This is a genomic window from Arthrobacter sp. A5 (assembly GCF_051131705.1).
Taxonomy (GTDB): domain Bacteria; phylum Actinomycetota; class Actinomycetes; order Actinomycetales; family Micrococcaceae; genus Arthrobacter_M.
This window is the reverse complement of the sequence record NZ_CP180316.1, coordinates 229,286-285,763: the sequence shown is the minus strand read 5'-3', so window position 1 is coordinate 285,763 and position 56,478 is coordinate 229,286. Positions and strand designations below refer to the sequence as shown.

Genomic DNA, 56,478 nt, shown 5'->3' with positions numbered 1-56,478 from the left:
AACCGGCAGCTTAACCTACGCTTAGATGATGGCGCTCACCGATCAGTCCCAACCCGCAGGGTCCAATTCCGCGCATGTTCCGCCGGAGAATGGCACCGGTCCCGCCGTCGCGCGTCGGCCCGCTGCCGGCACCGATGCCGAAAAGGCCGCTGCGCTGCGCCGAATGAAGACCCTGGCGCTCTCGCTGCTGATCCTGATGGCCGTCATCTTCACCGTGTCCTTTGCCCTGCAGCGGCAGTACCCGTGGCTGGAATACGTGCGGGCGGCCAGCGAGGGTGGCATGGTCGGTGCGCTGGCGGACTGGTTCGCGGTGACGGCCCTGTTCAAATACCCGATGGGCATCAAAATCCCGCACACCGCGATCATTCCCAACCGCAAGGACGCCATCGGCGCCAGTCTGGGCGACTTTGTGGAGACAAATTTCCTTGCTGAAACGGTGGTGCAGGAAAAACTGGCGGGCATGGGGATCGCACAGAAGGTCGGTGCCTGGCTGTCCAAACCGGCCAGCGCCGAGCGGATCGCGACCGAGGGCTCGGCCGCCATCCGCGGAGCGATGAAGATCCTCAAGGACGAGGACGTTCGTGACGTGATCGAATCGATGGTCCGCAAGCATCTGGTGGATCCGCCATGGGGGCCGCCTGTGGGCCGGATGGCGGAACGGATTTTCGACGACGGCCACCACCACCAGCTCGTCGATCTGCTGGTGGACACCGCCTCGGACTGGGTGGACCACAACCACGAGGTCATCAGTTCACTGGTGTCGGACCGCTCCCCCGTTTGGGTGCCGACGTTCGTGGACGGACTGGTCGGGGACAAGGTCTACACGGAGCTGTACAAGTTTGTGCGCGCCGTGCAGACGAATCCACAGCACCAGGTCAGGCTGCAGCTGGACATGTATCTGAAGAATCTCGCCCAGGACCTCCAATATGATCCGGCCATGATTGCCCGGGCGGATGCCATCAAGGAACAGATCCTGGATGATCCGCGGGTCCGTGAGCTCGCCGGTCGGACCTGGGAGACCGTCAAGACCGCACTGCTGACCGCGGTTGATGACCCGCAGAGCGAGCTGCGGATCAAGTTCACGGCGGCGGTCCGTGATTTCGGCACGCGCCTGGTGGAGGATCCGGAACTGGCCGGCAAGATCAATGCCTGGATCAGCGATGCAGCGTCGTACCTTGTGAAGACTTACCGGCATGAGATCGCCTCCGTCATCACCGACACCGTGGAACGATGGGACGCGGTGGAAACCTCGCAGAAGATAGAGCTTCAGGTGGGAAAGGATCTGCAGTTCATCCGGATCAACGGCACCGTTGTCGGAGCGCTGGCCGGGCTCGTCATCTTCGCTGTTGCGACGCTGATCTTCCGGTAGCCGACGTTCCGCGCCGGAGCGGCGCCGGTCGCCCAGCAATCCGGGCGGTCAGGTCCCGCGACGGTCACCGTTGAGGACTTTGTCCGCTGTCCTTTCGGCCCAGGTGCGGTAATGACAGACGACGGCGGGAGGCCCCAGCCGGGCCGGTAGGGCCAATATCCCGGACCGTGCGCCCCCTGGGGCGCTCCAGTTCAATGTGGAGGTCCGCCGGGAAAATCAACGGTGCAGAGCCGAACGCCTTCCGCGTGGCGGCGACGACGGCGCGGCCCATGATCAGGTTCCCGCCGCCACCGATCACAGCACCGATGCCGAACGGAACGGCCCGCCCGAGCCAGGCCGTTCCCTCACGGAGCAGCAGCTTCTTCAAAAAACGCTTCTGAAGCTGCACGCCGACGGTCTTCACGGCCGACGTCGGCATGCCCTTGCCCACAACCAGCCCCCACGCCTTCATCGGAGTCTGACCCGTTCCGAGCATATGCCCGGTCAGGCCCTGGACCATTGAGGTGCCTTCCTCGCCCAGCATGATCGCCATCACCGTGGTCCGGGCCCGTTCCGGATCCGCCAAACGCACCCCGTGAAGCTCCGCCACGGACTGTGCGTAAAGTGCGGTCGTCTCCAGAAAGGCCACTGTTGCGGCCGCCGAAATGGACAGCGAGGCCACCGTCCCCAGTCCTGGAACTATCGCGGCGGCACCGATCGCGGCGCCTCCGCCCGAAACTGTTCTGAGGAAATCCCGTTCCAGCATGTCACTGAGCTGCGCCGTTGAAGCGTGCGGATGTTTGTGCCGGAGTCGGCGCAGATTAGCCAGCACCAGCGGCCGCTGGACGTCCACGGCCCGCAGCAGTGCCTTCGCAACAGCGGGTTTGGGGTTGCCCTGCGTATCGAACGCCGCCTCGGTGGCTATCCGCAGGGCCGGATTCGCTTTGCCGCGCCCCTTTAATTTCAGCTGCTTCGCCATCTGTACCCCTGACCTCGGTTGTTGGTTAAAGCGTAACGCCCGGCGGCTGTGAACCCGAGGGGGTGCGCGCAGCGGACCCAGCGGCTGTGGCACCCATACCGGTGAAACTCTGACACCGAAGAACCTAAAACCTCGCCCTCCCGCCACCCAAGGCCCCAAGGCCTCAAGGCCCCAAGGCCCCAAGGCCCCAAGGCCCCAAGGATAACTATCTGTGTTTTGTTGGTATTGCTTGACAAACAAAGAGAAACGCAGATAAAGTCAATGAAACCAACATCCTTGTGATGCTCGTCACGACACCCTGGAGGCCCGATGTTTGCCGAAGAGCGGCAGGACAAGATCGCCGAACTGGTCGCCGCCCGCAGCCGGGTGACGGTCGCCGAACTCGCCGATTTATTCAGAATCACCACAGAAACCGTCCGTCGGGACCTCGCCGGACTGGAAAATACGCGGCGTCTGCGGCGCGTCCACGGGGGCGCCGTCGCATTGGACAGGCTCAGCATGTCCGAGCCGAGTCTGGGCGAACGCCAGTCGCAGCACCAGGACGAGAAAAGCCGAATTGCCGCGGCGGCCGCTGCCCTGATCCCCACCGCCCGGACAGGGTCAGTGATCCTTGATTCCGGGACCACCACCGCCCTGCTGGCCGAGCATTTGGCTAACTGGACGCCGCCGAGTCCGGGCGACGGATTGCTGGTCATTACCAATGCCGTGCCGATAGCGCACAGACTCTCGGCCAACCCGGAGCTGCAGTTGGAAATCCTGGGCGGCCGGGTCCGTGGCCTGACCAGCGCCATCGTCGGGGCAACGGCCACCGACCGGCTGGAAGCGCTCCGGCCGGACATTGCCTTCGTTGGCGCCAATGGCGTCCACCCGGACTTCGGTTTCAGCACGCCGGACAGCGTTGAAGCAGCCGTCAAGGCTGCCATTGTCCGCTCTGCGCGCCGGGTGGTAGCCCTGGCGGATTCATCGAAACTCGGCGAAGAGACGCTCGTCCGGTTCGCCACTTTGCGGGAAGTCGACACCCTCATCACGGATGCCGCCCCCTCCGGAGAACTTGCGGCGGCTCTGGCCGCGGCCGACGTCGAGCTGGTGATCGCATGATCGTGACCCTGACTCCAAATCCCAGCCTTGACCGGACCATCGAGCTGACGGCCCCGCTGGTCCGCGGTGAAGTCCAGCGTGCCGGGGCCGCACATCAGGAGCCGGGCGGGAAGGGCGTGAACATTGCCCGTGTGCTTTCCGCTTCCGGAGTTGACTGCCTGGCTCTCCTGCCCGGCGACCACGACGACGCCGTGCTGGTGGCGCTGCGTGCTCTGCAGATCCCCCATCTGGGCCTGCACCTGGGGGTGCCGCTACGCAGCAATATCGCCATCACCGAGCCTGACGGAACCACCACCAAGCTCAACGAGCCGGGACCTGTCCTGGACGAAGAACAGCAACGCGCTCTGGTACAGCTGGTGACCGCAAACTCTGAAGGGGCCAGCTGGCTGGTCCTGGCGGGGTCGCTGCCGCCGGGCCTCCCTGCCGATTTCTACTCCCGGCTCAGTGCCGATGTGCGTTCCAGATTCGGCACAGCAGGTCCCAAAATCGCCATCGATTCCTCCGGCGCGCCACTGGCCGCAGCCCTGGCCGGGCCGGCGGATTCCCTGCCGGACCTGCTTAAACCCAATGCCGAGGAACTGGCCGAGCTGACCGGTTTCCCGGATCCGTACATGCTGGAGGCCAATCCGCTGCTGGCCGCCAAGGCTGCACGGACGCTCGTGGACGCCGGCGTGGGCGCTGTCCTGGCCACGTTGGGGTCCAAGGGCGCGGTGCTGGTCACCGCCGAGGGCGGCTGGTTGGCCCGCAGTCCGAAAATCAATGCCAAAAGCACCGTCGGCGCGGGCGACTCCGCCCTCGCCGGCTATCTGCTGAGCCAAGCAGCCGGAGCCACCGGCCCGCAAAGCCTGCAGCAGGCGGTCGCCCACGGGGCAGCTGCCGCATCCCTGCCGGGATCCACCGTCCCGGCGCTTTCCCAAACCAATCCCTCTGCCGTTACCGTTGCGGCCCTGGCTGACGCCAAGGAGAACTGAAGAAATGACTGCACTAATCACCCCCGAGCTGGTCACCCTGGACGTCGATCTTGGCACTGAACCTGCCACGGTGATCCGCCACCTCGCCGAGCAGATCGCGTCCACCGGCCGCGCGAGCGAAGTTGAGGGACTGTACGCCGATGCGTTGGCCCGCGAGCAGAAGACGTCCACAGGCGTTCCCGGCGGAATTGCCATTCCACACTGCCGTTCCACCGCCGTCATCGAGCCCACGCTGGCCATGGCCCGGCTGGCTCCGGCCGTCCCCTTCGGCGCCAAGGACGGCCCCGCGGACCTGATTTTTTTCATCGCCGCCCCCGAAGGGGCGGACCAGGAGCATCTGCGGCTGCTCTCCAAACTGGCCCGGTCGCTGATTAAAAAGGACTTCACCGCTGCCCTGCGCGCGGCATCGTCCGCCGATGAGATCGTGGCCCTGGTCGAGGGCGCCATCGCGGACAAGCCAGCAACAGACTCGACTGCGACGGCAGCGTCGGCAGCGACGGCCGCAGGGGCGCAGACGTCCGCGCGGCCAAAGCGCCTCGTTGCCGTCACCGCCTGCCCCACCGGCATCGCCCACACGTACATGGCGGCCGATTCGCTCGTAGCCGCGGCCAAGGAGGCCGGTGTGGAACTGCAGGTGGAGACCCAGGGCTCCGGCGCCGTCACACCGTTGGACCCGGCCGTTATCGCCGCCGCGGATGCCGTGATCTTTGCCGTCGACGTCGACGTGCGCGGCAAGGAGCGCTTTGCCGGCAAACCCGTCATCAACGCCCCGGTGAAGCGCGGCATCGACGAGCCGGCCAAAATGGTCCAGGAGGCCCTGGCCGCGGCGGACAATCCGAACGCGCACCGGGTGCCGCATTTCGGCGCCGAGGAGCAGGCCGAACACGATGCGGAGGCCTCCGGCGAGCACATCGGCCAGAAGCTGAAGAAGGCGCTGCTGACCGGCGTCAGCTACATGATTCCATTTGTGGCCGGCGGCGGGCTGCTGATTGCCCTGGGCTTCCTGCTCGGCGGATATACCATCAGCACCATCGCGGACAAAGTGGTGCTGGCCAACAGCCTCACGAACCTGCCCGACGGCGGACTGCCCATCTATCTGGGCGCCGTTGCCTTTAAGATCGGCGGCCTCTCGCTCGCCTTCCTGGTCCCGGCGTTGGCCGGCTACATCGCCTTCGGCATCGCGGACCGACCGGGCATCGCGCCCGGCTTTACCGCCGGCGCCGTCGCCGGTTTCATGGGTGCGGGCTTCCTGGGCGGCCTAGTGGGCGGTCTGCTGGCCGGGTTCATCGCGCACTGGATCGGCGGCTGGCCCGTACCGCGTTGGCTGCGGGGCCTGATGCCCGTGGTGATTATCCCGCTGCTGGCCTCGATCGTGGCCTCGGGCCTGATGTTCCTGGTCCTGGGCGGGCCGATCGCGTGGTTCACCACGGTCCTGAACCACTGGCTGTCCGGGATGACCGGCGCCTCCGCCGTCGTCCTCGGTATCATTTTGGGCCTGATGATGTGCTTCGATTTGGGTGGTCCGGTCAATAAGGTTGCCTACTCCTTCGCTGTCGCCGGCCTCGGTGCCGGGTCGGTCACCAACCAGGCCCCGTGGCAGATCATGGCAACAGTGATGGCCGCCGGCATGGTTCCGCCGCTGGCCATGGCGCTGGCGACGGCGCTGGACAAGAGCCGCTTCAGCCTGGCCGAGCGCGAAAACGGCAAGGCCGCCTGGCTGCTGGGTGCCTCCTTCATCTCCGAAGGTGCCATTCCCTTCGCCGCGGCGGATCCGCTGCGGGTCATCCCTGCCAGCATGCTCGGCGGGGCTGTCACCGGGGCGCTGTGCATGGCGACCGGCGTCACCTCCCAGGCCCCACACGGGGGAATCTTCGTTTTCTTCGCGATCGGCAACCTGGTGATGTTCATCGTTTCAATCCTGGCCGGGATGGTGGTCACCGCGTTGGCGGTCTTGGCCCTGAAGCGCTGGGCCGTAAGGAAGCCCGTTGATACTGTTGCAGCAACCGGCCCGGCACCGGTTCTGGTCAGCCAGTAGGGGGTAACGCCATGAGGACATTTCAAGGAGTCGGAGTGACTCCCGGCCGCGTGATTGGACCGGTACGTCAGATGCCGCCCGCGGTGCCTGCGCCCGCAGCCGGCGAAGGTCTCGACCCGGGAACGACTCCGGAGGAGGCCGCAACGGCGCTGCGTACGGCGGCGGCTTCGGTGCAGACCGAGCTCAAGCACCGCGGGTCACGGGCCAGCGGGGATGCAAAGGACGTGCTCGAGGCGACGGCCCTGATGGCTGCCGACCCGATGCTGCTCAAGTCGGCGGTCAAGCTGATCAACGGGGGCGCCTCGGCCGAGCGCGCAATCTGGGAAGCGGGCGACGGCGTCGCCACCATGCTGCTGAACCTCGGCGGCTATATGGCCGAGCGTTCCCACGATGTGCTGGACGTCCGGGCCCGGATTGTCGCCGCGCTGCGCGGTGTTCCGGCTCCGGGCATCCCGGATTCGACGGTGCCGTTTATCCTGCTTGCAGAGGATCTGGCGCCGGCGGATACTGCCACCCTGGATCCGGACAAGGTGCTTGCCCTGGTGACGGCCAGCGGCGGCCCCCAGTCACACACGGCCATCATCGCCCGGGCGCTGGGCCTGCCGGCGGTCGTTGCCGCCAAGGGCGTGGCCCAGCTGGCGGACGGCACCACGGTCTACGTGGACGGCGCCGCCGGCGAGGTCACGGCCGAGCCCGATGCCGCACGCGAGGAGAAGGCCACGCTGTGGAAAGACAGGGCTTCCGTGCTGGCTGACTTCGACGGCCAGGGCCGCTTGGCCGACGGAACGGCCGTACCGTTGCTGGCCAACGTCGGCGGAGCGAAGGATGCACTGGCTGCCGCTGCCGCCGGGGCCGAGGGTGTGGGCCTGTTGCGCACGGAATTCTGTTTCCTGGGCCGCGATACAGAGCCGTCGATCGAGGAGCAGGTGAGCGCCTACAGGGGTGTCTTTGATGCCTTCGCCGGAAAAAAGGTGGTGATCCGGACCCTCGATGCCGGGGCGGATAAGCCGCTGCCCTTCCTGACCGATGCCAGCGAGCCGAACCCCGCCCTCGGTGTCCGCGGATACCGCACGGACTTCACCTCCCCGGGAGTTCTGGAGCGTCAGCTGCAGGCGATCGGTGCGGCGGCGGCGGATTCAGCCGCGGATGTCTGGGTGATGGCTCCGATGATTTCGACCCCGGCAGAGGCTGCCGATTTCGCCGCGCTCTGCACGGCCGCGGGTCTGAAGACGCCCGGTGTCATGGTGGAAGTCCCCGCCGCGGCTCTGAGCGCACGGCACGTCCTGAAGGAGGTCAGTTTCGCCAGCATCGGCACCAATGACCTGACGCAGTACACCATGGCCGCGGACAGGCAGCTGGGGCCGCTGGCCGCGCTGAACGATCCTTGGCAGCCTGCGGTCCTCGCGCTGGTCAAAGCCACGGTCGACGGCGCCGGGGCGGCACGCGCCGCAGCCGGCGGCAGCGCCGTGGTCAGCGCCGGCACGAGTACGGGCGGCGACAGCGCCACCGGAAAGCCGGTGGGCGTCTGCGGTGAGGCAGCCGCTGATCCCGCGCTCGCCGTCGTACTGGTGGGCCTGGGCGTCAGCACGCTGTCCATGACGGCACGTGCGCTGCCGGCCGTCAGCGCTGTGCTGCGCAGCGTCACGCTGGAGCAGACCCGGGAGCTCGCGGCACTGGCACTGGGCGCCGCAAGCGCCACCGGGGCGCGGTCCGCGGTGCGGGAGCATCTCTCTGTCCTCGACCAGCTCGGTCTTTAGCAAACCCCTACCTAATCAGGAGAAAATCATGTCAGAACGCACCGCCACCATCGCCAGCCGCGTCGGACTGCATGCCCGGCCGGCCGCCATCTTTGCCGAAGCCGCGGCGGAGCTTCCGGTTGAGGTCAGCATTGCCATGCAGGGCGACCCGGCCGAGGACGCACTGGATGCCTCCAGCATCCTCTCGCTGATGGGGCTGGGCGCTGCATGTGGCGACGTGGTCGTGCTGAGGGCCGAGGGCGACGGCGCCGACCAGGCACTCGAGACGCTGGCGAAGATCCTCGAAACAGACCACGACGCGTAGTTCTCCGGTGGCCGGGCCCTGTCCGGCGCCCCGATGGCAACCACAGCGAGACCCCGGGAAACCCCCGGGGTCTCGCTGTTTTCGGACGAGTTCACCGCGGCCCCATAACGAGCACGTGAACCCGGCGTCTGGGGATATGGCCCGAAATCATGTAAAATTGAAGGTCTGCCCGGAGCGGGGCAGCTACAAGTCGCAAGCAAATGACCTCCACGAGAGTTGACCAAATGCCCACAGACCGAAGCTCGAACGACTCAATTACAGGTGTACAGGACACACCCAGGCAGACGCGTCCCGCGCGTCTGCCACGACTAAAACGCCGGCGCCTTGCCGTCGGTGACGTTAATATCGTCGACAAGCCGATGCTCAAAAAAGCCGTCGGCGGCACCATCGTCGGAAACACCATGGAATGGTACGACGTAGGTGTTTTTGGCTATCTCATCACCACCATGGGACCGGTTTTCCTACCGGAATCGGACAAATCCGTCCAGACGCTGTTTTTGCTGGGCACGTTTGCCGCGACCTTCATCGCGCGCCCGCTGGGCGGGGTCATCTTCGGCTGGTTCGGAGACAAGGTGGGCCGGCAAAAGGTGCTCGCCACGACTCTGATGATCATGGCCGCTTCCACCTTCGCGGTCGGCCTGTTGCCCGGCTATGCCCAAATCGGCATCTGGGCCGCCGTGCTGCTGGTGCTCCTCAAGCTCGTCCAGGGATTCTCCACCGGCGGTGAGTACGCCGGCGCCACGACCTTCGTCAGCGAATACGCCCCGGACAAGCGGCGCGGCTTCTTCGCCAGCTTCCTGGACATGGGCAGCTACATCGGCTTCGCCGTCGGTGCTGCGCTGGTTTCCGTACTGCAGCTGACACTGGGACAGGGCGCCATGGAGCAGTGGGGCTGGCGCCTGCCCTTCCTGCTGGCCGGTCCGCTGGGCCTGATAGCCGTCTACTTCCGCAGTAAAATCGAGGAGTCCCCCCAGTTCCAGGCCACCCTGGATGCACAGGAGGCTGTCGCCAAGGACGCCCAGGCCGGGGATGCGGCCGCGTCCAAGGGCCCGATGGGCATCATCAAGGCCTACTGGCGGCAGATTGTGCTGGCCATGATCCTGGCCGCTGCCGCCAACACCGTTGGCTACGCCTTGACCTCCTACATGCCGACTTATCTGACCGAATCCAAGGGGTATGACCCGGTCCACGGCACGCTGCTGACCATCCCAGTTCTGGTCATCATGGCCCTCTGCATTCCGCTGACCGGCCGGCTCTCCGATCGGGTCGGACGCCGTCCCGTGTTGTGGGTAGGCGCTGTCAGCACCGTCGTACTGGCCGTGCCGGCCTTCCTGCTGATCGGCATTGGCGATGTTTGGTCAACGCTGCTTGGACTGGCCCTGGTCGCCTTCCCGGTCACGTTCTACGTGGCCAATCTGGCCTCCGCCCTGCCGGCGCTCTTCCCGACCGCCAGCCGCTACGGCGCAATGGGCATTGCGTACAACTTCTCGGTGGCCATCTTCGGCGGCACCACGCCGTTCATCGTGCAGGGACTCATTACGCTGAGCAACGACGACATGATGCCGGCGTATTACCTGATGGCCACGTCCACCATCGGGGCGGTGGCCATTTACTTCCTGAAGGAATCCGCGCAGAAACCGCTGCCGGGGTCCATGCCCAGTGTGGGCACCGTGGCGGAGGCCCGGGAACTGGTGGCCGGCCAGGATGGGAACCCTCATCTGGTGCTGGATGACATGCCGTTCGACGAAACCTACGAACCCGCAACCCCGGCGAAGGGCATTCCCGAAACGACCCTTGTCGGCTGACACCAGAACACCGACGGCGGCGCGCCCCGTTTGGAGCGGGCCGCCGTTTTGCACGGGGCCGGACGCCGTCGCACCTTAGCCGCCGTATTCAAGCGGGCGCCGCCGTCGAACATCAGCAGCCGGACGCCGCCGCAATGGAGGCCAAGCCGGCCCGGCAGCTTAAGAACCGACGGCTCACGTTCAGTCATATTAACATTGTGGACCGGCCGACACCGCCGAGCAGACGCTGTTCCTTCGCAGTATGCCTGGGGTCAGCCCCTAACGCCCGCGCTTTCCTGCATATGCGCCCAACCGCTCCGGCACAAACCTGCTCAGCGCGGCCAGCACCGCATAGCGCTTGGACGGCACCGAGACGCTCTTTCCCATAAATGCAGCGGCCAGTCCCTCGCCCACCACCCGGTCAGCTTCCAGCCACATCCACGCCGGGATTTTGGCCGTGGAGGCACCCATCCGCTGATGGAATTCGGTGTGCACAAAGCCGGGACAGACGGCCGTCACATGTACGCCTCGCGGTCCGTAGTTGACGTTCGCCCATTTACTGAAGCTGATGATCCACGCCTTGGACGCCCCATACGTGCCGCGCGGGATGAAGCCCGCCATGCTGGCCACGTTGATGATCCGGCCCCGACCGCGCGCCAGCATGGGTTCCAGTGCGGCGTGCATGAGCTGCATCGGCGTGCTGACCAGGATGTTCAGCTGGTCCAACTCTTCCTGCCGCGTGTTCTGCTCGAATTGTCCCGCCAACCCGTAGCCGGCGTTGTTGACCAACACCGTCACGTGGTTCTCGGGCTGCGTCAGGCGTGCCGCCACAGCGGCAACGCCGGAGTCCGTCCGCAGATCCGCGGTGATGGTCTCCACGGCAATGCCAAAGTCCTGCCGCAACTTGACAGCCTTCGCTTCCAGCCGCCCGGTGTCGCGGGCCACCAACACCAGATTGTAGCGTTGGGCACTCAGCTGCTGGGCAAACTCCGCTCCCAGCCCCGCCGTCGCACCCGTGATCAGGGCCATTCCATTCTTCACAGCGTCAGTCATTCCCCCATGCTACTCACGCGCCGCCGTTAGACGTCCGGCTCCACACGCCTTTCCGCAGGAACGTCCGCGGTCCGCCCGGTGTCACCGCCGAGCGGGGCCCGGACGTCACGGATGAGCGGACCTAAGCCGTCTCGGGCCAGTCGGTGACCTGAACATAGTCCTCATGCCGGCGCAGAAAGCCAGCGATAAAAGAACAATGCGGGATGATCCGCTTGCCGGACGCCGCCACATCGTCAAGAGCGTAGCGGGCGAGAATCTTCGCCATGCCCTTGCCACCGAAGGGCTCCAGGGTTTCGGTGTGGATGAAATCCACATGCCCTGGCAGGTCGTTGAACTGCGCCACGGTGGTCAGCGTCTCCCCGACCCGCAGCTCATACTGATGGTCCTGGTCATTGCGCAGCATCGTCACGTCGTTGTGGAAAGTCTCGGCCGTGTCAGTCATGTCTCGACCTTGGCACGGCTGGTACGCGCTGGCAATGCCCCGGCAGAATCCCCCCACCCCGACCAGCGAGTGTGGAGATCTGCCCCTTCAACACCGCTTTTGCGGGGCTGATCTCCGCACTCTACGGCGGGTTGTAAGGTTGCGGGAGCGCCTGCGGTTGGGCGGGCGACGGCGGGACGCATTTCCGCGGGTGCCTGGCGTTCCATTTCGGGAGGTGCCCCACGTTCCGCTGTGGCTGCCTGCCTGCGTTCCGTTGAAGCGCCCTGACCGGCGGTGGGAACGCCCGCGGCGAGTTCGGCTGCTCCCAGCGCGGCCTCGAGATCCGCCACGGTCCGCTCGTAGGCGGGTCCGGCACCGGAACGCAGCAGCGCCGCCTCGCGCATGACACGAACCAGTGCCGCCGTTTCCGGCTGGCACACGTCCGACAACGCGGGATAATCAATCATCTTGCCGACGTCCAGCTCATAGACGCTCCAGCGGGTCAAGACGTCGTCGTGACGTGCGGCAACGGCGCCAAACCCGATCCGGTCAGCACGGCGCTGGGAGCGGCTCCTCTGGAACGCCTCCAGACGCGGGGCGCCGCGGTACGCCGAAGCGCCAGCCAGCAAAGCGAGCACGAGCAGCGAGGCGCCGGCGGCAGGACTGTAAACGGCGGGAATAATCACCGCAGGCAGCACGAATGCCAAAGCCAGGAAGCTGTGCCAGAAAACGGCGTCACCCCGGACACCGCCGTCCCTGCCCAGTTGCAACCTCAGCGCATAGACAGTTGCCGCAACGCTGACCGTCACTATCACTGCGCAGCACAACAGCTGGACGAATTCCGCTGCTAAAGCGGACATGCCACCACCTCCGACCCGGAGCACCCTGACCCGGCGTGACCTCCGCCTGAAGCGCACTGACCGGTGCCCTCACGTCGGGTTGTCCCGCTCGTTTACCACTACCTCCATTGGAATACTTCACACGAGATTGGTCAATGCTCCCGCGGCCGGTCGCGGCATTGGATTGGTGCGCGATACACGATGAACGCAAAGGAGTGCACGTGAACGGCGGCACATGTGTACGACGTGCCGGAATCCGGGCTGGGACCTGGGTGGACAAAGCGTCAGTCCCTGCACCCATTATTGAAGAATACAACATATGAGGAGACCAGCAATGAGCCAGAGACCTGCCCTCTCGCAACGCGCGAGAGCCATGACCCACACTGTCCGCGCCGGTCGGGGCACTTCTCTGACTCTGATCGCCGTTCTGCTGTTCATCAGCGGCGCCGTCCGGTTCGATGGGTCAGCGCTGCTGCCTGTCATTCTGGCTTTGATCGGACTCCCGCTGCTGATCACCGGTTTCCGGGCAGGGGCGAAAGCCCGCGCATTCAACAGGGCGGACTTCGCTTTGGCCGAAAGTCTCGACCAGGAACTCGGTGAGCTGTACCGGCAGCCCGGGCACAGACGCCTATCAACCCGATTCGACCTCGGGAATCTTCGGAAACGCCACAGTCATCGAGCTGGAACGCCATTCCATCAGGACACCGCCGGCAATATGGCCGGCACTTTGGACCACCAATTCAGCATGTTCTCCCGGTCCACCGGATTCTCCGTCGGTGGCGTCGGAGGATCCGGCCTGCTGGGCACTGTGAACAGCTCCGCCATGCGCGGCTTCATCAATGGCGTTTCCAATGCAAACCTGTCCATAACCCAGACAACCAGGGCAAATCTCCTTGGTGACGCGCTGTTCAGCGTCCTGGAATTTGACGCAGACAACGGGTACAAAGACACAATGCGCGTCATTAGCGTCTCCGCCCCTGCTGCGGCATCGTGGATAGCTGACCTGGTGACCAGCGTTGGTCACTCGCTGGGCGGACCTTCCACCCACGCGGGGGCGAGCGTCGGCCGGTGGATACATCCCCTGACCGACCGGTTCACTCCGCGCGACATCAGCTACACAACCGACAGGCTCAGAGCCCTCGAACGCAGCAGGGACGGCTCCCCCGTCTCCGTGTACGGCGCGCCGGTGGGACGAAATGCCATACTCGGCACCCGGTTCACGTTCGCGGATGGTCAGCAGACGAACATCTTCCCCGCGCGGTTTCCTGCCCTCCTGGGCCAGGCCATCGGGATAGGTACTCGTCACGCCGTCGCAGGCAACGACGCGGGCCGGACCAAGCAACTCGAATCAGTCAAGCCCGTCTAGTGGTGTGTCTCCAAATAGTTTATGACTTGTGGATTAAGCTGGGAACATGTCGAATCCAGCTCCCGCATTGACCCTCACCGACGCCCAGCACGAGGTCTTGGAGGCCCTGTCCAAGTCTCGGCTTGCTTCACATCGCGAGGTGCAGCGGGCGCAGGTTCTCCTGATGGCTGCCGAGGGCCTGGCTAACGAGTGGATCTCCCGGGTGGTGGGTGTAAGCCCGGCGACGGTGCGGGCTTGGCGTGCCCGGTTCGTAGGGGAAGGGCTGAAGGAGTTCGGCAAGGTCAAGGAGGGGCGGGGGCGCAAGCCGGCGATCCCGGAGTCGAAGATCGCCGAAATCGTTGAATTGACGCGGTTTTCCAAACCGGAGGGTGCGACGCATTGGTCGGTGCGGTCCATGGCGGCACGTGTCGGTGTGTCTCCGGCGCAGGTGCAGCGGATTTGGGCGGCACGTGGGCTGAAGCCGCACCTGATCAAGACGTTCAAGCTCTCCACCGATCCGAACTTTGACGAGAAGCTCATTGATGTGTGCGGGCTGTACCTGAATCCGCCGGAGAACGCGATGGTTTTCTGCATGGATGAGAAGACCTCGATCCAGGCTCTTGACCGTTCCCAACCGTCCCTGCCGATGGTCAGGGGTCGGGCCGAGACCGTAACGCATGACTACAAGCGCAACGGAACCACCACGCTCTTCGCGGCCTTGGAGGTCGCCACGGGAAAGGTCCTGGGATCCTGCGTGCCCAAGCACCGGCACGATGAATTCCTGGGGTTTCTAAAAACCATCGAGAAGGAGGTCCCCAAGGGCCTTCAAATCCACCTCATAGTGGACAACTATGCGACCCATAAGCATTCGAACGTGAAAGCGTGGCTGGAGAAGAACCCGCGGTTTCACCTGCATTTCACCCCAACCTCCTCCTCCTGGCTGAACCTGGTGGAGCGCTGGTTCAGGGACCTCACGGAGAGGGCACTGCGCCGCGGGGTCTTCCACTCGGTGCCGGATTTAATCGAGAAAATCGAAGCCTACATCCGCGTCAACAACGAGAACCCCACGCCGCTGATTTGGACAGCGACCGCCGACTCCATCATCGAAAAAGTCCGCCGCGGACGCGTAGCCCTCCAAGCCACAAAACAAAACTGAGACACTACACTAGCTGGTACAGCCCGGCTTGTTCTGTCCCTGCCGGCAAATGCTCCAGCACAAGAAATCCCCGCCCTGCTGTGCCGGACGGGGATTTCTGCGCTGGTGGGCCCTGTGGGGCTCGAACCCACGACCCACGGATTAAAAGTCCGATGCTCTACCAACTGAGCTAAAGGCCCTCACCAGTCCGCGCTGTTTCCCGCGGCGGACGCTACCTAGAATAGCGCACACAGCGGCGGTGCCGGGAATCGACGAAATCTCGACCAGTCAGGGGCACAGGAGTAGTGTCGTGGCATGAGTGCAACACCCGGTTCCCACGTTCCCCGGCCGCATAAGCCCAAGCCTTTTGCACCCGCGGATTTTGAGCCTTTTGCCGGCGGTTCGGACCCGGCGCGTGTGTCCGAGGCAGCCCATCTGGCAGCCCAGGCACTCGTTCACCGGGGCCGCAAGAGTGATGATCCCGCGGTGACCAAACGGCTGGTCAAACTTGCCGACCAGCAGGGACTTGAAGCCATCGCGGAATTGTGGGCCCAGAGCCCGGCCCGGTCCCTGCCCGGGGCGTTGTGGCGCCTCTACGCCCTCCGCGCCGCCACGCAGCAGGACCCGGAGCGTATTTCCATTTTCTTCCGCGCCGGCCAGGATACTGCGCAGGTTTCCCACGTAGTCGCGGGTGTGGCCGATCCGCCCGGCGCTGATGAGCTCAAGACCATGGCGGACGCCATTTTATCGGGGGCGTTCGACGGCGACTTCGACGTTGCGCTGGAACGTTCGGCGGCCTTCTGCCGGGTCGTCGCGCTGGGCCAGTCCCGCGTCGCCGATGAGCGCGAACGCGCCGACGGCGCACACGGGGACCGGCTGACCAGGAACGCGGCGCAGCTCATCAAAACCGCCGAGGACCTTGAGCACGCGGCCGCATCCTGGCGCCGCAACGAGCTGGACTAGCGATGGGGCAGCGTGAATGTGATCTTGCTTAGCGACCAAGGGCAGTCCTGATCCCGTCGAACCCATCCTAGTCAAGCAGGCCCTTCGCACTCAGCTCGATGATTCGCGAATATCGCACCGCACTAACGGGACGCAGTCGCGCCGCCGGAGCGGGCTTCATCCACAGGGCCGATCCGTACATGGCTAGAACAGATATTGGGGCCTAAACTGGGCAGATTACCGACGGGTAAGTGTGACTCAGACAGGGGGTGCTGAAATGAACAAGAAGGATTTGGCGATAGTCGCAATGGACGACGAGGAGGCAGCGGAGGAGACCACCGGGCGGGGCACCATGGTGATCCGGATCTGGTCGGAGGAAGGTGACGAAGGCGGGTTCCGGGCCCGTCTGATCTTTAGCCGTACCGCCAAGGATCGGCCCCATCTGCGCGTTGCCGGGAGCCACGACGAGATTCTTCAGACGGTACGGCAGTGGCTTGAGGAGATCGATGACTAAACCTAAGTCTGCCCGCTTTCACCGCGCATAAAAACAGGTAATTCCCCCCGCATTATTTCATTGACAACCCATGGTCGAGTGACCATGCTGGGTGATGGACCGGGAATCATTCAGTTGGTTCGGAGGCTCCAATTAATCTTAGTTGTCGGCACCGCAGCGGCGCAGATAGGGGGGCAGGATGGACGGGCCTGGCAGCCAACGTTGGGAGCTCAAACTCTTGGGCTTCTGGCAGCTCAAATTGGACGGGCAACCAGTTGCCGTCGGTATCCGCCAGCAGCGCGTCATCGCAGCCCTGGCTCTCTTGGGAGCGAGGTCGCGGCACTCCCTCTCCAGCCTTTTATGGCCGGACAGCTCCGAGACACAGGCAGCGGGAAATCTGCGGGCCAGCGTCTTCCACATCACCCATAAGCTCCCTTCCTTCTTGTGCGCCTCCAACGATTCACTGTTCCTGGAGCCGGACGTAGAGGTTGACTTTCACCGGATCCGCTGGCTTATCGCGGACATCCAGGACAGCGCGGCTACTGTGGCCGCCGGTTCAGCGGACATTCTGCACAACGCGGACCTCTTGCCCGACTGGTATGACGACTGGGTCATCTTCGAGCAGGAGCGGCTGCAACAGCTGCGGCTTGACGGGCTGGAGACGTTGGCCAATTACTACCTGCGGATGGGCGCCCTGGGACGCGCGACGGAGGCCGCACACGCGGCTACATCGATCGAACCACTGCGCGAGAGTGCCCAGTTGATCCTGCTCCGCTGCCATCTCGAGGCCGGCAATAATGCCTCGGCCACGCGGGCATTCATTGAATTCCGTGGCCGGTTAGGCCGTGAACTGGGGGTAAGGCCCTCCTCCCGTTTTGCAGAACTGCTGGATCCGCAGCCCACCAGCACCCCGCCTTCGGCGGAGTCACAGTACCGCCTGCCCCGCGCCGGCGGCGCAGGCTAAGGACCCTTCACGCCATCACCCAAAATGCTGCGCCAGCGACTTCGAACCATTCGGTAGTTCCCAGTAGATGAGAGGTTGGCAATGCATATTAAATTCATCACCAGTACCTTCAGCGTGTTCGTCCTGATTTCCGGGATGCTTCTGGTTGGAGGAGTCACCGGAGATGTGGCCGCCGCCGATGCGTCCCCCGACAGATCCCACCGGGAAACCCGCCGATCCAACAGCCTGGACACGGCGTCGTCGGCCATTCCCACGGCAGCGCAGCCGGCGGTGACCGACGACGCCCAGAGCACGGTGCGGACAGGCTCCTCGACGGGGAAGGCGGCAGCGGTTGCCGTGGCCACCAGCAATTGTGAAGGATGTTCCGGTTCGTCAACCGCTTTCCAGGTGGTTTACTTCGACGGCGATACTGCCACGGCGGACAATTCCGCTGCGGCTTGGTCCAGTTGTCCCTCGTGCACCTCCTCAGCGGTTTCGGTGCAGCTGGTGGTGGCACGGAAAGCCAGCCAACTCATCGTCAACAACAGGGCACTGGCGCTCAACGTGAGCTGCACCAGCTGCACGACCACATCGGCCGCCATCCAGTTTGTCATCACCGGAGGAACCCGCCGGGAGCTGTCCGCCCAGGCAAAAACCATGATTACCCAAATCCAGACCGAGCTCGCAGACAGGCTTCGGGCCGCCCCGCACCCGCAGGGGCTGCAGCGGTCCGCCCCGCAGGCCAAGGGGCTCACGGATGACACCGCCGAGAGGTTGGCACAGATCATCCTGAAGGACGTGGGCGCTGCAACGGTGCAACGCAACGTTGACGTGCAGGCGGGTCAATAACAAGCCCTGAGGGCAATAAAAACCGGTAATAAAACCGTCACCAACGGTCCCGGGAGGAGCGGCTGCGGCCGGCTTATCCCGGGACCGATTTCCTACCCGGACGCGCCTCCCGCCCCGAAATCCGGCAGTAACGGGGCAGTAACGGGGCAGTAACAGGGGCCACTATTTACTTTGGGTACTGGCTTCACTGAGGCCTTGATAACGGAACCATTTTCCATGGAAGGGGGTGAATGAGATGGAGAAACTGACCGTCACCGAGCTGGAGGGACAGAGCGTAGAGCTGCTCCCGTCCCGGGAGACTCTGCTCCTGAACTTCAACATCAACTGGGCAAGCGTCATGGCTTCGAATACGTCGTATGCAGTCAATGCCGCGACCCTGCTCTCGAGCGCCACGAGCGGAGCCTGGCAGACCATTAGCGTCCACCAGCGCTGATAGCCCCCGTCAATCGGGCACTGGTGTGACAGGCGCCGGACGGAATCTGGCTCCATTTCAGTTGCACCCCAGCGGCGGGTTCACCACTCATATGGGCGGTGAACCCGTCGCCGCAACGTCCCGCTACCGAAGGCATACGCAATGACTATTGACTCCAGTGAACAGCGGATGGTCCAATGGCGCCTTGTCCCCGGGGTGGAGCTGTTGGGCGCCGTGACCGGTTCCGGACTGGTACAGAAAACTTTCCTGGTGCAGCGCCCCGATGGCCAGGTCATCCAGCTTTCCGCGCTGCTGAACCTGATTCTCAAAATGGCCGCGACGGAGCCGACCACCGACGTGCTGGCCCACAAGGTGAGCGATCGCTACGGCAAAGAGCTGGATCCGGCCGGGCTGACCCAGCTAATCGAGCAGAAGCTCCGGCCGCTTGGTCTGCTGGAAGATGCTACCGGCATGGTGCCTATGAACAAACCCGCGCCCACCGCTCGCCCGATCCTTGCACTTCGCCTGAAGGGGACCATAATTCCGGTGGCCACCGTCAACCGGCTCGCGGCGCTGCTCAGGCCGATCTATTTTCCGCCGGTCGTTATCCTGAGCCTCGCGGCCCTGATCGGACTCGACATTTCGCTGTTCTTCTCCGGCAACGTCATCTCCGCTCTGGAGCAGATCCTCGTCACCCCGACGCTGCTGCTGGGTCTGTTCGTCATGATGGTCGTCGGTGCGGTGATCCACGAACTCGGGCACGCTACGGCCTGCAAATATGGCGGCGCCGAGCCCGGGGTCATCGGCTTCGGCGTATATCTGGTGTTCCCCGCATTCTTCACCAATGTGACCGATTCCTATCGGTTGGACCGAACGGGCCGGCTGCGGACGGATCTGGGCGGTCTGTATTTCAACCTCTGGTGCGTGCTGCTGGCCGGTTTCGGCTTCGTCCTGACCGGCGATGGCATCCTGGTGCTGTTCGTCATCGCCACACAGGTCATGATGCTCCAACAGCTCCCCCCGACCATCAGGCTTGACGGCTACTTTGTACTCGCGGACCTGGCCGGCGTGCCGGATCTTTTTTCCCGCGTCGGTCCGGTTCTGCGCAGCCTCATTCCCGGCCGTCCCGTAGACCCCCGGGTCACGGAACTGCGGCCGGCAGCGCGGCGGATCGTCAAGGTATGGGTACTGACCGTCGTACCTGCCCTCGTCCTGCTCCTTGGCTGGCTGTTGTGGAACCTGCCGGTCATCGCCGCCCAGGCGGCCGCCGCCGTAATCGTCCATGCGCACGCCGCGAGTGCCGCCTGGAGCGCGGGCCAGCCGGTCGCCGTCGTGCTTTCCTGGCTGTCAATCTTCCTGCTGGTACTGCCGATTCTCGGGATCATCGTAATGATCCAGCGCCTCGCTGCCGGCGCCATGACCGTGGCGCACCGCCGCATGGCCGCCAAGCGCAAGCGCTCCGCCGGCACACCGCCCTATGGGCGGCACAGCGCGCCGGTCCCGGCGCGGGCGTGGGCATCCGCGAGCCACCGCCCCAATAACGCCGCGATAACAGGGCAGTAACAGTCCCGGCTATCTACTGGTACAGGCGATATTTTCCAAGCCGATCGATCAAAGTACGAAACGCGAGAGGGGGTGAATCAAATGGAGAAACTGACCGCCACAGAATTGGAGGGACAGAGCGTAGAGCTGCTCCCCTCACGGGAGACTCTGCTCCTGAACTTCAACATCAACTGGGCGAGCGTCATGGCGCACAATACGTCGACCGCAGTCAACGCCATGACCCTGTTCTCGAACGCCTCGAGCGAAGCCGGGCAGGACATTTACGTCGACCAATACTGATAGTCCGGAGGCCGGGTGCCTTGTAGGCCAGACACCCGGCCACACAGAAAGGTGAAGCGCCATGACGGCATCATCTGCGCTGTGCTCCATCGATCTCGATGCCGAGACCGCGGAGCTGCTACCCAGCCGCGAAACCCTGTTCCTGGACTTCAATTTCAATGTCGCCCCTGTGATCGGTGTCAATCTGGCACTGGCCCTCAACGCGGCGACTATTGGTTCGGTGGCTCAGGCGGGAGCGTGGCAGAACCTCTTCTCCATGCACTAGCATCCGATGGGTTTTGCCGACACGGGCGGCGGGTACAGCACCGATCAGGTGGTAAACCCGCCGCCTTTGTGTATCCGGTTCTGTTGACATGGAACCGCCAACGTAGAACACTGAAGGTGGTGTCGGACTGCGGAACCCCCGGGCTCCATCTTCTAGCCGCTTCGAGCGGCCTAACGCCGAGAGGCGCTCTCAGTCCGGCACCACCTTTATGCCCCAAACGGGCCGCCACGACTCTCCGATGCCCATCGGATACCCCTGATTGCCGGTGATACCGGATTCCGCGGGTGCGGGCGCCAGCAAGTAATGTTAGGGCACAGCCCCGGCTTCGATAGCCGCTCCTTGGGCAGCCGGCAGATCGAATCGGGAAGGTATCCATGAAACTGCGCCTCTTCCCGCAGGAAAGGGCAGGGCTGCGAATCCTGTCGGCGATGGCGCAGGAAATTGTCCTCGGTGTGCACACCCTCTACGAACTGCTCGGAGCTCCCGCCTCCGAGTTTGGGCCGTTGGCGGAGCAGATGCGCCAGCACGAAGCGGCCTCAGGCAATCTTCTGGTCTCACTGTTGACGCATATGAGAACCAGTTTCATCAACCCGCTGCCCCGTGAAGATCTTTTTGCACTGGCCCGGTTCCTCAACGAGGCGATCGAAAAGCTTGCCGGTGCGGCGGAGCTGATCACACTGAACAAACTAGAGCGCATCCCCGCGCGTGCGTCGGACCAGCTGGAGGTTATTGCACGCCAGGCCGAGCTCACGGTGGAGGCGATGGGCCGGATGGACAATCTGGAGGAACTCGAGGACTACTGGATCCAGGTCCTGCGCCTGGCCAAGCGCGCCGAGCACACGCACCGGGTCTTCGTCAGCGAGCTGCTCCGGGACCACAAGCCGGTGGCCTATGTACGCTACCGGGACGTCGCCGATCAGCTGGTCAACGTCACCAGGGACATGCGCCAGATCGCGACCCAGGTAGGCAGCATCATCGTCAAGGAATCCTAGCTTGGCCACCGCTTTCCTGCTCGTCGTGGTGATCCTGGCCGCCGGTTTTGCGTTCCTGAACGGGTTCCGTGATGCTTCGTCCGCCGTCGCCATTGCCGTTCGTAACCGTTCCTTGACGCCCAGCATCGCTGTCCTGCTGGCCGGCTTCTTTAACCTCGCCGGCGCCCTGCTCAGTGGCTCCTTTGCCGTGGCGGTCGGGGGGAGGTTGTTCAGCCTGCCGCGGGGAACGGCCGGTCTGGCCCTGCTGGCCGCTGCGCTCACTGCGGCCTGCCTGTGGGGCGTTTACCAATGGCGGCGGGGCTACCCGTCGTCTTCCACGCATGCGCTCATCGGTGGGCTCGCCGGCGCATCCTCGGCATCGACGCTCGTCGGTGAACAGCCGCTGCACGGACTGGACTCCACCCTGCTGACACTGGTGGTCCTTCCGCTGCTGCTCTCGCCCGTAGTCGCCTTCGCATTGTCATTCCTCACGGTCTATCCCGCAGTTTGGGCGTCGCGGCATTCGCAGCCGAGTTTCGTCAACCGTCGGGTCCGCCGGGTGCAGGCGGTGGGGACGGCGGCCGTCGCCTTCGGTCACGGCCTGCAGGACGCTCAACGGACGGCGACGGTGCTGCTGTTGGCGCTGGCGGCGGCCGGGCTCGGCGGCACGGGCGCGGTACCCGCCTGGGTACTGATTTTTTCCGCCGTTCTGCTCGCCGCGGGCACGCTGACCGGCGGCTGGCGCGTCTCTTACACCCTGGGCAGCCGGCTGGCCAAGATCGACCCGATGCGGGGCATGGTGGCGCAGCTGGTCAGCTCCGTACTGCTTTTCATCGGCGCCATCGGGCTGCATCTGCCGCTGTCCACCACTCATACGGTGACGTCGTCAATTATCGGCGCCGGCCTTAACCAGCGGTTCTCGGTGACCAACGGCCGGCTTTGGCTGCGGATTCTGCGCGCTTGGGTGGCCACCCCCATCGCCGCGGCGGTGCTGGGCGCGATCCTTTACCTCGCAGTCTCCCCACTGATTTAGCTTGCGGCAAAAGTGGCGCAGACTTGGGGCCCTCCGGTGCGCTGGAGTATCTCCTGCGTAGATCCGGCGCCCAACGATGCGCGGCACGGTGCGCTTCCCGGTGCACGACCGGCCCACAACCGGAAAGAGCCGGGAACCCTAGCCGAAGCGGCCGGAAACGTAGTCCTCGGTGGACTTCTGCATCGGGTTGTTGAAGATCGTGGTGGTCTCCGCATACTCGATCAGCTTCCCCGGTTTTCCGGTCCCGGCGATGTTAAAGAACGCGGTCTTGTCCGAAACCCGGGCGGCCTGCTGCATATTGTGCGTCACAATCACCACCGTGAAGCTGTCCTTGAGTTCATTGATCAGATCCTCGACGGCCAGCGTGGAGATCGGGTCAAGAGCGGAGCACGGCTCATCCATCAACAGGACCTGCGGCTCCACCGCTATGGCCCGGGCGATGCACAGACGCTGCTGCTGGCCACCGGAAAGCCCCTGGCCGGGCTTTTCCAGCCGGTCCTTGACCTCATTCCACAGATTTGCGGCGAGGAGGGACTTCTCCACGAGATCGTCTGCGGCGGACCGTGAGATGCGCTTGTTGTTCAGCCGCACCCCGGCCAGCACATTCTCCTTGATGGACATGGTGGGAAACGGGTTGGGGCGCTGGAAGACCATGCCGATCTGGCGGCGGACCGTCACCGGGTCAACACCGGCGCCGTAGAGGTCGTCGCCGTCCACCAGCACCTGGCCCTTGACGTGCGCACCCGGAATCACCTCATGCATCCGATTCAAGGTCCGCAGCAGGGTCGACTTCCCACAGCCCGACGGACCGATGAAGGCCGTGACGGATTTCGGGGCGATGTCGATGCTGACATCGTGGACGGCCAGAAAATCCCCGTAGTAGACATCAAGGTCTTTGACATTCACGCTCTTGGACATGTTCTTCCTTCTAACTACCGTGAGGTTTTGGGCGCGAAGATCATGGCGATGATCCGCGCCATCAGATTCAGGACAACCACCAACAGCACCAGCAGCAGCGCCGCGCCCCACGCCTGGTTGTTGGACAGATCGATGTCCTGCCCCGGGAACTTGTAGCCGGTGTACGCCATCACCGGAAGCGTCTGCATGGGGCCCGAAAGGGGATTGGCATTGAACGAATCAGTAAAGCTCGCCGCCATGAAAATCGGTGCGGTCTCACCGATCACCCGGGCAATGGCCAGCGTGATCCCGGTGGCGATACCCGCTATCGCAGTGGGAATAACGATCCGCGTGATGGTGACGTATTTTGTTACGCCGAGGGCGTACGACGCCTCGCGCAGATCCGCCGGCACGAGCCGCAGCATTTCTTCACAGGAACGCACGACCGTCGGAATCATCAGAACCGAAAGGGCGACGGCGGCGGACAGTCCGCTGAATGCCTTCGGTCCCAGCAGTAAGGTGAAGAGCGAGAACGCAAACAGGCCGGCGACAATGGAGGGGATGCCGGTCATCACATCGACCAGGAAGTTCACCGTGCGGCGCAGCCAGAAGGTGGGATGGGCGTATTCGACCAGGTAGATGGCCGTCAGCAGACCAACGGGCACGGAGAACAGCGTGGCCAGGCCGGTGATCTGCAGCGTTCCGACGATCGCCTGCAACGCGCCGGAGGAGGAAACCAGTTCGAGGGTATCCGGATCAATATGGGCCGCTCCCCCTGAGGTGCTGATGAACTCCCAGCTGAGGATACCCAATCCCTTGCTGACGACGGTCCACAGCGTGGACACCAGTGGGGCCAGAGCGAGGATAAAAGCCGTACAGACCAATCCACTGACCAGACGGTCCAGCGCCTTCCGCCGATTCTCCTTCATCAGGGAGAGCGAATAAATGGCAATCAGGTAGAACACCCCAGTGAAAACCAGCAGACCAAACCAGTTGAAACCGATCAGACCCTGGAGCGCTGCGGCAAGGATAAAGCCACCGATTACGGTGTAGAGCGTGGAGCGCTTCGGCAGCTGCCCGGTGGTCAGGCGGTTACGCACAGCAGGGAGCCTCGCGGATTCGGTGGCTGTGGTCATGGCTGGTCTCCTTCGGAGCGCTTGTCGAGGCCTGCTCCGAACCCGGCACTCACGGCGGTGCGGGCCGCCGCGACATCCCCGTCGGCACCGTCGTAGCCGTCGTCGCCGAGGCGTTCCTGCCGGTGAGCGGCCAGCGGGCTCAGCATCGCGTCATCCTCTGCATCCGCTGCAGATACGCCGTCGCCCCGTCCCGGGTCCAAACCCCGCGGGTTGCCGGCGTCGCGGACTTTTTTCCGGCGCGGCTTGGCGTTGACGATCAGCCGGGCCACCATGTTCACCGCCAGCGAAATGACGAACAGCACCAGTCCGGTCCCGATCAGCGCATCACGCTGAAGTCCGGTGGCTATCGGAAAGTTCAGGGCAATGTTGGACGCAATCGTCTGCGGGTTCTCGCCCTCGGTGATCAACCGGAAGGAGACGACAATGGCCGGGGAAATGATCATGGCCACGGCCATCGTTTCACCCAGCGCTCTTCCCAATCCCAGCAGGATGGCGCTGACCACGCCGGACCGGCCGTACGGGAACACGGCAAGCCTGATCATTTCCCAGCGGGTGGAACCCAGCGCCAGCGCCGCCTCCTCATGCAGTTTCGGGGTCTGCAGGAATATTTCACGGGAGATGGAGGTGATGATCGGCAGGACCATTACCGCCAACACCACCGCCCCGGTGAGAATGCTGGACCCCGTGGAGGTGACACTGCCACTGAAGAACGGAATCCAACCAAGGTAGGCGTTGAGCCACTCCTGCAGGGGCAGCAGAAACGGACGCATCACCATGATGCCCCAGAGCCCGTACACCACGGAGGGCACGGCGGCCAGCAGATCGATGATGTAGCCGAGGAAGTTGGCCATCTTCCGCGGGCTGTAGTGCGAGATGAAAAGCGCGATACCGATCGCTACCGGAGTCGCCATCAGCAGCGCGAGAACCGAAGCCCAGACCGTGCCAAAGGCAAGCGGCCCCACATAGGACCAGAAGCCGGAAAACCCACCCGTGACGCCAGTCTTCAGATCGGGATTGGTGGTCCAGTTCGCACCTATCGCCGGGAGGGCCCGGATGATCAGGAACAGCGCCACTCCGGCCAGAATGACCATGATGGACACGGCGGCCGAGGTGCTCAGGAACTTGAAAACCCGGTCCGCCGGCCTGGCCCTGGCGGTAACCCGCCGGGCCGGAACAACTGCAGAAGAAGTGCTCACGTCGCGCTTTCTTTTCACCAGTGCTGGATAACTGCGAACCGGGGCAGTCCGGCCGGCCGGACTGCGGGCGGCCGGACTGTGCAGTTCGGTTCGGTTCGGTTGGGAGACTAGGAAACCGTCTTCAGGGTTTCCCGGATCTTTTCGGCCAGGGCCGACGGGAGCGGCGCCGAGCCTGCGTTCTTCGCCGCAATCTTCTGTCCCTGATCGCTGACAACGTAGCCGATGTACGCGGCGGCCAGCTTGGCCTGGGCGGCGTCCTTGAACGTGGTGCACAGGATGTCGTAGGAGATCAGCGGGATCGGGTACGCATCCCCGGTGGTCAGCTTGGTGTAGTCAATGTCCTGGGACAGGTCACCTGCCACGCCGCTCTTGGCCGGGGTCACAGCGGTGGCAACGGCCTTGGTGACGCCGTCCTGGCTGAAGGAAACGTACTTGTCGCCGGCCTTGATGGCAGCAGCGCTCAGGTCGCCGATCGCGCTGTGGTCTGCGTAGCCGATGGTGCCGTCACCGGCCTTAACCGTGTTGACGACACCGGAACCGCCCTGCTGGGCCGAAGAGCCGGCGACCGGCCATTTGTTGCTGACCGGTGTTGTCCAGACGGCAGGAGCCATCTGGTGCAGATAGTTGGTGAAGTTCTGCGTGGTGCCTGAGCCGTCCGAGCGGGTCACCGTGGTGATCGTCGTCGAGGGCAGAGTGACTCCGGGATTGTCTGCCTTGAGGGCGGCGTCGTCCCAGGTCTTGATCTGCTGCGTGAAGATCTTCGCCAGCGTCTCGGCCGAGAGCTGGAGCTTGTCCACGCCCTTAAGGTTGAACACGATCGAGACACCGTCCAGATAGACGGGAAGGTTCACCGCACCTCCGGTGCCGCAGACAGCCTGGGCCTTGGTGGCCTGGTCGACGGAGAGATAGGCGTCCGAACCGGCGAAGTCGTAGGAGCCGGCGGTGAAGTTGGTGACACCGCCACCGGATCCCTGGGATTTGTCATAATTGACTGCCACTTTCGCGGCTTGGGCCTTGAACCCGGCACTCCAGGCGGCCTGGGCATTGGCTTGAGCGCTGGAACCGCCGGCGGTGATGGTCCCGGACAGGGAGCCATAGTCCGCGGCGGCCGAAGACGCAACCGGCGAGGATGACGTGGCGCCAGTGGAGCTGCCGCCGCAGGCGGTCAGTGCGAGAGCGCCGGCCGCGATTACTGCCGCGGTCTGGCCAAAGCGAAGAGCCTTCACTAATTTTGCCCCTTCCAGGGAATAGCTGACAATTGGTCCAGTGTGGGAATCCGGGACATCATCGCGTAAATCGAGTTGTAGAGCCGGGCCAATCTATTGATCAATCAATAAATCGACCGAGCCAGGGATTCAAGCCGGCTCCGCGATGACGAACGGCGTGGCTTGCCGCTCTCCAAGCTATGCGCCTCAGGTAACGGGACGGTCGGTGGAAGGTGAACGGCCGGTGAACAGCGGCCGGACGTTTGCGGACCGCCCCCGGCGTTGGGCAGGGAGGCGGCACTTAGACTTGCCACATGCCAAATCCCAGGGGAGCAGCCGCCCCGCTGCGTTATCTGCGGGTCCAGACCCGTGTAGGGCTGCGGCGCAGCTCGGCCTCCCTGCGGCCCGCGCTGCAGATGACGGTCTGCGCCATCGGCGCCTATGCCTTCGCCGAATATGTGCTGGGCCATGCCGGCCCCCTTTTCGCGGCCACGTCCTCCCTGATCGCACTGGGATTCTCGCGCGAGGCACGGCTGCGCCGAGTCCTGGAAGTCGGCATCGGCTGTACTCTGGGAATCGTCGTCGGCGATCTGCTGCTTACCTCACTCGGATCGGGGATCTGGCAGGCCGCGCTGGTGCTTTTCCTATCCATAATGCTGGCACGTTTCCTGGACGGCGGAGTCATCTTCACCACACAATTAGCGCTGCAGTCCGTACTCGTCGTACTCCTTCCTGCGCCCGTCGGCGGTCCCTTCACCCGCAGCCTGGACGCCCTTGTCGGCGGTTGTTTTGCCCTGGCCGTCGCGTTCCTGACGCCGTCTGATCCCCGTCGGGAACCAAAAAATGATCTGCGGAAGCTGCTCGATGAACTCTCCCAGGTGCTCCGCGGCTGCTCCAACGCGCTGATCTACAGTGACTCCACCCTGGCCTGGCACGCATTGGTCCGGGCCAGGGGCACCCAGACGCTGCTGGATTCCATGCGGACGTCGCTGAAGTCCTCGAAGGAGGTGGCGAGGCTTTCGCCCGTCTTCCGGCAACACCGCGGAGAGATCCACGAACTGTCGCACACCCTGGGCTTTGTGGACCTGGCATTGCGCAACAGCCGTGTCTTTGCCCGCAGACTCGCCAGCGCCATCAACAACGCCGCCCTCTCGGACGAGGGGACCGAGTACATTTCGGAGGTCCTGACGGAGACCGCGGACGCGGTGGATGAGCTGGTCATTGCCTTGTCGGACCCGGCCGCAACCCTCCGCTCCCGGTACCTGCACAATGCCCGCAGGTCCCTGGCCGCCGTCGCGTCCCGGCTGCATCCCGACCAGCTCGGAATCCAGCGGCTCGAAGGCGAAACCGTGGTGATGCTGTTCCGCCCGCTGATGGTTGACCTGCTGGAGGCTGCGGGCATGGACCACAGGGAAGCCCGGGACGTGTTGCCGGAAATCTAGCCGGCCGACCACGGGTGCAGGTCTGTACTGAGTCGGTGGGCTGTCGGTGGGCACCGTTACGCTGGTTGAATGGCAACAAAATCGCTCCGGTCCTCGCAGGGTTACAAATGTTCCGAATGCGGCTGGACCACGGCCAAATGGGTGGGCCGCTGTGGCGAATGCCAAGCATGGGGAACAGTGGAGGAAACAGGCGTCGGTGTTGCACGGACGACGACGGCGACGGCGGTTGCGGTGCCGGCCCGGAAAATTGCGGAGGTGGATGCCACCAAGGCGGCGTATCTGCCCACCGGAGTACCCGAGCTGGACAGGGTACTGGGCGGCGGCGTAGTCCCGGGCGCGGTGATTCTCCTTGCCGGCGAGCCCGGCGTCGGGAAATCCACCCTGTTATTGGACGTTGCCGCCAAATTTGCCCGCAACGAGGACCGCACGGAGGTCCGGGACGTGCTGTACATCACCGGTGAGGAATCGGCGGCCCAGGTCAAGCTGCGCGCGGACCGGATCGGAGCGGTCGCGGACACGCTCTATCTGACTGCCGAAACCGATCTGGGGACGGCGCTTGGCCAAGTGGAGGCACTGACGCCGAAACTGCTGATTATTGATTCCGTTCAGACACTGAGCAGCGCTGCGGTGGACGGCAGCGCCGGCGGGGTCTCGCAGGTCAGGGAGGTCACGGCCTCCCTGATTGCCGCTGCCAAACGAATGAATATGACCACCCTGTTGGTGGGCCACGTGACAAAGGACGGCTCAATTGCGGGCCCGCGTTTGCTGGAGCACCTGGTGGATGTGGTCTGCCAGTTCGAGGGCGAACGGCATTCCCGGCTGCGGCTGGTCCGGGCCGTCAAGAACCGCTTCGGTCCCACCGATGAAGTTGGTTGTTTTGATCTCACCGAGCATGGCATTGTGGGGCTGGCTGATCCCAGCGGGCTGTTCGTTTCCCGCATTAAGGACCCGGTCTCCGGCACCTGCATCACCGTCACGCTTGAGGGCCGCCGGCCGCTGCTGGCCGAGGTGCAGTCCCTGCTCGCGCCCAGTTCCACTTCGCAGCCGCGCCGTGCAACCAGCGGGCTGGATTCGTCCCGGGTTGGCATGCTGCTGGCGGTGCTGCAGCAGCGGGCCGGTGCCGATCTGACCGGCGAGGACAGCTATGTCGCCACTGTCGGCGGGGTGAAGCTGACCGAGCCGGCCATGGACCTGGCCATTGCGCTGGCCGTCGCTTCCGCCAAATCCAGAGTGGCCATCTCGGCCCGACTGATCGCCTTTGGTGAAGTGGGGCTGGCCGGGGAGGTGCGTCCGGTTCCAGGCATTAACCAGCGGATCCAGGAGGCGCACCGGCTCGGTTTCACGCACGCAATTGTGCCGGGCAGCCCGAACGGTCCGGGGACCATCCCCAAGGGATTTTCGGTGAAGGAGGTCCACCATCTTGCCGAAGCGATGGACTTGCTCTTTCACGGTGCCGCCAAGGAACGTAAGGCAGTTCCGCTTCAGGACAGTGATTTCTGACCGGCATATCCCACTATTATTGGCCATGTGACTAACGCGGAAGAAGCCGCGCGCACCGCGGAAGGAATATGGCGATGGCCCGGAGTCCCGAAGAAGCCCTCAAGGCCACGTTGGCCCGGGTTGCGCCCGGAACGCCGCTGCGCGACGGCCTGGAGCGGATCCTGCGCGGACGGACGGGCGCACTGATAGTCCTTGGCTCCGATCGCACCATCGATCAGCTTTGTTCCGGCGGTTTCGAGATCGGCATTGAATTTTCCCCCACTCGGTTGCGCGAACTGGCCAAGATGGACGGCGCCATCATCTGCGACAGAGATGCGAACAGGATTCTTCGCGCGGCCGTCCAACTGGTTCCGGATCCCAGCATTGAAACGCAGGAATCGGGCACCCGGCACCGCACCGCGGAGCGCGTGGCCATCCAGACGGGCGTGCCTGTTGTTTCGGTGAGCCAGTCCATGCAGATAATTGCCCTGTATGTTCACGGCCTGCGTTATGTGCTCGAAGGGTCGGAGAAGGTGCTGGCCCGCGCGAACCAGGCCCTCGCGACCCTGGAGCGTTACCGCTCACGTCTGGACCAGGTCACCAGCTCCTTGTCGGCCCTGGAGATCGAGGCCATGGTGACCGTCCGCGACGTCGCTGTGACACTGCAGCGCCACGAGATGGTGCGGCGGATCTCAGAGGAAATCGCCCAGTATGTTCTCGAACTCGGAGTGGACGGGCGGCTTCTGTCCCTGCAGCTTGACGAGCTTACCGTCGGCCGCGGACCGGGCAGTGAAATGGTCATCCGCGATTACTCCGCCTCCAGAACATCCGCTGAGATAGACGCCGCCGTCACCGCACTGCAGGAGATCGGGCCCACCGAACTGATCGATCTGAGCAGGATAGCGAACATAGTCGGTCTTACGACTGGCTCCGAGTCGCTGGAGGCGATCATTCAACCGCGCGGCTATCGTCTGGTGTCCGGTCTCAAGGCGGTTCCTCGGGCCGTTGCCGATAGGCTGGTGGATCATTTCGGTGGTCTGCAAAGCCTGATGGCCGCGACCATTGATGAGCTGATGGTTGTCGACGGCATCGGCGAACAGCGCGCCCGCACGGTGCGCGAAGGGCTGTCCCGGATCGCCGAGGCCAGTCTGCTGGACCGGTTCCTCTAACCGCCGCTGCGGTCGCGGCCGCGGTCACCGTTGCGGTCGCCGCTCCGGCTGACCCTTACTGCAGCTGAAACGGGACCTTCGCGCTGGACCAGGTGCCCAAAGTAGCGGTCAGCATGTAATAGGCTCCCCCACCGCCGGGAACAGCAGCGACCCCGGGGCACCCCGCCGCCGAACGGATCCGAGACCAGGGAAAATTGGCTGATTCGGACGCGCCCGGGGCGATGGTCCTAACCAGATCGGTGGCATCCGCTTGGCAGTCCTTGGAGGAGAAAATCCTGTCCTTGCCGCTGGTGATCAGGAATTCCATCTGGCTGGTCCCCACATTAACGGTGCACGGCACCTTCGAGCCGTTTGTCACCTTGAGGGTCAGCAACGGATCCTGCCCCGCGGGGTAAACGGTCGCATCCACCGCGGCAGAAACGGTGACCAGATCCGCAGCGCAGGCCGCGGTGGCTGTGGGCGCGGATGTTGCAGCGTTGGTGGATGTTGCTGTGCCTGTAGCCGTGGCTGCCTCGCTCGGCGTGGCCCCCGCGGTGCCGGAGGCAGCCGGGGAGGATGATCCGAGGGATTGCGCCGGGCTCGGCGGCGCCGTTGAACTGCTGGCCACGGACCCGCCGGCAGCCGACAACGGATTGCTGCCCTCCCGCGACCCGAGATAGAACGCCACCGCAATGGAACCTGCCAGCACACCAAGGATGACCAGCACCAGCAAGGCCCCCACTGCCGCCCGCCGTCGTCTGAACATTACCGCCGCCGATGCGCGGGAACCAGACGCGCCGCGGGTTCCGTTCCGCACCGCCGGACGCTGCTGCGGAGTCCGCTTTCCACCCGCGCTTCCGCCGCTCGCATTATCCTCTCCAGCCATCCCTCCACTCTAGATACCTGCTCCCCCGCAGTCCCTTCACCACGCCGTTGGCAGTGCAGAAGGGGCTGTGGCAACCCTCACGAGGCTGCGGGCCGAGGAGGGGCGTCACGGTGGTGAAGACGCAGCTGTCATCGGGGGTTGTCAAGGCGGCAGCTCCGTCCTGCTTCTATAGTGCCCTGGGTACGTAGTGTTCTGCTTATGCACTGATATGCACTGATATGCACTGATATGCACTGTTCTGCGGCAGTATTCCGGAGGTGTAATGTAATCCGCATTATTGGTCCGCCAGTTATCGTACCGACAGTTATTGTTCCGAGGATATTTTGATGCACCAAGCGATCGTGAGCTGGTTCGGGCGCAACGCCCGGGATCTGCCGTGGCGCTCGGCTGATTGTTCCCCGTGGGGCGTTCTGGTCAGCGAGGTCATGCTGCAGCAGACCCCCGTGGTGCGCGTGCTCCCGGTTTGGAAAGACTGGATGTCGCGTTGGCCAGATCCCGGCTCGCTGGCAGCGGCCGCCAGCGGCGATGCCGTACGGGCCTGGGGCCGGCTCGGATACCCGCGCCGGGCCCTGCGGCTGCACGCGGCCGCGGCCGCCATCACTGCGGAGTACGACGGCGAGGTGCCCGGCTCCTATGACCGGCTGCTGACGCTGCCTGGGGTCGGCAGCTACACGGCCGCCGCCGTCGCCGCCTTTGCCTTCGGGCACCGGGAAACCGTGGTGGACACCAATATCCGGCGCGTCCAGGCCCGCCTGTCGTCCGGGCAGGCGCTTCCGGCGCCGGCGCTGACGGCGGCCGAGATGCGGCTCGCCACCCGGCTGCTCCCGGAAGAACCGGTGCTCTCTGTCAAGTGGAACGCGGCAGTTATGGAGCTCGGAGCCCTGATCTGCACGGCGCGCTCGCCCAGATGCACCGAATGCCCTGTCCGGGCCGAATGTTCCTGGCTGGCAGCGGGTGAACCCGAGCCGACCTACACGCCGAGGGGGCAGGCCTGGGCCGGCACCGACCGGCAGGTGCGCGGGGCCATGATGGCCGCCCTGCGTGCCGCCGAATCCGGTCTACAGCGTGAACTGCTCTTCGCGGCGGCACCGTCGCTTGTAACGCAAGTCCACGGGACCGGGACGGAATCCGAGCCGGATAGTGATGCACTCAGCCCGGTCGGCGCACAGCTGCACAGACTCTATGCCCTGAAGGCGGAGGAAGATCAGCTGGAACGCGCCATCGAGGGCCTGCTGCGCGATGGGCTGGCGCAGGCGTTGGACGGCGGACGCATCGCTCTCCCCCTCTAGACATGCTGACCACCCCGAACCACACCCCCATGTCACCCGGCGCCCTACATCTCGCCGAAGCCGCGCTCCACCTCGGACCGCACCAGGTCCACGGCCTTTCCGGCGTCCGGACCCGTGGCCCGGACCCGCAGCCTTGATCCCATTCCCGCGGCCAGAGTCATCAGCATCATCACCGACTGCCCGTCCACGTCATTGATGCTGATCTCCACGGCCAGGCCGCCAAGCGCACCGGCCAGCGCCGCGGCCGGTCGAGCGTGGAGCCCCATCGGGTTGATCAGCAGCAGGTCGGCGCAGACGGCGTCGTCGCCGCCTTCCCCGCCCTGCCCTGCGCTCGCTTCCGTCCCGGAACCCGCGGCACCGGGACCGCCGAGGCCATCCGAGCCACCTTCGGCCGGGGCGACGACCGCAGGTTGCCAGGCTGTCTCGGCAGCCTTGCGGACCGCGTCGAGCCCGGCGCCGGACTGAGCGGCAACGGCGGCGGCAACGGCTCCCTCAACCAGTGGCGCATCGGCCAGCGCCGCGCTCAGCGGATCACCCATAATCTCCAGAGCCGATTCGGCGGTCATTACGGCTGAGCCCAAATCCGTCAGGATCAGGACGCCATCACCCGAATCCGCAGCGTCCAGCGCGTCCATGATCCGTTCCAGTGACGTGCCTATGCGGGCGGCTCCGACGGCACCATCCGTCCCGCCGGCTGCCACAATTCTGACCCCGGACGCCATCTGGGCCGCCAGTTCCACCACGCCGAGGGCCAGTTTCTCGCTGTGCGAGACGATCACCAGTCCCACACTCATGCGGCATCCCGGCCGGGGCGCCCGGCTGCGGGTTGATTCGCGGCATCGGCGGCCGCGCGCAGGATCAGCGCCGATGAGGCAGCTCCGGGGTCACGGTGTCCGGCACTCCGCTCGCCCAGATAGCTTGCCCGTCCCTTCCGCGCGGTCAGCGGATCGGTGGCCACCGCCCCCGCTTCGGCGGCCGCCGCGGCCGCCTCGAGGACCTCCACCACCCCGTCTCCAGCGGCCACGGCCGCGGCGGCCGCGGCGGCCGCAGGCGACCAAGCGTCTACCATTGTTTTGTCCCCCGCAGCGGCCTTGCCGCGCGCGACGACCCCATCGCGGGCGGCGGTCAGCGCGGCAGCCAGCAGAGCCGGATCCAGCTCTGCCGCATCCCCGGACGCCGTTGCGGCGCGCAGGAATGCCGTGCCGTACAGCGGACCGGCCGCACCACCGACTTTGGACATCAGCGCCATCGCCGCGAGCTTGAAGACTGCGCCCGGTGTCTGCGGCGTCTCCACAGCCAGTTTTTCCACGATCGCGCTGAAGCCCCGGTCCAGATTTTCGCCGTGGTCACCGTCCCCGATGGCCCGGTCCAGTTCGCTGAGGTCTATCCGGTGGTCGGCCACCACCTCCGCGGCGGCGCGCAGCCAGCTAATGGCCCAGCGGGAGTCCAGGCCCGCGCTCATGCCGGCGCTGTCCATCCTTCAGGCCCCCCAGCGCAGGGCGGCGGTATGGACAGGTGCGTCCCACAATTCCGTCATCTCGTCATCGAGGTGCAGGACGGAGATTGAACAGCCCTGCATTTCAAGGGCAGTGATGTAATTGCCCACCAGTGAACGCTCCACACTCAGGCCCGCTTCGCCGAGCACTTTCACCGCATGCCGGTAAACGATGTAGAGCTCGCTCAGCGGTGTGCCCCCCATTCCATTGACGAACAGCAGCACCTTTTCGCCCCGGCTGAGTTTGAGATCCGCCAACACCGGTTCCAGCAGCCGGTCCGTGATGCCGTCGGCGTTTTCCATCGGGATCCGGTGGCGCCCCGGTTCCCCGTGTATGCCGATCCCGATTTCAATCTCGCTGTCGGAAAGCTCAAAGCTCGGCACACCGGCGTGCGGTACGGTGCACGCGGCCAGAGCCACGCCCATGGTGCGCACATTGGCGTTGACGCGCTGGCCGACGCCGGCAACCGCGTCCAGCGCATCCCCGCGCTCGGCCGCCGCGCCGGCGATCTTCTCGACCAACACCGTGCCTCCCACGCCGCGGCGCCCCGCCGTATACAGCGAGTCCTCCACGGCGACGTCATCATTGACCAGCACCGTGCGCACGTCCACGCCTTCGGCCTGGGCCAGCTCCGCGGCCATTTCAAAGTTGAGCACGTCACCGGTGTAATTCTTGACTATGTGGACGACGCCGGCGCCGGAGTTCACCGCCAGGGTCGCCGGAAGTATCTGGTCCGGTGTGGGGGAGGTGAAGACCGCTCCAGGTACGGCGGCGTCCAGCATCCCGGTCCCCACGTAGCCGGCGTGCAGCGGCTCATGGCCGCTTCCGCCGCCGGAGACCAGCCCCACCTTGCCCGCCACGGGCGCATCCTTGCGCATAATAAAGATGGGGTCCGGATGAACCGTGACCAGATCGGCGTGGGCGAGGCCGAAACCCTCGACGGATTCGACGACCACGGCTTTCGGGTCATTTATGAGCTTCTTCATTGCGGGACTCCTCGCTGGCTCCGGCGGTCACACTCCCGGCTTTGCCGAGAATGGCCGTTCTTGAACCCTACCTGCCACCGCAGACCTTGGGTAGATCCGTTGGGCAGGGCCGGGGGTCCGTACCGGAGCGCACGGCGGCGGGCCTCCATCCGGGACCCGCCGTCGTCGCACTTTAACCCGGCCGCCTATAACCGGCCACGGTTAACCTCCCGCGGCTGTCGCGCGGCCGCAGGCCTAGTCCTTCTTGAACTCGTCCTTGACGTTCTCGCCGACCTTCTTTGCGTCCGCACTTACCTGATCCTTCATGCCCTTGGCCTTCAGATCGTCATTGTTCGTGGCGTCGCCCGCGGTCTCCTTGGCCTTGCCGCCAAGGTGCTCTGCTTCATTCTTAATCTTGTCGCCTAGTCCCATTATCGCGCTCACTTTCGATGTAGACGATGTCCGGTTCCGCCAGCGGATCCGGTGTGCCGAGTACGACACCAAGCTCTTTCATTCTAAGCAGGTTTCGACGGTAAAGGTAAGCATGCGAAGCATTCGATGGAATTGCGGGAGCTCATTGAGGAGAGCTTCCCGGTGTGCCCTCAGCCACCCGGGAAGCGCCGGCAGCCGGCCTCGTTGCCCGGACGACCCGCAGGATACGGTGCAGGCTCATGGTCACGGACGCCGCCACACCCACTGGCTTCTGCGGTGAACCCAACCGATGATAGCGGCCGGACACGTCCTCCAGCGCGGCTTCCGCCTCCTCCAGAGCCTCGTCAGCGTCGACCTCATACCACGTGCGCAGCAGCGAGCCGGCAGCCCTCAGCGCACCGCTCAATGGCGTGCACAGCTCCGCCGGGACCGGAGTCAGTTCCGGGGTTCCCCAAATAGCATCGGCGAGCACCTCGGTGATGTCCTGGACATGGAAGGTGACTCGCTCCAGGGCGCGGACGCGGTCATAGTCCGCGCCAACGTCGCGGTCGTGGAACCGCCGGCGCGGGTTAATCTGCCGGCTCAGATCGGCGTCGGACACGGCCTGCCGGACACCGTGGGCGGCCTCGGCCAAACGGTCGCTGCGCCTGGACCAGTCCTCATGGTCCGGCGGCCAGGTCTCCGTCAGCGCCGCGCCCATGTCTTCAAGCTGGCCGGCCAGCGCCATCCGGTGCTGATCCAGGCTTGCCGCGGCCGCGTTGAGGCGCAGGGGCGGGAAAATAAGCAGATTCACCAGCAGCCCAATGACCACACCGACACCTGTCTGCAGCAGGTATCCGAAGGAAAAGTCCACGACATCGGACCCCCCGATCACCAGCACAAAGAGTGCGGCCATGGGAATCCAGTCCCGGCCCGCGCCGAGCCGGGGAATTCCTGCCAGCAGCACGCCGATCCCGATGACGACCCCTACCGTCCACGGCATCGGATGACCGAAAACCGTCAGGCCAAAGGCCAGGATTATGCCGATCAGCAGCCCGATGAGGCTCTGCAGTCCCTGCCTGGCGGACCCAGCCACGGTGGGGTACATGCTGATCAGCGCGCCGAACGGCGCGTAATAGGCGTATTCCGGTGCCGACCCTGGCATGAAAGGTGCGACATACCACGCGAGCCCGGCGGCGAGCGCGGCCTTCCCGGCCAACTGAAGCCGGACGGGCGACAGCACCGCCTTGGCAAGATCGCGGACGCGGCGGGATGTTGCTGCGGTGGAGATGTCAGGCATCGGTCCAGTATGGCAGCAGCACCCGGACGGGCGCCGAGAGCGGGCGGCCGGAATGCAGCACCGGCGCTTCAGTCATGGGCCGTCTGAGCTGCGGACCGTGCTGGCCCCAGATGCAGGCGGAAAAATTCCTCAATCCGCTGCCAGGCGTCGGCCGCGGCTTCGGGATCCGGTCCCGCGCCCAGCACCAGCTTGAGCACCGGCTGCAGCAGCCCCGGGCCGGAGGGGGCATCGTTGAGAAAGCTGTGTCCCGCCCCCGGATATGTTTTAACGTCATGGGTGATCGAGCGGGCGGTCAGAGCGGCCTCCAGCCTCGGAACGGAGCCAGCCAGCACGCGGTCCTTTCCGCCGTAGCTGGCCACCACCGGGCAGGCGCCTTCCAGCACCTCTGCAACATCCTTGGGAATCGCTCCATAATTGACCGACGCGGCGCCGAACCCGCGCGACGCCGAGACCAGCGCGAACCCGCCGCCCATGCAGAAACCGAGGACGCCGACGGTGCCGGTGCAGTCCGAGCGGTCCAGCAGCACTCTGCGGGCGGCTTCAATATCCGCAAACGCCCTGCCGCGCCCGGATCTCAGCGCCCGGAAGGTCGCGCTGAGGCAACGCCGGGGGCCGCCGGCGCTGAACAGATCCGGCATCAACACCAGATAGCCCGCGGCTGCCATTCGTGCCACCTGCCGCAGCATGACGTCATCGATGGCGAACGCCTCGTGCAGCATCACCACGGCCGGCCATGGTCCGTCCCCGGACGGGGTTGCCAGATAGCCCTGCAGTCGTGGACTCTGGTCCTCCAACAGGGAAGGAATCACGATCCTGCGGACGGCCGGCTGCGTTTCCGCCGTTCCCGTCATCGCAGGCACGGAAACGGGGCTTCCGGCTGGACGCGAATCAGCGATCCTGCGCTCCGCCTCCAGCATCGCCTCGCGGCTCACGATGTAGGCGGTACCCACGGAGGCGTCCCGCGACACCATCGCCAGCCAGATGTCCGGTGCCGGTGGGGCGCCACGCCGGGCAAAGGCCTCCCGCAGCCGCCCAGCAATAGTGCCGGGGTCGGCACCGTCCGCCTGTGCGATCACCTCCAGGATGGCCAGCTGCCGCGCAATATTATGTTGAGCTTCCTGTCCATTGCCCATTTGGGCCCTCTTCCTAAGCCTTGTTGTCCTACAGCCGAACCGCGCCGTTGTCTCAGATTAGGCCTGTTCCGTTTCCAATTCATCCGCCCGCTGATCCGGCCCGCCCGCTGATTCACCGCGTCCGGAAGTCTGCGATATCGGCCGTCCGCAGGGTCAGGCCGTTGCCCGGGGCCGCACTGTCCGGGACGAGCGCGCCACCCTGCGCATCCAAGGTGCCGTCGAAAAACATCCGTTCGATCCGGACATGATCGTGGAACCACTCCAGATGCCGGAAATTCTGGGTTGCGGCGGCCACGTGGACGCTCAGATGCGGGGCACAATGGCCGGACACCTGCAGCCCGTGCGCGGCCGCGAGCGCGGCGATCCGCTGCCATTCGGTGATGCCGCCGCAGCGCGAGACATCCAGCTGCAGACAATCGACCGCCTCCGCCTGGCACATCCGCAGGAAGTAGTACAGATCGGTGCCGTATTCCCCGGCGGTCACGTCCGCGCTGACCACTGCACGGACGTGCCGCAGCCCGGCAAGATCATCCGAGGATACCGGCTCCTCAAACCACACCACACCCAGCTCGGGTGTGGATAGCAGCAGCCGGATAGCTTGTTTGGCTGTATAGGCGCCGTTGGCATCGACGAACAGCTCAACGTCGTCGCCTATGATGTGCCGGGTCTGGCGCATCCGCTCGCGGTCCCTGAAGATGTTGGTCCCGCGGTCCTGTCCGATCTTGATTTTCACCCGCGGAATGTTCTCCCGTTCCACCCAACCGGAAAGCTGCTGTTCCAACTGGGCACTGGAATAGCTGGTAAACCCGCCGCTTCCATAGATGTCGACCCGATCGCGGACGGCTCCGAGCAGCCGATGCAGCGGTACGTCCAGGAGCCGGGCCTTCAGGTCCCACAAGGCGCAGTCGACGGCGGAAATCGCGTAGCCGACAGCGCCTGAACGGTTTGCGTTGCGCACTGCCTGCAGCATGGCAAGGGCACAGGCACCGGTGTCCAAGGCGGCCCGGCCCGTTACCGCGGGCGCCAGCAGTCCGGTGATCAGCTGGGCGCATCCGGCCGGGGCATATGTCCAGCCCAACCCCTCACAGCCGCCTGCCTGGACCCGGACCAGGACAACGGTGGTGGAATCCCAGGCAAAGGTGCCATCGGCCTCCGGGGCGTCGGTTGGCACCTCGTAGACCGCCGCCTCGAGCCCGGTGATGGCGGGATCGGCCCCCGCTGCGCCGGTGGCCATGTTAGCCCTCCTTGTGCGGCAGGAATTCCTGCAGCTTGGTTTTGACGCCTTCCTTGACGATTCCCCAGGCATCCGGATCGCCGCTGAGCATCGCCTTGGCAGAGGCCTTGGCCTCGGCGAACGTTGCGTGCGGCGGGATCGGCGGGACGTCGGGGTCAACGTGGAAGTCAAGGACCGTCGGCCGGTCCGCGGCGAGGGCCTTGGCCCACGCGCCGGCAACCGCGTCGGGCGACGTAACCACGATTCCCTGCAGTCCGAGGCTTTGCGCGAAGGCGGCGTAGTCGACGTCCGGCAGCGATTGGGATTCGGTGAACTTCGGGCTGCCACCCATTGCCCGAAGTTCCCAGGTGACCTGGTTGAGGTCATTGTTGTGCAGCACTGCAACGATCAGGCGGGGGTCCGACCATTCCTGCCAGTAGCGCTTGATGGTGATCAGCTCTGCCAACCCGTTCATCTGCATGGCGCCGTCGCCTACGAAGGCGATGGCCGGCCGCTCCGGGCAGCCGAACTTGGCTCCAATGGCGTAGGGGACGCCAGGACCCATGGTCGCCAGGTTCCCGGAAAGCGAGCCGCGCATGGCGCCACGGAATTTGAGCTGCCGGGCGTACCAGTCCGCCGAAGATCCTGAATCCGCCGTCACCATCGCGTTGTCCGGGAGCAGCGGGGACAGTTCGTGGAACAGCCGCTGCGGGTTGATTGGATCAGCATCCACCATGGCCTCGTCGCTCATGGTCTCCCACCAGCGGGCCACATTCGATTCTATTGTTTCCCGCCAGCCGCGGTCTTCCTTGCGTTCCAGCAGCGGTATCAGCGCGCGCAACGTGGCCGCGGCGTCGCCCACGATGTTCAGTTCATACGGGTACCGCATGCCGATCATTTTAGGGTCCAGGTCGATCTGGACGCCGCGGGCCTGCCCGGATTCAGGCATGAACTGGGTGTACGGAAAGCTCGAGCCGACGGTCAGCAACGTGTCACAAGCCATCATCATCTCGTAGCTGGGCCGTGTTCCCAACAATCCGATGGAGCCGGTCACGTAGGGCTGCTCGTCGGACACGGAATCCTTGCCGAGCAGTGCTTTGGCAACGCCGGCGCCGAGGAGTTCGGCAACCTGTTCCACTTCCTTCCGCGCCTCCCGTGCGCCATGCCCGATCAACATGGCCACCTTCGTGCCGCCGTTGAGCAGTGCCGCGGCCTTCCGGACTGCGGCGTCATCGGGGGAAACGGTCGGCCACACGATCCCTACGCTTGAGGGGACCATTTTGAATGCGTGCGTCGGTGCCGAATACTCCAGTTCCTGCACATCCGAAGGAATGATGATGGCGGTCACGGTGCGGTTGGCCGTGGCGATCCGGATGGCGCGGTCCAGCACGTTGGGCAGCTGCTCGGGTACCGTGACCATCTGGACGTAATCGCTGGCGACGTCCTTGTAAAGGGTGAGCAGATCCACTTCCTGCTGGTATGAACCCCCCATCGCGCTCTGTGCCGTCTGCCCGACAATGGCGACCACCGGAACGTGATCCAATTTGGCGTCGTAGAGTCCGTTGAGCAGGTGGATCGCGCCTGGGCCCGAGGTGGCCATGCAGACTCCCACCCGGCCGGTGAACTTCGCATAACCGACAGCTTCGAAGGCGGCCATTTCCTCATGCCGGGCCTGCACAAACTTGGGCTGGTTTTCAGCCCGGCCAAACGCGGCGACAATCCCATTAATCCCGTCACCGGGAAACGCGAAGACCTTGTCCACGTCCCACTCCCGCAGACGGTTCAACAGGTAGTCTGCAACCAGTTCTTTTGCCATTTTGTTTCCTCCTTCATCGGTTCTCAACTATTCCTGCCCAGTTATTCTTGGACAACTCTTTCGGCAGGGGCATGGGTTTCAGCGGCTCCGCTGAGGTGTTCTGGCAATCAGCTTTTCCGCGGCACGGGCAGTCAGCGCCATGATGGTCAGCGCCGGGTTTGCACTGCCCTGGGTGGGAAGCACGCTGCCGTCGGTGATGAGCAGGTTCGGCACCGCGAACGAGCGGCAGTCGGCGTCCACCACCCCGTATCTTTCGCCGGAGGCCATCCGCGCTCCGCCCACCAGGTGCGCGTACCGCTGGATGGTGATGACCTCGTCGGCGCCGGCGGCATGCAGGATCTTCTCCATCGCCGATTGCGCGGCCTTCATCAGCTGACCGTCGTTCTCACACTGGGAATAACTGAAATTGGCCACCGGCATACCGCGGCGGTCCTTTTCGTCCGAAAGCGTGACCCGGTTGCCGGCCAGCGGCAGGAATTCGCATAAGGCTCCCAGACAGGCCCAGTGCACATAGTCACTCATGTATTTGCGCAGTCCGGCGCCCCAGTGTCCCTGCGCGGTCACGTGCTCGGCCCAGGTGATCGGCAGCGGGGAGACGGTCTGGATCGAGAATCCGCGCTTGTAGGGCTTGGTCGGGTCCGTTTCGTAGAACTGCTCAGTACTGACTTCCGGCGGCGGTGCCTTCCACATTCGGACCTCGGACTCGAACCGGCCGGCGGTCTGCGGCGCCCCCTGCACCATCAGGTACCGGCCCACCTGGTCGAAGTTATTGCACAGTCCGTCCGGGAAGTGCTTCGACACCGAATTCAGCAGCAGCCTCGGCGTTTCAATGCTGTAACCGGCGACGGCGACCATGCTGGCGCGCTGGAAGCGCTCCTGGCCGTGGCGGAAGTAGTGCACTCCGGTTGCCCGCCCGGTAGCATCGTCGACCGCGATGCGCGTCACCATCGAGTCCGGACGCACCTCCGCGCCGTGGTCCATGGCGTCCGGTATGTGCGTGATCAGCGGCGATGCCTTGGCATTGACCTTGCAGCCCTGCAGGCAGAATCCCCGGTAGATGCAGTGCGGCCGGTTGCCGAAGCGCCCGTTGGAGATGGCAACCGGACCTACCTTGGCGGTGATGCCAGTGGCCAGCGCGCCGCGCAGGAACAGCTCGCCGTTGCCGGACACCGGATGCGGGCGGTGCGGGTAGGAATGGGGGTCGCCCCACGGCCAACGCTCCCCGGCGACCGGCAGTTCGCCTTCGATGTCCTCGTAAAACGGCTTCAGTTCGTGGTATGCCAGCGGCCAGTCGGCGCCAACACCGTCCTGGCTCAGGGTCCGGAAGTCGCTGGGATGGAAACGCGGGGTGTAGCCGGCATAGTGCACCATGGATCCACCCACTCCCCGGCCGGAGTTATTGGAGCCCAGCGGCACGGGATCTTTCCCCGAGATGACCCGGGGTTCGGTCCAGTACAGATGATGCGAGCCCGCTTCGTCGCTGACCCAGTCCTTCTCCGGATCCCAAAACGGACCGGCATCCAGGGCGACGGCGCGCCAGCCGACGCGGGCCAGGCGCTGCAGCAGGGTGGAGCCCCCGGCGCCACAACCGATGATCACGATGTCCACCTCGTCGTCGTCCTCGAAATGCCTCATGTCATTGCGCAGCGCATGGTTGCCACCCGGGCCGGCGGGCAACAGCCAGGCCGAGGCGTTTCGGTCGCGTACGGACGCCATCAGTCCTCCTCCTCCGCTCCGGGGGCGGATTGATGCCTCAACGGATCCTGCTGCGGCCGCACGTCGGCAACCTCAAAGGGTTCACGTGAATCCAGCCCAAGGTTCTTGTAGCCGCGGGGATAGGCCGGCCCTGCGAAGCCGATTTCGTCCCACGCCGCCGGGTGCGAATAAAAGGCCGTGCAGGCGTAGCGGGTCCACAGGCTCCAGATGTGCGCGCCGGAGAACTCATGCCACTGAGCCGCGTCCTGAATGTTCGTCAGGATGGCGGTCTGAGCGTCCCAGTGGACCTGACAAAAGGAAACGCCGTGCCGGGAAAAAGCGTCTTCATCAAGTGCGGACAGTGAAGCGCGCCAGGACTCCCCATCCGGCTTCATCCCGTCATAGTGCCAGCCGTCGGTTTGGTCTTCAGCCAGCCGCGCGTCCACCATGTTCACGATCGGCACCCGGGGATCCTCGCGCTGATCGAGGAGCTGATCAAACAAGGCGCGGGCGGCGGCTTCCTCCACCGGGGTGAAGTACCGCAGGTCCTGCGGAAGTCCCAACCGTGCGATCACGACGGCGGCGGTCGCCTCGTCCCAGTGTCTGGCCTGCGAGGCGGTGCTGAACCCTGGGAACCGGCCTCCGCCGGACGCCGGTTGCAACGGCAGCGCGGTCACTTTTCCCTCCGCAGAACCGCCGCGAGCAGCCCCATACCGCCTACCACAGTTACGAGCAATGGTGCCAGCAGCGGCGGCCCCATCTCCATGTTGTAGCGCAGATTGGAAAATCCCCCCGGTTTTTGGGCGATGCCGCGGGCATGCAGATACGTTCCCTGCAGCCCATTGGCCACGATCGCCGCCGAAGCAATGGGCAGTGCCGTCTTGGCCATCCGCTGGCTGAAGACGCCTGCGATCCCGGCAGCAGCTCCGACCGGTCCAAGCGCCACCGGGATCCACATCAGTTTGTTGCCGAAACTCGCCTTGTCGTGTTCAAAGAAAATCTCCGCCGCGGTGACAACGGAACCGATCGCCGTCAGGGCGGCGAGGGAACGCTCAAAGCGCCCCGTTTTGACGTTGCGGACCATCCGGTCGATGCCGTAAACGGCCTTCGCGGTAGCGCTCGGTTGTTTCATTGGTTGACCTTCCGTTTCGTATGCGCCGTTGCCGGAACATACGGCCGGCAATAGCAGCGGATGCGCAATTATTGCAATTGCGCAATTGGTGGACGGATACTCGATGGTGTGAACGGTTCAAACCCGCCGGAAGAAGGCACCCAGCCCGCGCAGCCCCTACCCACTGCAGGTCCCGTGGGTGCAGATCCAGTGGATGCGGGACAGGTGGAGGCAGTGATGCGCGCCGCCAGCGTGCTGCTGGCCGTAGTCGCCCAGTCAGTGGCCGAGGTGGAGGATGTCGTCACGACGCCGCAGTTGCGGGTGCTGGTCCTCATTGCCACGCACGGCCCGCAGCATTTGGGGGCGGTGGCGGCCGATCTTGGGGTCCATCCCTCCAATGCCACGCGGATCTGCGAGCGTCTGGTCAATGCCGGCCTGATCGAACGTGCCGACGATCCGCAGGACAGGCGGTTCCTGAAGCTTGTGCTCAGCGCCCGGGGCCGGCAGTTGGTGGAACAGGTCATGGACCACCGCCGGACGGCCATTGCCGCCGTCGTCGGCCGGCTTCCGACCCGGGCGCGCGCGTCTCTGGCCGCAGCGCTGGATGCCTTTGCCCGTTCCGCCGGAGAGGACGGTACGGAGGATGGGCGGTTCGCGCTTCGGGCCGGCGACTGAGCAGCCATTACGTCACCGGACCCTGCCGTGATGGATGCGCCGGCATCGCACGGTCCGTTCTTTCGGACCGCAGTTCGGCGGCGAAGAACAGACCGGCGACGACGGCGTCGGACAGGGCCGCGGGCCGGCGCCGGGCATCCACGGCCCCCAGCACGAACATGCTGGCCGAGTGCAGTCCGTCCACCACCGCGCCGCAGCGGTGCAGCGCCGGCGAGAGGGGTGCCAGACCGACGACGAGTGCCTGCAGCACGTGTCTGAAGCCCAGCACCCGAACCACCGCGGCTGCCCGGTCGTCGAGCCGGTGCCGGAGCAGCAGACCCGGGATGACGTCCGGAAAGACCAGCTGACAGAGTCCGTAGCCGGCGCGGACGGGTTCCAGCCACCTCATCGCCGTACCAGCCGGCCCAGCAGTGTGGCGCCCCCGGCCAGCAGACCCGCCGCCGTCGCCCCCAACAGACCGTGATGCTGTGAGGCCCACAGTTGCTTGCTTTGGGGCTTGGACCGGCCGTCGAAGGTGCCGTGCGTGCCAAAGTCGTGGTCGACGTCGGCCGGTTCCCACAGATTCACCGGCTGGTCCGGATCCCGGTCCTGCGGCGTCTGCTGGGAACTGAAGCCGGTGCGCGCCAGGTACAGGTCCAGCAGTCCGGGGGCAATGGCGTTGGCGGCCAGGGTTGCCATCGTGCTGCCGCCCACCCAGTACTCGCGGCGGCGCGGATGGTCCGCGGCGTACAGCACGCCGCGGGCGGCAACCTCCGGCTGGTAGATCGGCGGGACCGGCTGGGCTTTCTTGGGCAGCCGGGACAGCACCCAGCCGAACTGCGGCGTATTGACCGCCGGCATCTGCACCATGGTGTTCCTAACGCCGCTGCCCTCGTGCAGCAGTTCACAGCGCAGCGACTCATTGAATCCCTGAATGGCGTGCTTCGCTCCGCAATAGGCGGATTGCAGCGGGATCCCGCGGTACGCGAGCGCGGATCCCACCTGCACTATGGTGCCGTGGTTGCGCGGTTTCATCCGCTTCAGCGCGATCATGGTGCCATACACGTAGCCCAGATAGCTGACGTCGGTGACGCGTTTGAACTCCTCGGGCTTAATCTCGGTGAAGGGCGCGAAGACGGAGGTAAAGGCCACGTTGATCCAGATGTCGATCGGACCAAGCTCCTGCTCCACCCGCGTTGCCGCAGCATCCAGGGCCGCATGGTCGGAGGTATCCACGGATATGGTCAGTGCGCGGCCCCCGGCCGACTCAACCTCCTTCGCCGCGCCCTCCAGTCCCGCGCCTCCGCGGGCCAGTAGTGCCACTGATGCTCCACGCCTGGCAAAACCAATAGCCGTCGCCCGGCCGATTCCGCCACTGGCGCCGGTGACGACGACGACCTGCTTGCTGGTGCTTTTCATGAATGCTCCTTCTGACGTTCCCGGTACCTCACCGGGCGGCATGGCCGACGCTGGTGCTGCAGATCAGGCACGCAGGCCCTGCCACGGAGGTGGGTCGTCGGCCAGCCTGCGGGCCGTTTCCAGCATCGCGGCGTGGACGAAGGCCTGCGGAAAATTGCCGCGCAACTGTCGCTGTTCAATGTCGTACTCCTCTGTAAACAGACCCGGCGATCCGCAGGCCGCCCGGTTCCTTTCAAACCAGCGGGCAGCCTCGGTGATTTTCCCGCTTTGATGCAGTGCCATGGCCATGTCAAACCCGCACAGCAGGAATGCACCCTCAGTCTGCGCCAACGGCCGGCCGTCCTGGCTGAACCGGTACAGGTACCCATCGTCGGCCAGGTCATCGTGGATGGCTTTTAACGTGGCCACCGACCGTGGGTCCTCCGGCGGCAGCGCGCCGCGGATGACGGGCAGCAGCAGTGCCGCGTCCACCCGTGCGTCATGGGGAGCACGCTGCCAGCGCCCGGACGGATGCAGGCAGTCCTTGGTGACGTCGGTCACCAAGGCGTCTGCTTGTGAGGTCCACTTCGATCCTTGCGCTGGCGGAGCGTTTCGGCCGATGGCACGCAGACCAGCGGCACAAATCAAACGCGAATGCGCCCACTTGGCGTTGGTCAGTTCCCAGATTCCTGCATCCGGCTCCTGCCAGCGGTCCATAATGGCCTCGGCGCATACCTCGGCTGCCTTCCAATGCTCCAAATTGAGCCTGTCGTTCTGCGCCGCCGAGGCGAACAGCAGCAACGACTCACCGAAAGCGTCCAGCTGGAATTGATCGTTGACCCAGTTCCCGGCTGTGCTCGATCCCCCCGGGTAACCCGGCAGGCCGACATCCCACTCATTGGGAACGCTGCCGCCGTTCACGGTATAGGCCGGCTTGAGGTTTCGGCCGTCCTCCAGCAGCCGGCCGGCCACGAAGCGCACGGCGGCATCCAGGAGAGGGAATTCACCACACGCCGCCACGGCCTGCCCGACAAAGCACTGGTCCCTGATCCAGGCGTACCGGTAGTCGTAATTGCGCTTCTGCTCGGCACGCTCCGGAAGCCCCATGGTTGAGGCGGCCACCATGGCCCCGCTTGATCCAGTCATGCCGCACAGTACGGCGTAGGACTGGCGCGCGTCGTCCGCGGCGATGGTATTTTTGAACTTCGGCACGCCCTGCTGCCACGCGTTTTCGGTGGCACTCCACGACGCGTCGGCCAAGGCGGGCGCTGCCGGCAGCTCCCGCCCGGAGATCTCCAGCACCAGGTCATGCTGGTCGCCCTCGGGTAACTCCAGGTATAGCTCCAGCGCGCCGTTCACCACCTTCGCCTCCGCGGCACCACTGAGCCGCACCCGCAGTGCCCCTGTCTTTGCGGTCCAGACACCGTCCTCGCAGGACAGCCTGCTCATCTTGTGCCGGCCAAAATTCGCCCGGGCGTCCAAGGTCATCCGCACAGCGGCCTGCCCTAACACGGCGCGGATGCGGCGCAGCAGCACGGCCCTGTCGGGATCGCCGGGGTAGGCCAATGCCTCCCGACATTCAATAATTCCCGTCCTGGTGATCCAACGGCTGCGCCAAACCAGGGTTCCGTCTTCGTACTGACCTCCCCAGACGGAGTGCGGATCAGTCGGGGTGACGGCAAAGTTTCCGGCGCCTCCGAGCAAAGTGGAGAATACCGCGTCGTCATGCCACTGGGGTGCACACATCCAGACCACGTCGCCGCGCGGGCCGATCAGGGCCCCGCGGGCGCCGTCCGCGAGCATCGCGTACTCCCGCAGTACATGCGGGGGGAACTCGTCCGGCAAACTCGTCAGCATACTGATGAGCTTAAGGGCAATGATTGCGCAAGCGCAATGAAAATCCGGTGAATACTCCGTGAAGAGGGGCACTGACCGCCGGCGACAGCCCGTTCGTCCGGCGTTGGGCAATGGGATGGCGCGGGGTTCGGCACTTTATTGGCGCGGGAACCGGGTGCGGGAACCGGGCGTACTTGAAAAAATCTACAGCATCCGGATCATTCGGGTGTTGCCCAGCGTATTTGGCTTCACCCGGGCCAGGTCCAGGAATTCCGCCACGCCCTCATCCTGGGACCGCAGAAGCTCCGAGTACACGCCAGGATCGACCGCCTCCTGTTGTGCCATCACGGTAAAGCCGTGCCGGGCGAAGAAGTCCACCTCGAAGGTCAAACAGAAGACCCGGCTGACACCCAGCTCCCCCGCGGCGTCGAGCAGCTCCTCCGCCAGCGCGTGGCCCACTCCTCGTCCGCGCCACGCGGACGAGGTTGCCAACGTGCGGATTTCGGCCAGGTCCTCCCACATGACGTGCAGGGCCCCGCAGCCGATGACTTTGCCGTCGTGCTCCGCGATCCGGAACTCCTGCAGCGACTCGTAGTAGGCCACGGTCTCCTTTGCCACCAGAATCCGCTGATCCGCCAGCGGCGCAACCAGCGCCTTGATGGCAGGGACGTCGGAGGTGCGGGCGGGGCGGATATTTATTACGGGGGTCACCGGGCAATCCTACTGCTGCCCGGCTGCGGGCTTCCCGGCACGGTCCGCCGCGGCATCAGGACTCTGGACATAGGGCGTGACTGTCGCGATGGCTTCCGTGTGATTCCGGTGTTTTTGTTGAGTGGTCGGCTGTTAATTTTCCCTCAGACGCGATAGAATCTAAGCAAGATAATCGGCGGCTTCGGGAGGGGTGGATGATGGGCGTGATGACATCTCAACTGCCCCTTCCGATGGCCATGGACGCCAGTGCCGTCCCGATTGGTCTGGCGGTGTCGCTGGTCGAGGATGAGACGGGTGGCAGGGCTTTTGTTCATGGGGAACTCTCTTACGCCTGGGATGTCGGGGACACCGCGACGCGCCGGTTCACGGCGGCGAAACTGGCGGACATTAAGGCCGCGTCGGTGGCGGAGATTTCTGCCGCTTTCGGTGTGGATCCGGGCACGTTGTGGCGCTGGCGCCAGATCCTGGCCATGGATGGGGTGTTGGGTCTGGCCCCGGAAAAGCCGGGCCCGAGGGGGCCCAGCCGGCTGACGGAATCCATGATGTCCGAGATCCGCGCCTTGCGCTCCACCGGCCTGCCACTGCGCGCAGTCGGTGCGAAAGTGGGTGTCTCCGAATTCACCGTCCGGCGGACATTGGCCATGGAAACCGCCGCACAGGAACCGGCCACTGCGCACCCGTCCCGGCAGGACCCGGAAGCCGGTCCCGTCATCACCGAACCGGCGGAAGGGCTGCCGGTTCTGCCGGCTGCGGCGGACCGGTCCGGGGAACGGGCCTGGGCCCGGACCGGGCTGCTGGAATGCGCGGCCCCGGTGTTCGCCCCGGCGGCCCGGGTGCCGTTGGCCGGGCTGTTCCTGGCCCTGCCCGCCCTGGTGAACACCGGATTGCTGGAGTGTGCGAAGGATGTCTTCGGGGCGTTGCCGAACGGGTTTTACGGTCTGGACACCATCCTCACCGGGGCGGTGTTTCAGGCCCTGGCCGGGGAACCCCGGGCCGAGGGGATAACCCGGATCGACCCGGTCGCGATGGGACGGGTGCTGGGTCTGGACCGGGCGCCGGAAGTGAAAACCCTCCGCCGCAAAACCGCGGCCCTGGCCGGGACCGGCAGGGCCGGGGAACTGCTGACCGCGATGGCAACCAGACACCTGAACGGCAGCGGTGACGAGGAGGGCGGGGGTCTGGCCGCGGTGCTCTACGTTGACGGGCATGTCCGCGCCTATCAGGGCACGAGGAAGATCGGGAAGGTCCATTCCACGAGGTTGAAGTTCCCGGTCCCGGCGACCGAGGAGACCTGGGTCGCCGACGGACACGGGTCCCCGGTGCTGGTGGTCATGGCCGAACCCGGGGCCGCGCTGACCGGGGAACTGCGCCGGCTCCTGCCGACCCTGCGATTGATTATCGGCGATGACCGCAGGGTGCTGGTCGGTTTCGACCGGGGCGGCTGGTCCCCGGCCCTGTTCCAACACATGAGCGGGCAAGGCTTCGATGTGCTGACCTGGCGCAAGGGCACCACCGGGGACATCGACGACTCCCTCTTCAGCGAGGTCACGCACACCGACGAACACGGACAAACCCGGACCTGGGCCGCGGCCGACATCCGGGTCGAGGTGCCTGTCGGAACTACCGGGGAAGTGTTGTCGATGCGCCAGATCAGCCGCAAGGTCAAGGTCCCGGCAGGCGGGTTACGGCAGATCCACATCCTCACCACCGACACAAACCTCGCTACCGGGGAAGCGATTTACCGTATGGGTGCCAGGTGGCGGCAGGAAAACTACTTCCGCTACGCCAGGATCCGCTTCGCCCTGGATTCCCACGACGCCTACACCAGTACCGATGATGATCCGGAACGGTCGGTGCCGAACCCGGCCAAACGCAAGGCCTACCAGAACGTACTTACCGCCAAAACCCGGTACGGGAAGGCCCTCGCCGACACCGATGCCGCGTTGCTGGCGGCCCGGACCCCGGCGCCGGGAACGGCCACGGTCCTGATCACCAATGCCGGGCACAACGCGATCACCGCGGACCTTTTCACCGCCCAAACCGTCTTCGAGGAGGCGCAGGCGGTGCATAAGGAGATCCCGGCCCGGGTACCCCTTGGTGACATCGCCCCGGGCCAGCAGGTCCTGGACACCGAGACGAAACTGCTCACCCACGCGATCCGGATGGCCGCGTTCAACACCGCGTCCACCCTGGCCAGGGAGATCCGCACCAACACCGGCTACGCCCGCGCCGACGACGAAGCCCACGCCCTGATCCGGCAGGCTCTCACGACCAGCGGCGACATCGACCCCGGCCGGGACGGCTACCTCACCATCCGCCTCGACCCCCTCCCCACCAAACGGGCCACGGCCGCGATCGCCGAACTCTGCGACCACCTCACCAGCACCGAAACCCGTTACCCAGGCACGGACCGGATCCTGCGATTCGAGACAAAGAAACGCGAAACGTCGCTCAGCGATTAAAGCGCTAGGTCAGGAGTCCTGGGCATACAGCAGCGTCTGAGCGGCGGCGAATTTCTTCCACTGGAACCGCCCAAGCATCGCAGATACCGGCCAGATGGCAATCCACAGATACATCGCGAGCGCCGGCTGGAAAACAGCCACCGGGATCGAGAGCAAAAACACCGCCCAGACGGCGGTGCTGCACTGGTAGCGGACTAAGGATGACCAGAACCGGTGACGGCTCAGCGCGCAAAAAAGTGAGTGTGGTGATCTGCCCTGACAGCCGTCGCTGTCCGGGCAGATCACCACACTCACCCGTGTTCCGCGGGAGCGGCTGGTGCTGCTAGGCGCCCGCGGGCAGTGCGTCCGGGACGCGCGGCTTGGCCATGCCTTCGAACGTGAACTTGGCGTCGTCGCCCTCGCCTTCGACGTCGATGGCAACGATATCGCCGGCCTTGATCCGGCCGAAAAGGATCTTCTCGGAGAGCTGATCCTCGATCTCGCGCTGGATGGTGCGGCGCAGCGGACGTGCACCCATGGCCGGGTCGTAGCCGCGGGTGGCTAGCAGCACCTTGGCCGCGTTGGTCAGCTCGATGCCCATGTCCTTGTCCTGCATGCGCTTTTCCAGCCTGGCGACGAACATATCGACGATCTCGATGATCTCGTTCTGCGTCAGCTGCGGGAAGACGACCACGTCGTCAACGCGGTTCAGGAACTCGGGTCGGAAGTGCTGCTTGAGCTCCTCCGTTACCCGTGCACGCATCCGGTTGTAACCCGTCTGCGTATCCGTGAGGGACTGGAAGCCCGTGGCAACGCTCTTGGAGATGTCGCGGGTACCCAGATTAGTGGTCATGATGATGATGGTGTTCTTGAAGTCCACCACCCGGCCCTGGCTGTCAGTCAGGCGTCCGTCCTCGAGAATCTGCAGCAGCGAGTTGAAGAGGTCCGAGTGGGCCTTTTCCACCTCGTCGAAGAGAACCACGGAGAACGGCCTGCGGCGGACCTTTTCGGTCAGCTGGCCACCCTCTTCATAACCGACGTAGCCTGGCGGGGCACCGAAGAGCCTCGACACGGTGTGCTTCTCCGAGTATTCGGACATGTCGAGCGTGATCAGGGCGTCATCGTCGCCGAATAAGAACTCCGCCAGAGCCTTGGCCAGCTCGGTCTTACCCACGCCGGTGGGACCGGCGAAGATGAACGAGCCGCCCGGACGCTTCGGATCCTTGAGCCCGGCCCGCGTACGGCGGATGGCCTGCGAAATCGACTTAATGGCCTCATCCTGGCCCACCACGCGCTTATGCAGTTCGTCTTCCATTTTCAGCAGGCGCGACGACTCTTCCTCGGTGAGCTTGAAAACCGGAATGCCGGTTGAATTGGCCAGCACCTCCGCGATCAATTCTTCGTCGACCTCGGAGATGTCATCCAGCCCCCCGGACTTCCATCTGCGTTCCTTCTCCGCCCGCTCGGCAATGAGCTTCTGCTCCTTGTCCCGCAGCGAGGCGGCGCCCTCGAAGTCCTGGGCATCAATGGCGGATTCCTTCTCCCGCTTGATCTCCGCGATATGTCCGTCCATGATCTTCAGCTCCGGCGGCGCCGTCATCCGCCGGATACGCAGCCGCGCGCCGGCCTCATCGATCAGATCGATGGCCTTGTCCGGCAGGAACCGGTCGCTGATGTAGCGCTCGGAGAGCGTTGCGGCCGCGGCCAGCGCACCGTCCGTGATGGAGACGCGGTGATGTGCCTCGTAGCGGTCACGCAGGCCCTTGAGGATCTCGATCGCGAGAGCCACATTCGGCTCGGCCACCTGAATGGGCTGGAAACGGCGCTCCAGAGCGGCATCTTTCTCGATGTGCTTGCGGTACTCATCCAGCGTGGTTGCGCCGATGGTCTGCAGCTCGCCACGGGCCAGCATCGGCTTCAGAATGGATGCCGCGTCGATGGCTCCCTCCGCCGCGCCCGCGCCGACGAGGGTGTGGATCTCGTCGATGAAGAGGATGATGTCGCCGCGGGTCCGGATTTCCTTGAGGACCTTCTTCAGGCGCTCTTCGAAGTCACCGCGGTAGCGTGAACCGGCCACCAGCGAGCCAAGATCAAGCGTGTACAACTGCTTGTCCTTGATGGTTTCCGGCACGTCTCCGCGGACAATGGCCTGGGCGAGGCCTTCGACGACGGCGGTCTTGCCGACGCCGGGCTCGCCGATCAGCACCGGGTTGTTCTTGGTGCGTCGGGAGAGGACCTGCATGACGCGTTCCATCTCGTGCTCGCGCCCGATCACCGGGTCAAGTTTGTTTTCGCGTGCAGCCTGCGTCAAATTGCGGCCGAACTGATCCAGCACGACGGAACCCGCGGGGGTGCCCTCCTGCTGGCTGGCCCCGGTGGCAACGGGTTCCTTGCCCTGATAGCCGGAGAGCAGCTGGATGACCTGCTGCCGGACCCGGTTGAGGTCCGCTCCGAGCTTCACCAGCACCTGTGCGGCAACGCCCTCGCCCTCACGGATCAGCCCCAGCAGGATGTGCTCGGTGCCAATGTAGTTATGGCCGAGCTGCAGCGCCTCGCGCAGCGAAAGCTCCAGCACTTTTTTGGCGCGCGGCGTGAACGGGATGTGCCCACTGGGCGCCTGCTGCCCCTGGCCTATGATCTCCTGGACCTGCTCGCGCACGCCATCAAGCGAAATGCTCAGCGACTCAAGTGCCTTTGCTGCAACACCTTCACCCTCGTGGATGAGACCGAGCAGGATGTGCTCGGTGCCGATGTAGTTGTGGTTGAGCATGCGGGCCTCTTCTTGGGCCAGCACGACAACACGTCGGGCTCGATCGGTGAATCTCTCAAACATTGCGCCACACTCCTAGCTACTGCGTACTTTGATGCTACGCAGATACGCGGCTCTATGGGTGCTTGTTCGCCACAGGGGAAATATGGCGGAGGTTAACTCAGCCGTTGGCGCGGAAGTATGCTTCCTGGATTTCCGCCTGGATCCGGCCCCGCTCACGCACCGGATAGCCATTTTCGCGTGCCCACCGCCGGATCTGGCCCACATCCTGGCTCTTCGCTGCGGGAGTGGAGCGGCTTTTCGCCACCCGCCCCGTGACCCGCCGGCCATTGGACGTATAGGCCCCAAGTGCCTCGCGCAGCTCACCGGCGTGGGCGGAGGAAAGGTCGATTTCATAGCTGACCCCGTCCAGGGCGAAGCGGACAGTCTCGTCCGCATGCCCCTCGTCGATGTCGTCAACGAGCGTGATTTCTACTTTTTGCGCCATCAGGACCCCTAACATGGATTCATTGACCAGGACTGATTCATTGACCGGGACTTACCGCTCCGGTCTTATAGGCCCCGTTAATTGCCATTCGCAATTCATTTCTATAATGAGTATGGCGCGTTGAAGGTAGGCAGTCAAAGGTTGTTTAACCGCGGGCGGAATAGCTCAGGACTAATCCGCCCTTTCATCCGCTTCCCGCTCGGCCTGTGCCAAGGCGTCGCGTTCGGAACGGTCAGCGTTGAAAATGGCTCGCATCGCAAAGTAAAAGAGCGCGGCGAGGGCCACTGATGGAACGATAACCGCCAGGTAGGGGACGATAGCTGCTAGGTAATCCATTGTTTCCGGCTTCTATTCGGGTTTCATCAAGTTTTCAGGCTTCATGAGGGGGAAGAGAATCGCCTCACGTATTCCGACCCCGGTAAAGAGCATTACCAGGCGGTCAACGCCAAGGCCCAGGCCACCCATGGGCGGCGCTCCGTATTCCAAAGCCCGGAGGAAGTCCTCGTCGAGAGCCATGGCTTCCGGATCCCCGGCCGCCGCCTGCAGCGACTGCACGGTGAGGCGTTCGCGCTGAATCACCGGGTCCACCAGTTCGGAGAAGGCCGTGCCGGTTTCCTTGCCGTCGATAATCAGGTCCCATGCCTCAATGAGCCGGCCGTCCGTTCGGTGCTGGCGGGCCAGCGGCTGCGCGGACGGCGGGTAGTCACAGACAAAGGTCGGCTGGATCAGCGTCGGTTCAACGATTTCGCCGAAGAGCTCCACCACCAGTTTCTCGGCATCCCAGGACGCGTCAACCGCCACCTCGTGCCGCGCCGCCAGCGCCCGCAGCTCGGCCGCCGTCGTCTCCGGCGTAACCACCTGGCCAACGGAGTCGGACAGTCCCTGATACACCGGCAGCCACCGCCACTCGCCGTCGAGCTTCACGGTTCCGCGCGGCGTCTCGATCGTCCGCGAGCCGGCCGCATCGGCGCAGGCCAGAATGATGCGCTGCATAATTCCGGCCATGCTGAACTGATCGCCGTACGCCTCATAGGCCTCCAGCATGGTGAACTCGGGACTGTGGGTGGAATCCACGCCTTCATTGCGGAAGATGCGTCCTACCTCAAAAACCTTGTCCATCCCTCCGACAACGGCGCGCTTGAGGTACAGCTCAATGGCGATGCGCAGTGTCATGGGCTGATCGAAGGCGTTCAGATGTGTCCGGAACGGACGTGCGGCGGCGCCCCCATGGACCAGCTGGAGAATCGGAGTCTCCAGCTCGATATAGTCCTCGCCGTGCAGGGTGTCGCGGATGGCCCTGACGATCGCGGAGCGCGTGCGGACCTGATCGCGGGCCTCCTCGCGCACAATCAGGTCCACATAGCGCTGGCGGACGCGCATCTCCTCGGACAGTTCCGCGTGCAGGACCGGCAGCGGCCGCAGCGCCTTGGACGCCATCTGCCACGAGTCCGCCATGATGGACAGCTCGCCGCGCCGGGAGCTGATGACTTCGCCCCGGATATAGACGTGATCCCCCAGATCGACAAGGGCCTTCCAATCCGCCA

Annotated in this window: 53 protein-coding genes, 1 tRNA gene and 1 pseudogene (1 of these 55 running past the window's edge); 25 read left to right on the top strand and 30 right to left on the bottom strand. The window is 64.8% G+C overall.

The window, feature by feature from the left end; translation table 11 throughout:
* The first annotated feature begins 25 nt into the window (after positions 1–25).
* Positions 26–1,369, top strand: a complete 1,344-nt coding sequence (locus tag ACLLJI_RS01350) for a DUF445 domain-containing protein (protein ID WP_434617030.1) — start codon at positions 26–28, stop codon at positions 1,367–1,369.
* Between the two features lie 64 nt (positions 1,370–1,433).
* Here the strand turns inward: ACLLJI_RS01350 and ACLLJI_RS01345 are convergent, their stop codons facing one another.
* Positions 1,434–2,327: a hypothetical protein gene (locus ACLLJI_RS01345; protein WP_434617028.1), complete on the bottom strand. Its 894-nt coding sequence runs from the start codon at positions 2,325–2,327 to the stop codon at positions 1,434–1,436.
* Positions 2,328–2,636: 309 nt separating this feature from the next.
* Between ACLLJI_RS01345 and ACLLJI_RS01340 the strand changes: the two genes are divergently transcribed.
* The 6 genes from ACLLJI_RS01340 (at position 2,637) to ACLLJI_RS01315 (ending at position 10,297) form a co-directional block, all read left to right on the top strand.
* Complete coding sequence (locus ACLLJI_RS01340) at positions 2,637–3,425, top strand: DeoR/GlpR family DNA-binding transcription regulator (protein ID WP_434617025.1); 789 nt, start codon at positions 2,637–2,639, stop codon at positions 3,423–3,425.
* On the top strand, positions 3,422–4,396 hold the full coding sequence (locus ACLLJI_RS01335; RefSeq protein WP_434617022.1) for a 1-phosphofructokinase family hexose kinase: 975 nt from the start codon (positions 3,422–3,424) through the stop codon (positions 4,394–4,396). Before ACLLJI_RS01340 ends, ACLLJI_RS01335 begins: the two co-directional genes overlap by 4 nt.
* Before the next feature lie 4 nt (positions 4,397–4,400).
* On the top strand, positions 4,401–6,431 hold the full coding sequence (locus ACLLJI_RS01330; RefSeq protein WP_434617019.1) for a PTS fructose transporter subunit IIABC: 2,031 nt from the start codon (positions 4,401–4,403) through the stop codon (positions 6,429–6,431).
* Positions 6,432–6,442: 11 nt separating this feature from the next.
* Entirely contained in the window at positions 6,443–8,188 is a 1,746-nt protein-coding gene (locus ACLLJI_RS01325; protein WP_434617016.1) for a putative PEP-binding protein, read from the top strand.
* A gap of 28 nt (positions 8,189–8,216) precedes the next feature.
* Complete coding sequence (locus tag ACLLJI_RS01320; RefSeq protein WP_283558793.1) at positions 8,217–8,492, top strand: HPr family phosphocarrier protein; 276 nt, start codon at positions 8,217–8,219, stop codon at positions 8,490–8,492.
* Positions 8,493–8,716: 224 nt separating this feature from the next.
* Positions 8,717–10,297 (top strand): MFS transporter, encoded by a 1,581-nt coding sequence (locus ACLLJI_RS01315; protein ID WP_434617012.1) that lies wholly within the window; start codon positions 8,717–8,719, stop codon positions 10,295–10,297.
* Between the two features lie 258 nt (positions 10,298–10,555).
* Here ACLLJI_RS01315 and ACLLJI_RS01310 read toward each other — a convergent pair whose 3' ends face one another.
* From ACLLJI_RS01310 to ACLLJI_RS01300, 3 genes are all read right to left on the bottom strand, one after another.
* Positions 10,556–11,329 (bottom strand): SDR family NAD(P)-dependent oxidoreductase, encoded by a 774-nt coding sequence (locus ACLLJI_RS01310; protein ID WP_434617009.1) that lies wholly within the window; start codon positions 11,327–11,329, stop codon positions 10,556–10,558.
* Between the two features lie 121 nt (positions 11,330–11,450).
* Positions 11,451–11,771, bottom strand: coding sequence for a GNAT family N-acetyltransferase (locus ACLLJI_RS01305; RefSeq protein ID WP_283558796.1), 321 nt, complete (start codon positions 11,769–11,771; stop codon positions 11,451–11,453).
* On the bottom strand, positions 11,768–12,610 hold the full coding sequence (locus ACLLJI_RS01300; RefSeq protein WP_434617005.1) for a hypothetical protein: 843 nt from the start codon (positions 12,608–12,610) through the stop codon (positions 11,768–11,770). Before ACLLJI_RS01300 ends, ACLLJI_RS01305 begins: the two co-directional genes overlap by 4 nt.
* 313 nt (positions 12,611–12,923) lie before the next feature.
* On the opposite strand from ACLLJI_RS01300, the gene ACLLJI_RS01295 reads away from it, so the two are divergent.
* Positions 12,924–13,955, top strand: a complete 1,032-nt coding sequence (locus tag ACLLJI_RS01295; RefSeq protein WP_434617002.1) for a hypothetical protein — start codon at positions 12,924–12,926, stop codon at positions 13,953–13,955.
* Positions 13,956–14,001: 46 nt separating this feature from the next.
* On the top strand, positions 14,002–15,090 hold the full coding sequence (locus ACLLJI_RS01290) for an IS630 family transposase (RefSeq protein ID WP_434615665.1): 1,089 nt from the start codon (positions 14,002–14,004) through the stop codon (positions 15,088–15,090).
* A gap of 103 nt (positions 15,091–15,193) precedes the next feature.
* On the opposite strand, the gene ACLLJI_RS01285 is transcribed toward ACLLJI_RS01290, so the two are convergent.
* Positions 15,194–15,269, bottom strand: a tRNA-Lys gene (locus ACLLJI_RS01285).
* Positions 15,270–15,384: 115 nt separating this feature from the next.
* Here ACLLJI_RS01285 and ACLLJI_RS01280 point away from each other — a divergent pair.
* From ACLLJI_RS01280 to ACLLJI_RS01235, 10 genes are all read left to right on the top strand, one after another.
* Positions 15,385–16,032 carry a hypothetical protein gene (locus ACLLJI_RS01280; RefSeq protein ID WP_434616999.1) on the top strand — a complete coding sequence of 216 codons (648 nt, stop codon included), beginning with the start codon at positions 15,385–15,387 and terminating at the stop codon, positions 16,030–16,032.
* Between the two features lie 256 nt (positions 16,033–16,288).
* Positions 16,289–16,525, top strand: coding sequence for a hypothetical protein (locus ACLLJI_RS01275; RefSeq protein ID WP_283558801.1), 237 nt, complete (start codon positions 16,289–16,291; stop codon positions 16,523–16,525).
* Between the two features lie 178 nt (positions 16,526–16,703).
* On the top strand, positions 16,704–17,468 hold the full coding sequence (locus tag ACLLJI_RS01270; RefSeq protein ID WP_434616995.1) for an AfsR/SARP family transcriptional regulator: 765 nt from the start codon (positions 16,704–16,706) through the stop codon (positions 17,466–17,468).
* An 81-nt stretch (positions 17,469–17,549) separates the two neighbouring features.
* Positions 17,550–18,296: a hypothetical protein gene (locus ACLLJI_RS01265; RefSeq protein WP_434616992.1), complete on the top strand. Its 747-nt coding sequence runs from the start codon at positions 17,550–17,552 to the stop codon at positions 18,294–18,296.
* 235 nt (positions 18,297–18,531) lie between these two features.
* Positions 18,532–18,729 (top strand): hypothetical protein, encoded by a 198-nt coding sequence (locus ACLLJI_RS01260; protein ID WP_434616989.1) that lies wholly within the window; start codon positions 18,532–18,534, stop codon positions 18,727–18,729.
* A gap of 141 nt (positions 18,730–18,870) precedes the next feature.
* Positions 18,871–20,271: a hypothetical protein gene (locus ACLLJI_RS01255; protein WP_434616986.1), complete on the top strand. Its 1,401-nt coding sequence runs from the start codon at positions 18,871–18,873 to the stop codon at positions 20,269–20,271.
* Between the two features lie 81 nt (positions 20,272–20,352).
* On the top strand, positions 20,353–20,550 hold the full coding sequence (locus ACLLJI_RS01250; RefSeq protein ID WP_434616983.1) for a hypothetical protein: 198 nt from the start codon (positions 20,353–20,355) through the stop codon (positions 20,548–20,550).
* A gap of 61 nt (positions 20,551–20,611) precedes the next feature.
* Complete coding sequence (locus ACLLJI_RS01245; RefSeq protein ID WP_434616980.1) at positions 20,612–20,815, top strand: hypothetical protein; 204 nt, start codon at positions 20,612–20,614, stop codon at positions 20,813–20,815.
* A 374-nt stretch (positions 20,816–21,189) separates the two neighbouring features.
* Positions 21,190–21,807, top strand: coding sequence for a DUF47 domain-containing protein (locus ACLLJI_RS01240; protein ID WP_434616977.1), 618 nt, complete (start codon positions 21,190–21,192; stop codon positions 21,805–21,807).
* A gap of 1 nt (position 21,808) precedes the next feature.
* Positions 21,809–22,819, top strand: coding sequence for an inorganic phosphate transporter (locus tag ACLLJI_RS01235; protein WP_434616974.1), 1,011 nt, complete (start codon positions 21,809–21,811; stop codon positions 22,817–22,819).
* 138 nt (positions 22,820–22,957) lie between these two features.
* On the opposite strand, the gene pstB is transcribed toward ACLLJI_RS01235, so the two are convergent.
* The 4 genes and pseudogenes from pstB to ACLLJI_RS01215 all read right to left on the bottom strand — a co-directional run bounded on the left by pstB (position 22,958) and on the right by ACLLJI_RS01215 (position 27,274).
* Positions 22,958–23,737 (bottom strand): phosphate ABC transporter ATP-binding protein PstB, encoded by a 780-nt coding sequence (gene pstB / locus ACLLJI_RS01230; RefSeq protein WP_283558810.1) that lies wholly within the window; start codon positions 23,735–23,737, stop codon positions 22,958–22,960.
* A 14-nt stretch (positions 23,738–23,751) separates the two neighbouring features.
* Positions 23,752–24,852, bottom strand: coding sequence for a phosphate ABC transporter permease PstA (pstA, locus tag ACLLJI_RS01225; RefSeq protein ID WP_434616970.1), 1,101 nt, complete (start codon positions 24,850–24,852; stop codon positions 23,752–23,754).
* Positions 24,853–25,064: 212 nt separating this feature from the next.
* A pseudogene (pstC, locus tag ACLLJI_RS01220) lies at positions 25,065–26,066 on the bottom strand (phosphate ABC transporter permease subunit PstC); the annotation flags it as partial.
* Between the two features lie 89 nt (positions 26,067–26,155).
* A complete protein-coding gene (locus tag ACLLJI_RS01215; protein WP_434616967.1) occupies positions 26,156–27,274 on the bottom strand; it encodes a phosphate ABC transporter substrate-binding protein PstS in 1,119 nt (372 codons plus the stop codon).
* 293 nt (positions 27,275–27,567) lie between these two features.
* On the opposite strand from ACLLJI_RS01215, the gene ACLLJI_RS01210 reads away from it, so the two are divergent.
* The 3 genes from ACLLJI_RS01210 to disA all read left to right on the top strand — a co-directional run bounded on the left by ACLLJI_RS01210 (position 27,568) and on the right by disA (position 31,343).
* On the top strand, positions 27,568–28,695 hold the full coding sequence (locus ACLLJI_RS01210) for an FUSC family protein (protein WP_434616964.1): 1,128 nt from the start codon (positions 27,568–27,570) through the stop codon (positions 28,693–28,695).
* A 69-nt stretch (positions 28,696–28,764) separates the two neighbouring features.
* On the top strand, positions 28,765–30,195 hold the full coding sequence (radA, locus tag ACLLJI_RS01205) for a DNA repair protein RadA (RefSeq protein WP_434616961.1): 1,431 nt from the start codon (positions 28,765–28,767) through the stop codon (positions 30,193–30,195).
* 74 nt (positions 30,196–30,269) lie between these two features.
* Positions 30,270–31,343 carry a DNA integrity scanning diadenylate cyclase DisA gene (disA, locus tag ACLLJI_RS01200; protein ID WP_434616958.1) on the top strand — a complete coding sequence of 358 codons (1,074 nt, stop codon included), beginning with the start codon at positions 30,270–30,272 and terminating at the stop codon, positions 31,341–31,343.
* A gap of 55 nt (positions 31,344–31,398) precedes the next feature.
* On the opposite strand, the gene ACLLJI_RS01195 is transcribed toward disA, so the two are convergent.
* Positions 31,399–32,088, bottom strand: a complete 690-nt coding sequence (locus ACLLJI_RS01195) for a hypothetical protein (RefSeq protein WP_434616955.1) — start codon at positions 32,086–32,088, stop codon at positions 31,399–31,401.
* Positions 32,089–32,534: 446 nt separating this feature from the next.
* Between ACLLJI_RS01195 and ACLLJI_RS01190 the strand changes: the two genes are divergently transcribed.
* The gene (locus ACLLJI_RS01190) at positions 32,535–33,497 is read left to right on the top strand and encodes an A/G-specific adenine glycosylase (protein ID WP_434616952.1); all 963 of its coding nucleotides are present in this window, start codon (positions 32,535–32,537) and stop codon (positions 33,495–33,497) included.
* 44 nt (positions 33,498–33,541) lie between these two features.
* Here the strand turns inward: ACLLJI_RS01190 and dhaM are convergent, their stop codons facing one another.
* The 11 genes from dhaM to ACLLJI_RS01135 all read right to left on the bottom strand — a co-directional run bounded on the left by dhaM (position 33,542) and on the right by ACLLJI_RS01135 (position 44,658).
* On the bottom strand, positions 33,542–34,291 hold the full coding sequence (gene dhaM / locus ACLLJI_RS01185; protein WP_434616949.1) for a dihydroxyacetone kinase phosphoryl donor subunit DhaM: 750 nt from the start codon (positions 34,289–34,291) through the stop codon (positions 33,542–33,544).
* On the bottom strand, positions 34,288–34,959 hold the full coding sequence (gene dhaL, locus ACLLJI_RS01180; RefSeq protein WP_434616946.1) for a dihydroxyacetone kinase subunit DhaL: 672 nt from the start codon (positions 34,957–34,959) through the stop codon (positions 34,288–34,290). Before dhaL ends, dhaM begins: the two co-directional genes overlap by 4 nt.
* Before the next feature lie 18 nt (positions 34,960–34,977).
* Positions 34,978–35,979: a dihydroxyacetone kinase subunit DhaK gene (gene dhaK / locus ACLLJI_RS01175; protein ID WP_434616943.1), complete on the bottom strand. Its 1,002-nt coding sequence runs from the start codon at positions 35,977–35,979 to the stop codon at positions 34,978–34,980.
* A gap of 234 nt (positions 35,980–36,213) precedes the next feature.
* Positions 36,214–36,390, bottom strand: coding sequence for a CsbD family protein (locus tag ACLLJI_RS01170; RefSeq protein WP_434621054.1), 177 nt, complete (start codon positions 36,388–36,390; stop codon positions 36,214–36,216).
* A gap of 142 nt (positions 36,391–36,532) precedes the next feature.
* A complete protein-coding gene (locus tag ACLLJI_RS01165; RefSeq protein WP_283558821.1) occupies positions 36,533–37,669 on the bottom strand; it encodes an FUSC family protein in 1,137 nt (378 codons plus the stop codon).
* A gap of 68 nt (positions 37,670–37,737) precedes the next feature.
* Positions 37,738–38,802, bottom strand: a complete 1,065-nt coding sequence (locus ACLLJI_RS01160) for a dienelactone hydrolase family protein (protein WP_434616939.1) — start codon at positions 38,800–38,802, stop codon at positions 37,738–37,740.
* A gap of 112 nt (positions 38,803–38,914) precedes the next feature.
* Positions 38,915–40,036, bottom strand: coding sequence for an enolase C-terminal domain-like protein (locus ACLLJI_RS01155; protein ID WP_434616937.1), 1,122 nt, complete (start codon positions 40,034–40,036; stop codon positions 38,915–38,917).
* A gap of 1 nt (position 40,037) precedes the next feature.
* Entirely contained in the window at positions 40,038–41,831 is a 1,794-nt protein-coding gene (locus ACLLJI_RS01150) for a thiamine pyrophosphate-requiring protein (protein WP_434616935.1), read from the bottom strand.
* Positions 41,832–41,909: 78 nt separating this feature from the next.
* Positions 41,910–43,547 carry a GMC family oxidoreductase gene (locus ACLLJI_RS01145; protein ID WP_434616932.1) on the bottom strand — a complete coding sequence of 546 codons (1,638 nt, stop codon included), beginning with the start codon at positions 43,545–43,547 and terminating at the stop codon, positions 41,910–41,912.
* On the bottom strand, positions 43,547–44,203 hold the full coding sequence (locus tag ACLLJI_RS01140; protein ID WP_434616929.1) for a gluconate 2-dehydrogenase subunit 3 family protein: 657 nt from the start codon (positions 44,201–44,203) through the stop codon (positions 43,547–43,549). The genes ACLLJI_RS01145 and ACLLJI_RS01140 overlap by 1 nt, the downstream gene beginning before the upstream one ends.
* A complete protein-coding gene (locus ACLLJI_RS01135; RefSeq protein WP_434616926.1) occupies positions 44,200–44,658 on the bottom strand; it encodes a hypothetical protein in 459 nt (152 codons plus the stop codon). The genes ACLLJI_RS01140 and ACLLJI_RS01135 overlap by 4 nt, the downstream gene beginning before the upstream one ends.
* A 174-nt stretch (positions 44,659–44,832) precedes the next feature.
* Here ACLLJI_RS01135 and ACLLJI_RS01130 point away from each other — a divergent pair, with 174 nt between their 5' ends.
* The gene (locus ACLLJI_RS01130; protein ID WP_283558827.1) at positions 44,833–45,312 is read left to right on the top strand and encodes a MarR family winged helix-turn-helix transcriptional regulator; all 480 of its coding nucleotides are present in this window, start codon (positions 44,833–44,835) and stop codon (positions 45,310–45,312) included.
* A gap of 7 nt (positions 45,313–45,319) precedes the next feature.
* Here ACLLJI_RS01130 and ACLLJI_RS01125 read toward each other — a convergent pair whose 3' ends face one another.
* The 4 genes from ACLLJI_RS01125 to ACLLJI_RS01110 all read right to left on the bottom strand — a co-directional run bounded on the left by ACLLJI_RS01125 (position 45,320) and on the right by ACLLJI_RS01110 (position 49,236).
* Entirely contained in the window at positions 45,320–45,700 is a 381-nt protein-coding gene (locus ACLLJI_RS01125; protein WP_434616923.1) for a hypothetical protein, read from the bottom strand.
* On the bottom strand, positions 45,697–46,710 hold the full coding sequence (locus tag ACLLJI_RS01120) for an SDR family oxidoreductase (protein WP_434616920.1): 1,014 nt from the start codon (positions 46,708–46,710) through the stop codon (positions 45,697–45,699). The genes ACLLJI_RS01125 and ACLLJI_RS01120 overlap by 4 nt, the downstream gene beginning before the upstream one ends.
* Before the next feature lie 63 nt (positions 46,711–46,773).
* Positions 46,774–48,546 carry a glycoside hydrolase family 15 protein gene (locus tag ACLLJI_RS01115; protein ID WP_434616917.1) on the bottom strand — a complete coding sequence of 591 codons (1,773 nt, stop codon included), beginning with the start codon at positions 48,544–48,546 and terminating at the stop codon, positions 46,774–46,776.
* Positions 48,547–48,729: 183 nt separating this feature from the next.
* Complete coding sequence (locus ACLLJI_RS01110; RefSeq protein WP_434616914.1) at positions 48,730–49,236, bottom strand: amino-acid N-acetyltransferase; 507 nt, start codon at positions 49,234–49,236, stop codon at positions 48,730–48,732.
* A 194-nt stretch (positions 49,237–49,430) separates the two neighbouring features.
* Between ACLLJI_RS01110 and ACLLJI_RS01105 the strand changes: the two genes are divergently transcribed.
* The gene (locus tag ACLLJI_RS01105) at positions 49,431–51,698 is read left to right on the top strand and encodes a putative transposase (RefSeq protein WP_434616911.1); all 2,268 of its coding nucleotides are present in this window, start codon (positions 49,431–49,433) and stop codon (positions 51,696–51,698) included.
* Positions 51,699–51,707: 9 nt separating this feature from the next.
* Here the strand turns inward: ACLLJI_RS01105 and ACLLJI_RS01100 are convergent, their stop codons facing one another.
* From ACLLJI_RS01100 to lysS, 5 genes are all read right to left on the bottom strand, one after another.
* Positions 51,708–51,992 carry a hypothetical protein gene (locus ACLLJI_RS01100; protein ID WP_434616908.1) on the bottom strand — a complete coding sequence of 95 codons (285 nt, stop codon included), beginning with the start codon at positions 51,990–51,992 and terminating at the stop codon, positions 51,708–51,710.
* A 28-nt stretch (positions 51,993–52,020) separates the two neighbouring features.
* The gene (locus ACLLJI_RS01095) at positions 52,021–54,510 is read right to left on the bottom strand and encodes an ATP-dependent Clp protease ATP-binding subunit (RefSeq protein WP_283558833.1); all 2,490 of its coding nucleotides are present in this window, start codon (positions 54,508–54,510) and stop codon (positions 52,021–52,023) included.
* A 97-nt stretch (positions 54,511–54,607) separates the two neighbouring features.
* Positions 54,608–54,934: a histone-like nucleoid-structuring protein Lsr2 gene (locus tag ACLLJI_RS01090; protein WP_283558834.1), complete on the bottom strand. Its 327-nt coding sequence runs from the start codon at positions 54,932–54,934 to the stop codon at positions 54,608–54,610.
* Between the two features lie 171 nt (positions 54,935–55,105).
* Positions 55,106–55,270, bottom strand: a complete 165-nt coding sequence (locus ACLLJI_RS01085) for a hypothetical protein (protein ID WP_434616903.1) — start codon at positions 55,268–55,270, stop codon at positions 55,106–55,108.
* A 12-nt stretch (positions 55,271–55,282) separates the two neighbouring features.
* Positions 55,283–56,478 carry the 3' portion of a lysine--tRNA ligase gene (gene lysS, locus ACLLJI_RS01080; protein WP_434621051.1) on the bottom strand. 271 nt of this gene lie beyond the right edge of the window, so the window shows 1,196 of its 1,467 coding nt (coding positions 272–1,467); the start codon falls outside the window, past its right edge — the gene reads right to left on this strand; the stop codon is at positions 55,283–55,285.

Coding starts and splice junctions, on each gene's coding strand:
- ACLLJI_RS01135 (WP_434616926.1), bottom strand. CDS start 44,658: ATGAAACAACCGAGCGCTACCGCGAAGGCCGTTTACGGCATCGACCGG.
- ACLLJI_RS01335 (WP_434617022.1), top strand. CDS start 3,422: ATGATCGTGACCCTGACTCCAAATCCCAGCCTTGACCGGACCATCGAG.
- ACLLJI_RS01095 (WP_283558833.1), bottom strand. CDS start 54,510: ATGTTTGAGAGATTCACCGATCGAGCCCGACGTGTTGTCGTGCTGGCC.
- pstB (WP_283558810.1), bottom strand. CDS start 23,737: ATGTCCAAGAGCGTGAATGTCAAAGACCTTGATGTCTACTACGGGGAT.
- ACLLJI_RS01300 (WP_434617005.1), bottom strand. CDS start 12,610: ATGTCCGCTTTAGCAGCGGAATTCGTCCAGCTGTTGTGCTGCGCAGTG.
- ACLLJI_RS01320 (WP_283558793.1), top strand. CDS start 8,217: ATGTCAGAACGCACCGCCACCATCGCCAGCCGCGTCGGACTGCATGCC.
- ACLLJI_RS01310 (WP_434617009.1), bottom strand. CDS start 11,329: ATGACTGACGCTGTGAAGAATGGAATGGCCCTGATCACGGGTGCGACG.
- ACLLJI_RS01240 (WP_434616977.1), top strand. CDS start 21,190: ATGAAACTGCGCCTCTTCCCGCAGGAAAGGGCAGGGCTGCGAATCCTG.
- ACLLJI_RS01305 (WP_283558796.1), bottom strand. CDS start 11,771: ATGACTGACACGGCCGAGACTTTCCACAACGACGTGACGATGCTGCGC.
- ACLLJI_RS01115 (WP_434616917.1), bottom strand. CDS start 48,546: ATGCTGACGAGTTTGCCGGACGAGTTCCCCCCGCATGTACTGCGGGAG.
- dhaK (WP_434616943.1), bottom strand. CDS start 35,979: ATGAAGAAGCTCATAAATGACCCGAAAGCCGTGGTCGTCGAATCCGTC.
- ACLLJI_RS01165 (WP_283558821.1), bottom strand. CDS start 37,669: ATGCCTGACATCTCCACCGCAGCAACATCCCGCCGCGTCCGCGATCTT.
- ACLLJI_RS01245 (WP_434616980.1), top strand. CDS start 20,612: ATGACGGCATCATCTGCGCTGTGCTCCATCGATCTCGATGCCGAGACC.
- ACLLJI_RS01275 (WP_283558801.1), top strand. CDS start 16,289: ATGAACAAGAAGGATTTGGCGATAGTCGCAATGGACGACGAGGAGGCA.
- ACLLJI_RS01250 (WP_434616983.1), top strand. CDS start 20,353: ATGGAGAAACTGACCGCCACAGAATTGGAGGGACAGAGCGTAGAGCTG.
- ACLLJI_RS01210 (WP_434616964.1), top strand. CDS start 27,568: ATGCCAAATCCCAGGGGAGCAGCCGCCCCGCTGCGTTATCTGCGGGTC.
- ACLLJI_RS01280 (WP_434616999.1), top strand. CDS start 15,385: ATGAGTGCAACACCCGGTTCCCACGTTCCCCGGCCGCATAAGCCCAAG.
- ACLLJI_RS01290 (WP_434615665.1), top strand. CDS start 14,002: ATGTCGAATCCAGCTCCCGCATTGACCCTCACCGACGCCCAGCACGAG.
- ACLLJI_RS01270 (WP_434616995.1), top strand. CDS start 16,704: ATGGACGGGCCTGGCAGCCAACGTTGGGAGCTCAAACTCTTGGGCTTC.
- dhaL (WP_434616946.1), bottom strand. CDS start 34,959: ATGAGCGCGGGCCTGGACTCCCGCTGGGCCATTAGCTGGCTGCGCGCC.
- ACLLJI_RS01120 (WP_434616920.1), bottom strand. CDS start 46,710: ATGAAAAGCACCAGCAAGCAGGTCGTCGTCGTCACCGGCGCCAGTGGC.
- ACLLJI_RS01350 (WP_434617030.1), top strand. CDS start 26: ATGATGGCGCTCACCGATCAGTCCCAACCCGCAGGGTCCAATTCCGCG.
- ACLLJI_RS01345 (WP_434617028.1), bottom strand. CDS start 2,327: ATGGCGAAGCAGCTGAAATTAAAGGGGCGCGGCAAAGCGAATCCGGCC.
- ACLLJI_RS01105 (WP_434616911.1), top strand. CDS start 49,431: ATGATGGGCGTGATGACATCTCAACTGCCCCTTCCGATGGCCATGGAC.
- disA (WP_434616958.1), top strand. CDS start 30,270: ATGGCCCGGAGTCCCGAAGAAGCCCTCAAGGCCACGTTGGCCCGGGTT.
- ACLLJI_RS01325 (WP_434617016.1), top strand. CDS start 6,443: ATGAGGACATTTCAAGGAGTCGGAGTGACTCCCGGCCGCGTGATTGGA.
- ACLLJI_RS01295 (WP_434617002.1), top strand. CDS start 12,924: ATGAGCCAGAGACCTGCCCTCTCGCAACGCGCGAGAGCCATGACCCAC.
- ACLLJI_RS01125 (WP_434616923.1), bottom strand. CDS start 45,700: ATGAGGTGGCTGGAACCCGTCCGCGCCGGCTACGGACTCTGTCAGCTG.
- ACLLJI_RS01155 (WP_434616937.1), bottom strand. CDS start 40,036: ATGGCCACCGGCGCAGCGGGGGCCGATCCCGCCATCACCGGGCTCGAG.
- ACLLJI_RS01265 (WP_434616992.1), top strand. CDS start 17,550: ATGCATATTAAATTCATCACCAGTACCTTCAGCGTGTTCGTCCTGATT.
- radA (WP_434616961.1), top strand. CDS start 28,765: ATGGCAACAAAATCGCTCCGGTCCTCGCAGGGTTACAAATGTTCCGAA.
- ACLLJI_RS01090 (WP_283558834.1), bottom strand. CDS start 54,934: ATGGCGCAAAAAGTAGAAATCACGCTCGTTGACGACATCGACGAGGGG.
- ACLLJI_RS01190 (WP_434616952.1), top strand. CDS start 32,535: ATGCACCAAGCGATCGTGAGCTGGTTCGGGCGCAACGCCCGGGATCTG.
- ACLLJI_RS01195 (WP_434616955.1), bottom strand. CDS start 32,088: ATGTTCAGACGACGGCGGGCGGCAGTGGGGGCCTTGCTGGTGCTGGTC.
- ACLLJI_RS01340 (WP_434617025.1), top strand. CDS start 2,637: ATGTTTGCCGAAGAGCGGCAGGACAAGATCGCCGAACTGGTCGCCGCC.
- dhaM (WP_434616949.1), bottom strand. CDS start 34,291: ATGAGTGTGGGACTGGTGATCGTCTCGCACAGCGAGAAACTGGCCCTC.
- ACLLJI_RS01170 (WP_434621054.1), bottom strand. CDS start 36,390: ATGGGACTAGGCGACAAGATTAAGAATGAAGCAGAGCACCTTGGCGGC.
- ACLLJI_RS01160 (WP_434616939.1), bottom strand. CDS start 38,802: ATGGGCAATGGACAGGAAGCTCAACATAATATTGCGCGGCAGCTGGCC.
- ACLLJI_RS01150 (WP_434616935.1), bottom strand. CDS start 41,831: ATGGCAAAAGAACTGGTTGCAGACTACCTGTTGAACCGTCTGCGGGAG.
- ACLLJI_RS01255 (WP_434616986.1), top strand. CDS start 18,871: ATGACTATTGACTCCAGTGAACAGCGGATGGTCCAATGGCGCCTTGTC.
- ACLLJI_RS01315 (WP_434617012.1), top strand. CDS start 8,717: ATGCCCACAGACCGAAGCTCGAACGACTCAATTACAGGTGTACAGGAC.
- pstA (WP_434616970.1), bottom strand. CDS start 24,852: ATGACCACAGCCACCGAATCCGCGAGGCTCCCTGCTGTGCGTAACCGC.
- ACLLJI_RS01330 (WP_434617019.1), top strand. CDS start 4,401: ATGACTGCACTAATCACCCCCGAGCTGGTCACCCTGGACGTCGATCTT.
- ACLLJI_RS01085 (WP_434616903.1), bottom strand. CDS start 55,270: ATGGATTACCTAGCAGCTATCGTCCCCTACCTGGCGGTTATCGTTCCA.
- ACLLJI_RS01260 (WP_434616989.1), top strand. CDS start 18,532: ATGGAGAAACTGACCGTCACCGAGCTGGAGGGACAGAGCGTAGAGCTG.
- ACLLJI_RS01145 (WP_434616932.1), bottom strand. CDS start 43,547: ATGGCGTCCGTACGCGACCGAAACGCCTCGGCCTGGCTGTTGCCCGCC.